This window comes from Aquibacillus albus (assembly GCF_016908325.1).
Taxonomy (GTDB): domain Bacteria; phylum Bacillota; class Bacilli; order Bacillales; family Amphibacillaceae; genus Aquibacillus_A; species Aquibacillus_A albus.
In genome coordinates this window covers 1-42,392 of the sequence record NZ_JAFBDR010000033.1, presented here as the reverse complement: position 1 = coordinate 42,392, position 42,392 = coordinate 1, and the positions used below count along the sequence as shown (strand labels likewise).

Annotated in this window: 36 protein-coding genes; 29 read left to right on the top strand and 7 right to left on the bottom strand. The window is 37.8% G+C overall.

Translation table 11 applies throughout. The features are described 5' to 3' along the window. The first annotated feature begins 500 nt into the window (after positions 1-500). The 20 genes from JOC48_RS19605 (at position 501) to JOC48_RS19510 (ending at position 23,417) form a co-directional block, all read left to right on the top strand. Positions 501-1,031, top strand: a complete 531-nt coding sequence (locus tag JOC48_RS19605; RefSeq protein WP_204502106.1) for a VanZ family protein — start codon at positions 501-503, stop codon at positions 1,029-1,031. Positions 1,032-1,580: 549 nt separating this feature from the next. Further along, positions 1,581-3,194: a glutathione ABC transporter substrate-binding protein gene (locus tag JOC48_RS19600; protein WP_239584492.1), complete on the top strand. Its 1,614-nt coding sequence runs from the start codon at positions 1,581-1,583 to the stop codon at positions 3,192-3,194. An 82-nt stretch (positions 3,195-3,276) separates the two neighbouring features. After that, entirely contained in the window at positions 3,277-4,203 is a 927-nt protein-coding gene (gene nikB, locus JOC48_RS19595; protein ID WP_204502105.1) for a nickel ABC transporter permease, read from the top strand. Between the two features lie 13 nt (positions 4,204-4,216). Further along, positions 4,217-5,107: an ABC transporter permease gene (locus JOC48_RS19590; RefSeq protein ID WP_204502104.1), complete on the top strand. Its 891-nt coding sequence runs from the start codon at positions 4,217-4,219 to the stop codon at positions 5,105-5,107. A gap of 24 nt (positions 5,108-5,131) precedes the next feature. Continuing rightward, entirely contained in the window at positions 5,132-6,139 is a 1,008-nt protein-coding gene (locus JOC48_RS19585; RefSeq protein WP_204502103.1) for an ABC transporter ATP-binding protein, read from the top strand. After that, positions 6,126-7,130, top strand: a complete 1,005-nt coding sequence (locus tag JOC48_RS19580; protein WP_204502102.1) for an ABC transporter ATP-binding protein — start codon at positions 6,126-6,128, stop codon at positions 7,128-7,130. Before JOC48_RS19585 ends, JOC48_RS19580 begins: the two co-directional genes overlap by 14 nt. 30 nt (positions 7,131-7,160) lie before the next feature. Then, positions 7,161-8,039: a sugar phosphate isomerase/epimerase family protein gene (locus JOC48_RS19575; RefSeq protein WP_204502101.1), complete on the top strand. Its 879-nt coding sequence runs from the start codon at positions 7,161-7,163 to the stop codon at positions 8,037-8,039. Positions 8,040-8,065: 26 nt separating this feature from the next. Next, complete coding sequence (locus tag JOC48_RS19570; RefSeq protein WP_204502100.1) at positions 8,066-9,154, top strand: Gfo/Idh/MocA family protein; 1,089 nt, start codon at positions 8,066-8,068, stop codon at positions 9,152-9,154. Beyond that, positions 9,129-10,016, top strand: a complete 888-nt coding sequence (locus tag JOC48_RS19565; RefSeq protein ID WP_204502099.1) for a sugar phosphate isomerase/epimerase family protein — start codon at positions 9,129-9,131, stop codon at positions 10,014-10,016. The genes JOC48_RS19570 and JOC48_RS19565 overlap by 26 nt, the downstream gene beginning before the upstream one ends. Before the next feature lie 103 nt (positions 10,017-10,119). Next, positions 10,120-11,274, top strand: coding sequence for an ROK family transcriptional regulator (locus tag JOC48_RS19560; RefSeq protein WP_204502098.1), 1,155 nt, complete (start codon positions 10,120-10,122; stop codon positions 11,272-11,274). Positions 11,275-11,613: 339 nt separating this feature from the next. Next, positions 11,614-13,203 (top strand): PucR family transcriptional regulator, encoded by a 1,590-nt coding sequence (locus JOC48_RS19555; RefSeq protein ID WP_204502097.1) that lies wholly within the window; start codon positions 11,614-11,616, stop codon positions 13,201-13,203. 128 nt (positions 13,204-13,331) lie between these two features. Then, entirely contained in the window at positions 13,332-14,450 is a 1,119-nt protein-coding gene (locus JOC48_RS19550; protein WP_204502096.1) for a DUF917 domain-containing protein, read from the top strand. Further along, positions 14,447-16,048, top strand: coding sequence for a hydantoinase/oxoprolinase family protein (locus tag JOC48_RS19545; protein WP_204502095.1), 1,602 nt, complete (start codon positions 14,447-14,449; stop codon positions 16,046-16,048). The genes JOC48_RS19550 and JOC48_RS19545 overlap by 4 nt, the downstream gene beginning before the upstream one ends. 31 nt (positions 16,049-16,079) lie before the next feature. Then, positions 16,080-16,796, top strand: coding sequence for an aspartate/glutamate racemase family protein (locus tag JOC48_RS19540; protein WP_204502094.1), 717 nt, complete (start codon positions 16,080-16,082; stop codon positions 16,794-16,796). Between the two features lie 40 nt (positions 16,797-16,836). Further along, the gene (locus JOC48_RS19535) at positions 16,837-18,153 is read left to right on the top strand and encodes a cytosine permease (RefSeq protein ID WP_204502093.1); all 1,317 of its coding nucleotides are present in this window, start codon (positions 16,837-16,839) and stop codon (positions 18,151-18,153) included. Between the two features lie 24 nt (positions 18,154-18,177). Continuing rightward, positions 18,178-18,984 carry a nitrilase-related carbon-nitrogen hydrolase gene (locus JOC48_RS19530; RefSeq protein ID WP_204502092.1) on the top strand — a complete coding sequence of 269 codons (807 nt, stop codon included), beginning with the start codon at positions 18,178-18,180 and terminating at the stop codon, positions 18,982-18,984. Between the two features lie 127 nt (positions 18,985-19,111). Beyond that, positions 19,112-20,056, top strand: coding sequence for a DUF1177 domain-containing protein (locus tag JOC48_RS19525; protein WP_204502091.1), 945 nt, complete (start codon positions 19,112-19,114; stop codon positions 20,054-20,056). Continuing rightward, entirely contained in the window at positions 20,056-20,709 is a 654-nt protein-coding gene (locus tag JOC48_RS19520; protein ID WP_204502090.1) for an AroM family protein, read from the top strand. Before JOC48_RS19525 ends, JOC48_RS19520 begins: the two co-directional genes overlap by 1 nt. Positions 20,710-20,743: 34 nt before the next feature. Further along, complete coding sequence (locus JOC48_RS19515) at positions 20,744-21,844, top strand: DUF917 domain-containing protein (protein ID WP_204502089.1); 1,101 nt, start codon at positions 20,744-20,746, stop codon at positions 21,842-21,844. Further along, positions 21,837-23,417 carry a hydantoinase/oxoprolinase family protein gene (locus JOC48_RS19510; RefSeq protein ID WP_204502088.1) on the top strand — a complete coding sequence of 527 codons (1,581 nt, stop codon included), beginning with the start codon at positions 21,837-21,839 and terminating at the stop codon, positions 23,415-23,417. The genes JOC48_RS19515 and JOC48_RS19510 overlap by 8 nt, the downstream gene beginning before the upstream one ends. Before the next feature lie 492 nt (positions 23,418-23,909). Here the strand turns inward: JOC48_RS19510 and JOC48_RS19505 are convergent, their stop codons facing one another. Further along, on the bottom strand, positions 23,910-24,170 hold the full coding sequence (locus JOC48_RS19505; RefSeq protein WP_204502087.1) for a hypothetical protein: 261 nt from the start codon (positions 24,168-24,170) through the stop codon (positions 23,910-23,912). A 328-nt stretch (positions 24,171-24,498) separates the two neighbouring features. Here JOC48_RS19505 and JOC48_RS19500 point away from each other — a divergent pair, with 328 nt between their 5' ends. Next, positions 24,499-26,118, top strand: a complete 1,620-nt coding sequence (locus JOC48_RS19500) for a BCCT family transporter (protein ID WP_204502086.1) — start codon at positions 24,499-24,501, stop codon at positions 26,116-26,118. Between the two features lie 68 nt (positions 26,119-26,186). On the opposite strand, the gene JOC48_RS19495 is transcribed toward JOC48_RS19500, so the two are convergent. Both JOC48_RS19495 and JOC48_RS19490 read right to left on the bottom strand, forming a co-directional pair. Then, on the bottom strand, positions 26,187-26,663 hold the full coding sequence (locus JOC48_RS19495; protein ID WP_204502085.1) for a DUF2269 family protein: 477 nt from the start codon (positions 26,661-26,663) through the stop codon (positions 26,187-26,189). 17 nt (positions 26,664-26,680) lie between these two features. Further along, on the bottom strand, positions 26,681-27,640 hold the full coding sequence (locus JOC48_RS19490; protein WP_204502084.1) for an NAD-dependent epimerase/dehydratase family protein: 960 nt from the start codon (positions 27,638-27,640) through the stop codon (positions 26,681-26,683). 193 nt (positions 27,641-27,833) lie between these two features. On the opposite strand from JOC48_RS19490, the gene JOC48_RS19485 reads away from it, so the two are divergent. Next, the gene (locus tag JOC48_RS19485; RefSeq protein WP_204502083.1) at positions 27,834-30,005 is read left to right on the top strand and encodes a sensor histidine kinase; all 2,172 of its coding nucleotides are present in this window, start codon (positions 27,834-27,836) and stop codon (positions 30,003-30,005) included. On the opposite strand, the gene JOC48_RS19480 is transcribed toward JOC48_RS19485, so the two are convergent. Next, positions 29,997-30,722 (bottom strand): response regulator, encoded by a 726-nt coding sequence (locus JOC48_RS19480; RefSeq protein WP_204502082.1) that lies wholly within the window; start codon positions 30,720-30,722, stop codon positions 29,997-29,999. The genes JOC48_RS19485 and JOC48_RS19480 overlap by 9 nt on opposite strands. 284 nt (positions 30,723-31,006) lie before the next feature. Between JOC48_RS19480 and JOC48_RS19475 the strand changes: the two genes are divergently transcribed. The 7 genes from JOC48_RS19475 (at position 31,007) to hutH (ending at position 39,960) form a co-directional block, all read left to right on the top strand. After that, positions 31,007-31,654, top strand: coding sequence for a hypothetical protein (locus tag JOC48_RS19475; RefSeq protein WP_204502081.1), 648 nt, complete (start codon positions 31,007-31,009; stop codon positions 31,652-31,654). 244 nt (positions 31,655-31,898) lie between these two features. Continuing rightward, positions 31,899-32,498, top strand: coding sequence for a hypothetical protein (locus JOC48_RS19470; RefSeq protein WP_204502080.1), 600 nt, complete (start codon positions 31,899-31,901; stop codon positions 32,496-32,498). A 127-nt stretch (positions 32,499-32,625) separates the two neighbouring features. Next, complete coding sequence (gene hutU / locus JOC48_RS19465; protein WP_420829235.1) at positions 32,626-34,296, top strand: urocanate hydratase; 1,671 nt, start codon at positions 32,626-32,628, stop codon at positions 34,294-34,296. 47 nt (positions 34,297-34,343) lie between these two features. Then, the gene (hutI, locus tag JOC48_RS19460; protein ID WP_239584493.1) at positions 34,344-35,573 is read left to right on the top strand and encodes an imidazolonepropionase; all 1,230 of its coding nucleotides are present in this window, start codon (positions 34,344-34,346) and stop codon (positions 35,571-35,573) included. An 18-nt stretch (positions 35,574-35,591) separates the two neighbouring features. Then, positions 35,592-36,851 (top strand): Zn-dependent hydrolase, encoded by a 1,260-nt coding sequence (locus tag JOC48_RS19455; RefSeq protein ID WP_204502077.1) that lies wholly within the window; start codon positions 35,592-35,594, stop codon positions 36,849-36,851. A 12-nt stretch (positions 36,852-36,863) separates the two neighbouring features. After that, entirely contained in the window at positions 36,864-38,183 is a 1,320-nt protein-coding gene (locus JOC48_RS19450; protein WP_204502076.1) for an amidohydrolase family protein, read from the top strand. 289 nt (positions 38,184-38,472) lie between these two features. Further along, complete coding sequence (hutH, locus tag JOC48_RS19445) at positions 38,473-39,960, top strand: histidine ammonia-lyase (protein WP_204502075.1); 1,488 nt, start codon at positions 38,473-38,475, stop codon at positions 39,958-39,960. 97 nt (positions 39,961-40,057) lie between these two features. Here hutH and JOC48_RS19440 read toward each other — a convergent pair whose 3' ends face one another. The 3 genes from JOC48_RS19440 to JOC48_RS19430 are packed head-to-tail and all read right to left on the bottom strand — an operon-like array spanning position 40,058 to position 42,180. Continuing rightward, the gene (locus JOC48_RS19440; protein WP_204502074.1) at positions 40,058-40,456 is read right to left on the bottom strand and encodes a type II toxin-antitoxin system death-on-curing family toxin; all 399 of its coding nucleotides are present in this window, start codon (positions 40,454-40,456) and stop codon (positions 40,058-40,060) included. Further along, positions 40,456-40,707 carry an AbrB/MazE/SpoVT family DNA-binding domain-containing protein gene (locus JOC48_RS19435; RefSeq protein WP_204502073.1) on the bottom strand — a complete coding sequence of 84 codons (252 nt, stop codon included), beginning with the start codon at positions 40,705-40,707 and terminating at the stop codon, positions 40,456-40,458. Before JOC48_RS19435 ends, JOC48_RS19440 begins: the two co-directional genes overlap by 1 nt. 57 nt (positions 40,708-40,764) lie before the next feature. Then, positions 40,765-42,180 carry a hypothetical protein gene (locus JOC48_RS19430; RefSeq protein WP_204502072.1) on the bottom strand — a complete coding sequence of 472 codons (1,416 nt, stop codon included), beginning with the start codon at positions 42,178-42,180 and terminating at the stop codon, positions 40,765-40,767. Positions 42,181-42,392: the final 212 nt, after the last annotated feature.

Sequence of the window (42,392 nt, the reverse complement as noted above, 5' to 3'; positions counted from 1 at the left end):
AATGTAAACTCAAAATAAGTTAGTTTAAATATCTTATATTGCTTTTTATCGTTGAAAACCTTGTAACACTTTTACACAAAAATATGGACTTGACTGGATCGGTGCGCATAAACCGAGTGGGGATGAGAATAAATCCAGTGAATCTGCGCATAAACCGGGCGAGAGTGAGAGAAAATCCAGGATCGCTGCACATAAACCGAGTGGGGATGAGAATAAATCCAGTGAATCTGCGCATAAACCGGGCGAGAGTGAGAGAAAAAGCCGGAAAGTTGCGCATAACCGGGGCGAGAGTGAGAGAAAAAGCTGGATCGCTGCACATAAAACGAGAGAAGTTGAGAGTAAATCCGGGAAAGTTGCGCATAAGCGAGCCGAGAGTGAGAATAAATCCGAATAACCTGCGCATAACCGAAGCAAAAGAGAATATAAATCAAATAAAAACGCGGGGGGTGCAATAGGCGCCGTCCGTATTTTTTTCTATTAAATAAAAGGGGCTAATCCGTATGAGAGAGAAGGGTGTTGGTTTTAATATAGAGATGTTTAGGCCAAGAAGAAAATATTTTTATATTTGGTTAGGGGCTACTGTTTTATTTTTTTTCATTATCTTTATCATTTCTGATATGCCTTATGAGAAGCAGGACATTAAGCCGACTTTAGAGAAAATGGTCGACTTAGATGGGAAGCAGCTTCCTAGGATCTCGTTTCGATATGACAATCAATTTGTTTCTTCAAGTAATCCTTATGCGTTTATCGAGTTCGTGTTGAGGAAGTTAGGGCATATTATCGGTTACTTTTTCCTAACGATTCTTCTCTTACTCGCGATTAAATTCACATCCTTACGCCCAGTTTCTAGATATTTTCTAGGTGGTTCTCTTGCTATATGTCTAGCTATTGTTGATGAATGGCATCAGACCTTTGTCCCAGGGCGAACGGGACATTTGATTGATGTCTTTGTTGTTGATGCAATGGGGGTTGTTATTGGGATGTTGGTAGTGCTGGTTGCTGAGAGGCTTTGGAGAAGGCGACAAGATTAAGGGGAATTTGCTATAAATTGGACCGTTCTTCCAAGAACTTTAGATGAAGTTTTTTGAATCATTAATGCTTCTTAAAGGCTTTATAAGGAATTTTAATCAACTGACTTATGTTACTAAAATTTGTTAGTTCTTGGAGGAAATCGGATTGTTTTAGAAGCATTTAACGAGAATTTATATAATCGATAAGACGCCTAAACAAATAATAATTAAGTTTTCTCTGGATTTAGGTATGATTGTTGTAATTAATTATTTTCTTATCCTTAAATAAAAAGAACAAGTGTCCCTTCTATAAAATTAGCAATTTTTCGAAAAGTATGAAAAGTTTTCTGACAAGGTGATTGCTTGTATATATTAGAGTGTTTATTATAAAAACATAATTAATTTCACCACTGAAGAAATTAATGGTTTATGCATCATGAAAAAACAGATTCACGGCGTTTTTTTCACCAATTAATAACATGGTGTTATTAATTGTGTTAATACTAGTATTTAATATCTTTTAACTTAAGATATAAATAAATTTTATAAAAAGATTAAGGGGGAATTTTCTTGAGAATTGGAAATGTTTTTAGATTTTTAATGGTTTTGTTTTTTGCATTGATTATTGTAGGTTGTTCAAGTGACACGGAAGTAGCAGATGGTCAAACTGACGATCAAGGAGATACAACAGAAGAAACTACTGAAGAGGAAGGTTCTAATGAGGAAGAGGAAGTAAAAGAAGAAATGGTAATTGCTGTAAATGAAAATTTTATTACTATGGATCCGCATAATACAGGAGATAGAAACTCAAACGCAGTTCAATCAGCAATGTTAGAAGGCTTATTAACCGAAGAGGATGGAAAGGTTGTACCGTTATTAGCTGAAAGTTTTGAAGTTAATGACGATGCTACGGAATTTACATTTAAACTCCGTGAAGATGTTACGTTCCACGATGGTGCTCCATTTAATGCAGAAGCAGTAAAAATAAATTTTGATAGAATACGTAATCCAGATAATTCACTTCGATTATACAGTAGAGGGTTTAGCGGAATCGTTGAGATAGAAGTAATAGATGAATTTAATATTAAAGTAATATTAGAAAGTCCAAATAGTAGTATGTTAACTAAATTTGTTTCAGCAAGTATGATAAGCCCACAAGTTATAGAAGATGGTGATGTCACAAAAAATCCGGTTGGAACTGGACCTTATAAGTTTACGGAATGGGTACAGGGTGATCACTTAACAATCGAACTTTTTGAGGATTATTGGAATGAGGATTCTGCAACAGTAAAAAAGATTACGTATATGCCTGTACCAGAAAATGGTTCTAGAGTGGCGATGTTAAAGACAGGAGAAGCTGACTTTATTTTTCCAGTACCAACTCAAAACATAGAAGAATTGGAAAATGATGAAAGTATTGTTGTTGAAAATAGTCAGTCAACGATTGCAAATTACATTTCATTAAATACAATGAAAGAACCTTTTGACGATGTTCGAGTTCGGCAGGCGTTAAACTACGCTATTGATATAGATGCTTTTATTAATGTGGTTATGGGTGGGCTTGCTTCTCCTTTGGATTCGAACATTCCAAATACTATTAGAAATTATCAACAACAGGACCTATATTCTTATGATCCTGAAAAGGCAAAAGAGTTACTAAACGAAGCTGGTTATGAAGATGGATTTTCAGCTGAAATATGGGGCAATACGAATTCGAATACAGTCACAGGTATGCAATTTATACAACAGCAATTATCTGAAGTAGGAGTAGACTTAGAAGTAATGTCCATGGAAGAAGGAACACTATCGGAAAGAATTTACGGCGGGCATTCTCCAGAAGAAGCTGAGGTTCAGATGTGGTATGTAAGCTGGTCTTCATTCCAATCTGATACGGATAATGCAATTAGACCAATCTTAGGAGGTATGAGCTTTCCACCATCAGGCGGTAATTCAGCCTATTATGCTAATGATGAAGTAGATGATTGGTTAGTTCAAGCTTATGAAACAACAGATGAAGCTATTCAAGAAGAGTTATATTCTAATGTGCAATCAAAAGTATACGAAGAGGCTCCATGGATTTTCCTTGCATCTGATCAGAACATTTATGGGAAACGTGAAAATGTTGAAGGTGTGTACGTGACCGCTAATGGGCGTATAAATGTTACAAAGGCTCAATTTAAATAATGTTATGTAGGGTAAATAAAGAATAGTGGCACAGGGTGCATATTGCACCCTAAACCTTCCTTGTAAGAAAGGAGTTCAAAAAGTGCTTCAATACATTTTTAGAAGAATCTTAGAAATGATACCAATTCTATTTATAGTTTCTATTTTAATTTTTTATTTTATACATCTTATTCCTGGTGACCCTGCTAGACTGGTTGCTGGGCAAGATGCAACATTAGAAGAAGTGAATAGAATTAGAGAAAATTTAGGATTAAATGATCCTATTTGGCAACAGTACCTTTCCTATATGCAAGGAATTATTCAAGGTGATTTAGGTGTGTCGTTAAAGACAGGATTACCTGTAACTGAAATGTTTGCAAATCGATTTATGAATTCTATTTATCTAACCTTTGCTAGTATTATTTGGGCTCTAATATTTGGTATTTTAATTGGTACGATTTCTGCAGTTTTTAAAAATAAAATGCCTGATTATCTGGGAATGGTGACCGCAGTTTCTGGGATATCTGTACCTAATTTCTGGTTAGGCTTAATATTAATACAAATATTCTCTGTACAACTTGGTTGGTTACCAACTGGAGGAGCGGAAGACTGGAAAAGTTATGTGTTACCTGCTGTTTCATTAGGTGCTGGAATAATGGCAATGATTGCAAGGTTTACAAGATCATCCCTACTAGAAACCTTAGGTGCTGATTTTATCCGAACGGGACGTGCAAAAGGTCTAAAGGAATTTATCTTAATTTCGAAACATGCGCTAAGAAACTCGATGATACCTGTTGTAACTATAACAGGATTACAATTTGGTTTTTTACTAGGGGGATCCGTAGTAGTTGAGACAGTATTTAGTTTTCCGGGTATGGGGCGACTACTTATTGATTCTATTGCATTTAGAGATTATCCAGTGATTCAAGCAGAATTATTACTATTTTCGGTAGAATTTATACTTGTTAATTTGCTAGTAGATATTTTGTATAGTTATTTGAATCCTAAAATACGCACTTCTACAGCGTAAGAGGGGGTTGAACATGGAAGTAGTTAAGGAAACTGAACAGAATGAAATAACTGTTAATAGAAAGAATAGTTATTCACCTATGAAAGAGTTGTGGGAAAAATGGAAAAGGCAAAAAACAGCATTATGGGCTAGTTTTTTTATTATTTTATTAATACTAACTGCATTGTTAGGTCCTTATATAACACCTTATGATCCCTATAAAGCAGATTACAATGCTACATTACAAACTCCTTCTCTCATACATTGGGCTGGAACAGATGAATTCGGTAGAGATATTTTCAGTCGAATAATTGTAGGAACTAGAATTTCGTTAACCGTTAGTTTTATTTCTGTTGGAATAGGTGCATTATTTGGAACTCTTTTAGGCTTAATTAGTGGTTTTTTTGGAGGAAGGTTAGATCGATTTGTCATGAGGTGTTGTGACATTATGTTTGCATTTCCTGATTTAATTTTAGCAATAGCCATTGTAGCAATATTAGGTCCTGGATTATCTAATGTTGTTATTGCTATATCCATATTTAGCATTCCATCATTTGCACGTTTAATACGAGGTGCAACCTTAGAAGTAAAAGAATTAGTATTTGTTGAGGCTGCCAGATCTATGGGAGCTAGTAACGGAAGAATAATTAGAAAGCATATTTTTCCTGATACTATAAGTAGTTTAATAGTATTTTTCACAATGAGAATAGGTACAGCTATTTTAGCTGTTGCGAGTTTAAGTTTTTTAGGGCTGGGTGCAAGTCCGGATACTCCTGATTGGGGAGTAATGCTAAGTATGGGTAGGGATTATTTAGGAACCTCTTCTCATGTAGTGATTATGCCTGGTATTGCTATATTCTTAACCGTTCTGGCATTTAATGTAGTTGGAGATGGTTTAAGAGATGTGTTAGACCCTAAAGTCTAGTGTTGATAAAGGGGGAATATTCTTATGAAAAATACTATATTACAAGTTGAACGACTTCAGACAGAATTTACGAATGATAAAAAGAAAGTGAAAGTTCTTCATGGAGTAAATTTTCATATTAAAAAGGGTGAAGTGCTAGGTCTGGTAGGTGAATCAGGTTGTGGTAAAAGCTTAACATCACTATCTATTATGAGACTTTTTAAGGGAACCACAGCACGAATATCAGATGGCGAAATATTATTTCAAAAAAACAAAGAAGAAGAAATTGACCTAACTAATATTCCAGAGGAAGAAATGAGAATGCTCAGGGGAAAACAGATTGCGATGATATTCCAGGAACCAATGACTTCTCTTAATCCTGTAATGAAAATAGGAGAACAATTAACAGAGCCTATATGCTTACATCTAGGTTACGGAAAGAAAAAAGCAAGGACCCATGCAATAAATATGTTAGAAAATGTGGGTATTCCTCGTGCAGATGAAGTTATTAATGAATATCCTCATCAACTATCTGGCGGAATGAGACAGCGGGTTATGATTGCGATGGCAATGTCATGTAATCCACAGCTTTTAATTGCAGATGAACCGACAACTGCTTTAGATGTAACCATTCAAGCACAAATATTAGACCTAATGAGGCAGTTGCAACAGGATCAAAATATGTCAATGTTATTAATTACTCATGATTTGGGTGTAGTAGCTGAGATGTGTGATCGAGTAGTAGTAATGTACGCAGGAAAGGTAATAGAAGAAGCATCAGTACTGGATTTATTTGAAAGTCCTAAACATCCATATACGAAAGGTTTAATTGCTTCTGTACCTAAAATAGGGAACTTAAAGGAAAAACTTTCTTCCATTAAAGGTCGTGTTCCTACCCCTGAAAATATGCCTGAGGGTTGTAAGTTTGCACCGAGATGTGAGGAAGCTATGCCGATTTGTTTTCAAAAAGAACCAGCAACAAAAGCATTTAAGGGTAACCGACATTGTAGTTGTTGGTTATACGATGATGAAATGAGGGATGTTAGTGTCTAATCCGATATTGGAGGTGAAGGGCTTAAGAAAATCATTTCAAATTTCAAATGGAATGTTTAGGAAACAAAAGTTTTTAAATGCAGTTAATGGTATTTCCTTTTCGGTATCTGAAGGGAAGACATTTAGTATTGTTGGTGAGAGTGGCTGCGGAAAATCTACTACTGGTAGATTAATTTCGAGACTCATCACTCCTACTGAAGGAGAAGTTTGGATTAACGGAGAAGAAATTTCCAGAAAAAAAGAATCAGAGTTAGCTAATGTACGCAAAGAAGTTCAAATGGTATTTCAAGATCCGTATGCTTCGTTAAATCCGCGTATGAAAGTGCGAGATATCATTGCAGAACCTTTAGAGATTCATACGAAGTTAACAAAAAAGGAACAGAATAGTCTTATTTCAGAAATGATGGAAATTGTAGGATTAAGTGATTACCAAGCCGGACTTTATGCGCATGAATTTAGTGGTGGACAAAGACAACGCATAGGTATTGCTCGCGCGCTTATTATGAAACCTAAGTTGATTGTTGCTGACGAACCTGTATCAGCACTGGATGTTTCTGTTCAATCCCAAATCCTAAATTTACTAAAAGAATTGCAAAAGGAATTAAAATTGACTTACTTATTTATTTCTCATGATTTAAGCGTTGTTGAACATATCAGTGATTCTATCGGTGTTATGTATTTAGGGGAAATTGTAGAATCTGGTTCAAGGGAAATGATTTTTTCAGAACCACAACATCCATATACCAAGGCATTATTATCTTCAGTACCTATACCAGATCCTAAGTTAAAAAGGGACAGAATAATCCTAAAAGGTGACTTACCGAGTCCAGTTAACCCTCCAACAGGCTGTAAGTTTCACACGAGGTGCCCAGAGGCTATGGATATTTGTAAGACAGTAGAGCCTAGCTTAGTTTATAACAAAAAAATGGAACGAATGGTAAGTTGTCACCTTCAACAAGAAACAACTGACTCAAATTATATTCAAATATAAATAAAAACTAATTTGTTGGGAGAGTGCATTATGAAAATAGGATTAAGTTCATATAGTTTATTAGCTGATATTCAAGCAGGAAAATTAACCATTTTAGATGTTATTCAGTGGGTTGCTGATAATGGTGGAGAGCACCTGGAATTAGTTCCTTATGGATATTCTGTTGTAGATAACCTAGAGTTAGCAGACCAAATAAAAGAAAAGGCTGAAACTCTAAGTATAGAATTGTCGGGATATTCCTTTCCTGCTGATTTTTGTAAGGAGTCTGAGGACGATTTTGAAGAAGAAGTTGACCGTATTAAGCAGCATGTCGATATAGCAAACCGTCTTGGAATAAAGAGTATTCGCCATGATGTAACAGCGTTTAACCTTGAACCAGAAGATATGACCATTCAGTATTATGAAAAGTACTTTTCAAAAATGGTAAATGGTAGTCAATTAATCGCAGATTATGCGAAACAATTTGGTATTACCACAACAATTGAAAATCATGGATTTAATGTTCAACCAAGTGATCGTGTTCAAATGATTCTTGATGCGGTTAATCGAGAAAATTTTAAAACAACTTTAGATATAGGGAATTTTTTATGTGCTGACGAGGATCCGCTTGTAGGAGTGAAAAAGAATTTAAAGTATGCAAATAGAGTTCATTTTAAAGATTTCTATATTAGACCATATTATGAAAACCCTGGAGATGGAAAATGGTTTATTACTGTAAACCGAAATTATTTACGTGGAGCTATTATAGGTCATGGTGATATTAATATTCGTGAAGTGATTAAGTTAATAAAAAGTTCGGGTTATGACGGCTACCTAACGGTTGAATTTGAAGGAATGGAGGATTGTCAACTCGGATCTAGGTTAGGAATGAGTAATTTGAAGAGGTTATGGGAAGAGGCGATTGTTTAAAATTACTTTTGGGAAGGTGATGAAGATTGTCTAATTTTAATGTATGTGTAATAGGAACTGGTTCTATTTCTGACATGCACTTTAAATCTTATCAAAATAATCAACATACAACTCTTTATGGAGTATATGATTTTGAAGCAGATCGAGCTATGGAAAAAGCTAATAAATATTCAATTAAAAAAATATATAAAGACTTGGATGAAGTTTTTGGGGATGAAAATATTGATGCCGTAAGTATATGTACGTGGAATAATACGCATGCGGAATTAACAATTAAAGCTCTCGAAGCTGATAAACATGTTTTAGTTGAAAAACCCTTATCTTTAACAGTTGAAGAGGCTGTTAGGGTTGAAGAAGTAGCTAATAGGACTAATAAAGTTGTTCAAGTTGGGTTTGTAAGAAGATTTGGCACAAATACACAAGTACTTAAAACATTTATTGATGAGGGAAAGTTAGGTCAAATTTATTATGCCAAAGCTTCCTGTCTAAGACGTTTAGGTAATCCGGGAGGGTGGTTTGCAGATAAAGAAAGGTCTGGAGGCGGTCCTCTTATTGACTTAGGGGTTCATATAATTGACATTTGTTGGTACTTAATGGGAAGGCCTAAAGTGAAATCCATTTTAGGTAATACTTATAAACAACTAGGGAATCGTTCCAACATAAATAACCTTAGCTTTTATAAAGCTGCTGATTATGATAAGGATAAGAATACGGTTGAAGACTTAGCAAATGCCCTTATTACATTTGAGAATGGTGCGTCCTTAATGGTAGATGTATCTTTTACGTTGCATGCTAAAGAAGATGAGATGGGAGTAAAGTTGTTTGGTACGAAGGGTGGAGCAGAATTAGAACCAAATCTAGCAATTGTTACTGAGGAATATGATACAATTATCAATCTCCAACCACAGATTGATTATTTATCATTTGACTTTGACAATGCCTTTCAGGGAGAAATTAATTCCTTTGTAGAAAGTTGTCTTTTTGATAAAAAATCAGCAGCGCCTATTGAAGATGGTGTAGAGCTTATGAAAATATTATGTGGTATATACGAATCTGCTGAAAAGGAATGTGAGGTGTTATTCTCCCTTGATGACAAAATCAAAAATATCAAATAAGATTGGAGTTATTGTTGACAGTTTTGGATTACCAATTAAAGAAGGATTAAGTCTTGCTAAGGATATCGGGGCTGATGGCATTCAAATTTATGCAGTAGAAGGGGAAATGGACCCTACAAATTTAACTCCTTCAGCTCGAAAAGAAATGAAAAAAAATATAGAGTCTTTAGATTTGGACATATCTGCGCTATGTGGGGATCTGGGAGGAAATGGTTTCCAAGATAAGGTTAAAAATCCTTTAAAAATCGAAAAATCAAAACGAATTCTTGATTTAGCAGTTGAACTAGGTACTAACATAGTAACTACTCATATTGGTATTGTTCCAGAGGATAAGAATTCTTTTATTTACGAAGAAATGCAGCGAGCATGTGAGGAATTGGGTGTATATGCAAAAAGTTTAGGGGCATATTTCGCTATAGAAACAGGTCCTGAGCCTGCAGGAAGATTAAAAAGCTTTCTAGATACGTTAAGTACAAATGGAGTATCTGTGAATTTTGATCCTGCAAATATGATCATGGTTACAGGGGATGATCCGGTGCTAGGTGTTAGGACTTTAAAGGATTATATTGTACATACACATATTAAAGATGGGATAAAACTAAAACCTGTCGATCCGCGGGATGTGTATGGTATGTTAGGGTACGGAAATGGTACAGATCATAATGAAATTGCTGAAATGGTAGCATCTGGTGAGTATTTTAGAGAACTTCCTCTAGGAGAAGGCTCCTTAGATTTTGACCGATATCTTGAGGCACTAAAGGATATTGGTTATGAAGGATATCTAACAATTGAAAGAGAAGTAAAAACAGATCCAGTAAAGGATATTTCAGAAGCGATTAAATTTATGGATAAATTCAGATAGTTATTGAATTACACCCTGAGTATAATTCGAATTAAATTTTGTCCAAACAGATAGAGGGTTTTTTACTACTTGTAAGTAAATCAGTCTATATAGAGGTAGAAAAATGGAAAAACATGACAATTTTTTTATAAAAAAACAAAATAAAAAATGGGTCTTAGACATTATTAAAAATAAAGGGCCAATATCAAGAGCAGATGTTTCTAAAATAACGAATATGAGTCCTACTTCGATTAGCCGAATAGTTCAAGAGCTTGATTATGAGGGTTTTGTTAAAGAAACAGATTTGATTTCGTCTGGAGTTGGTAGAAAAGCAAATTTATTAAATATTTGCGATGATGCTATTTATACAATTGGTGTAGATTTAACTGAAAAGTCCATCAAAATAGTAATAATTAATTATTTTGATGAGATAATGTATAGTAAAACAATACCTAAAGATAAAGATGAATACTTTATGAAAACATTACAAAATATAAGTGATTTAATTGATAACGCATTAAGATATAAAAATATATCGAAACTAAAAGTAGTCGGAGTAGGGATTTCTTTACCCGGTTTTGTAGATTATGAAAGTGGCTTAGTATCTTTATCAATTCAATTGGGATGGGAAGACGTCCCAGTGGCAAAAATAATGCAAGATTATTTAGGTATTCCAATCTTAGTAGATAATGACCTTAAAATGAAAGCAATGGCTGAATTTTTGAGGGGTTCTGCAACAAACTCTTCTAGTCTTGTATTATTGGGTATTGCATCCGGTATTGGAACTTCGATAATAACTAATGGTGAATTTTATCGAGGTGAGAATAATATAGCTGGTGAAATCAGTCACACGATAGTAGAAATAAATGGTGACCTGTGTAAGTGTGGAAAATTCGGGTGCTTAGCGACTGTTGTAACTGAAGGTGCTATTCTAAGGCAAGCAAATAAAGTAAAGGAAGTTTCTAATATAAAGGAAATAATTGACTACTATTATGATGGTGAAACTTGGGCTATTAATATTATTGAACGTGTAACAACTTATATTGCAACAACTATTTCAAACATTTTCTATCTTTATAATCCCAAAGTGTTAGTTTTAAGTGGATTTATTCTAGAAGACTTTGAGTTGATTCAACAGTTAATAGAAAAAAAATACAAAATGTACTTATCTGAACCATTTAAGTCTCAGGCAAAAATTGTTTACACACAATTGGGTGAAAGTGGTAATTCTTTTGGGGCAGCGGTACAAGCACAGAAAGTACTGTTTAATTTTGATTGAGATATAGTTTGTACTCATGATTAATAATTTGACGATATATCAAAGAAAAATACTAATTATAAAGTTTTTATGTAGGGATGTATTTAACACAACGTAACACATATGGTTGGTTGTTAGATATTAACCCTGCTTTTTTTTGCAAAATATTCTTAATGTATAACGACTTTTTTATATAGAAGACTTTCGAATAACATACTTTCATCTGTTAAATAATCTCACATTAAGAAATATACTAGAATGCTATTATGATAAGATATGATAGAAAACAATATTTTAATTTATATAAAAATTGATTAAAACAGTTCTCTGCAATGCAAGTCACTCTATCGAGGTGAAACAATGGGAATAACGGTGAAAGAGGCATTAAATATAGGAGCGTTAAAAAAAGGAGAGTTATTGGCTGGACATGGTGGCTTAGACAATTTGATAAATCATGTCAGTGTAATCGAGGTTCCGGATGCACATCAATGGTTTAGAGGAAATGAACTATTTTTGACTGCATTTTACACAATTAGGGACGATGTGAAGGTTCAAATTGAATTGCTCGAAAATCTTAAACAAAAAGGGTCTGCAGCATTAGGCATTTGTTATCCGGGTTTATACTATAATCAACTATCTGAAGACACGAAAAGTAAAGCAAATGAACTTAATATACCTATCATCGAAGTACCAACTGATGTAGCATATATTGATATCATTTCTCCTATTTTAAAAGAAATCGAAAGAGAACAATTTCAAGATATTCATCACGCTGTTCACGTACAAAATCAAGTGCATGAATGGATTGTACAAGGAGCAGATCTTCAAAAAATCACATTAAATATATCAAAATTGATAAATGAGCCAATTTTGATTATGGATCAACAGTTTCATGTATTAACGTCTAGTTATACATCAATGCAACCTTTTAGATTGGAGCAATTAGAAAGTTTTATAGGAAAAAATATGAACGAGATTCACCAGAAGAATAATACTTGCTTCTCTTGGGTAGAAAAAAAGCAAAATATTCATTTGTATCCTATTAAAATAAAAAGAAAATTTTATGGTTATATTGTTATTCCTAAGTGGAAGGATGAACACATCAAGATTACCCCGTTAGTTTTTGATAATCTATCAACAGGTTTGGCCTTGTACTTTTCTCAAAAGTTATTTATTAAAGATGCTGAAAACAAGATTAAGAAAAATCTACTTGATGAATGGTTAACGAGTGAAGAAGTAAATCGGGATGTTTTTTTAGATCGTTCCAAAAAATTGGAGTGGGATATATTTGAAAAGGCAGGTATTGGTCTACTCTCCTATTCAGGGGAGCACTATTATTTAGAGGATATCCTTGGCTTAATAAAACGATTTTTTATAAGCAAAGGGAATTATACGATTTCATTTACTTATGGAGAAAAGATCATTCTTTTTCTTCAAAATCAATCCAATTTTCAAGACTATTATCGAGGTTTATTCGAAGCTCTTTGTAGGTTTTTAACGGAAGAGGGGGTTGAGAATATTCACGTTTGCTTAAGCCCATCCACTAAACAACTGATAAGAGATGGGAGACATTTTTTTGAAGAGGTTAATGATACGTTAAATGTTCAAAAGAAATTAAATATGTTACCAAGCATTCTTTTTTCCAATGAAGTACCTATTTTCTCTGCTACTTTTATGACTCAGGACAAACGATTATTAAGAAAAATGGAGGAACTTTTACAACCGCTTGTTCAATATGACAATAAAAATAATTCAGATTTATTAGAAACACTTGGTTATTTATTGTTCTCAAAGGATTCAAATGAACTTCCAGAAAAATTAAATGTTCATCGAAATACATTGAATTATCGAAAGAACCGTATTAGGGACCTTTTAACGAATGACCCATTTATAAGTCCTTACCGTATGTCCTATGAACTTGCTATATTAATAAGAAAGATGACCTTGTAGTTTGTTCAGTTGAACAATCACAGGGTTATTTTTTTGTATTTTAGAATATTTAGAATTATCAGACAAAATGATAAGATTACATTAATTATTCGAAATCAACTTACAGATGTTGCTAGGAGGTTTGTTTAATGACGATGTGGATTGGTGAACAAGAGATAGAAGATTTAGCTATTGGAGCTGCACTATTAGGAACCGGAGGAGGCGGTGATCCTTACTTAGGTAAATTAATGGTACAAAAAGCAATTCGAAAAAATGGACCTATAAAAATGATAGATCCAACCGAAGTTCCAGATGATGAGTTGGTTATACCAACTGCAATGATGGGAGCACCAACTATTATGGTTGAAAAAATCCCTAATGGTGATGAGTCGTTAAAATCCCTCCAGCTTGTTGAAGAACAGTTAGGAAAAAAGGCGTATGCAACGATGCCAATTGAATGTGGTGGACTTAATTCAACGATTCCATTTGTTGTTGCATCTGAACTAGGGATTCCAGTTGTAGACGGAGATGGTATGGGACGAGCATTCCCAGAATTAAATATGGAAACATTTAATATCTACGGTGTAAATGGAACCCCGATGGGATTGTACAATGAGCGAGGCGATAAATGCTTATTGACTACATTAGATAATAAAATGCTAGAGCATATTTCTAGAGGTATTGCTATTCGAATGGGGGGTGCATGTCATATTGCGTTGTATGGTATGTCAGGTACTGATGTTAGAAGAACAGCGATTCCTAATACAATAAGTCTTTGCATTAAGTTAGGACGGGCAATTAGACAAGCCGGAGAAGGTAAACAGGATGTAATTAAGGCGATAGAACATATTACTGAAAATTCTATCTATGGTAAATCCGTCGTTTTATTTCAAGGAAAAGTAGTTGATGTTGAACGAAGATCCACAGATGGATTTGTAAGAGGTAAAGCGATTGTAGAAGGATTTGATAATTTTGAAGGGGAAGAGTTAGTTGTTGAGTTCCAGAACGAAAACCTTGTGGCAAAGGTTGATGATCATACGATAGCCATTGTTCCGGATTTGATTTCATTCCTAGATTTGGAAACAGGAAGTCCGATTACAACGGAAGGTCTTAGGTATGGATTTAGAGTAACGTGTATTGGAATACCTACTCCAGACATTATGCGTAGTGAAAAAGCTTTACAAGTTTGGGGACCAAGAGACTTTGGCTATGATATGGAATACCAAAAGATAGAAGAAATTTATGACACCAGGAGGGAAAAAGTATGATTTATAAAATTGGAATTGATGTTGGTGGCACCAATACAGACGCTGTTATTTTAGATGAAGATAATAATGTAATCGAGTCTAAAAAAACACCAACTACCCTTGATGTGGAAACTGGTATTTTCAATGCATTAGAAGGAGTACTGTCAAAAACAGATATTAATTTTCACCATATTAAAAGTGTCATGCTCGGGACTACTCATGCAACAAACGCAATAATTGAGCGGAAAAACCTAGCTAAGATTGCTGTCTTACGTATTTGCTTACCAGCTGGTCAGTCAATTGAACCGATGTTTAGTTGGGATGAATCGCTGAAAGAAGCAGTAGGAAACCAATATTACCTGTTACACGGAGGATGTGAATTTGATGGAAGGCCACTTCATCAAAAAGGGTTAATAAAAGAGGAATGTGTGTCTGTATTAAATGAGATCAAAGAAACAGGGATAGAATCTATAGCAATTACTTCTATTTTTTCTCCTGTTTTAGAAGATTATGAGAAAGAATTAGCAGATATGGCTAAAGAAATATTAGGAGAGGATTTTCCAGTCTCCCTATCCTGTGAAATCGGAAACTTAGGGTTATTAGAAAGAGAAAGCTCTGCTGCGTTAAATGCTAGTTTAGTAAAGGTGATAAAAAAAGTTTCGTATGGGTTAGAGAGATCATTAGAGAGATACGGCATCCAAGCAAAGATATTTTTTGCACAAAATGACGGAACGTTAATGTCATTAAATTATGCTCAAAAGTATCCTATTTTAACGATTGGATCAGGTCCAACGAACAGTATAAGAGGAGCAGCTTATTTAAGTGGATTAGAAGATTGTATTGTCTGTGATATTGGCGGTACTTCAACGGATATAGGAATTCTTGTTAAAGGGTTTCCAAGACAATCGTCTTTAGCAGTAGACATTGAAAGCGTGAGAACGAACTTCCGTATGCCGGATATTATATCTATCGGTATTGGGGGTGGAAGTATAGTTCGAGTCAAGGAAGATGGTGAGGTGACTGTTGGCCCTGATAGTGTTGGTTATAACATTATGACTGAAAGTATAGCTTTTGGAGGTGATACTTTGACTGCAACCGACTGTTTACTTGCATCGGGATTAGTCACTATTGATTCTCCTACTTGTGATCCTAATAGACTTCAATCCCTAAATCAAAAAACAGTTAAAAAAGCAATATCTGTCATTACAGAAAAAGTATCGGTTTCAGTTGATAAAATTAAAACTAAAAATGATCCATTACCAGTTGTCTTAGTTGGGGGAGGCTCAATTCTGATTCCTGGTGATATTGAAGGTGCTAGTAAAGTAATTCGACCGAACTATTCTGATTGTGCGAACGCAATTGGAGCTGCAATTGCACAGGTTAGTGGAGAAATTGACAAGATTTATTCCTTTGAAGGTAGGACTAGAGAAGATGTAGTTGCTGAGGCGAAAGAGCAAGTGAAGCAACATACAATTGAAGCAGGAGCTAATTCTGACACTGTAGAAATCATTGATTTTGAGGAAGTTCCGATTGCTTATCTTCCTTCCAATGTTATTCGAATTAAAGCCAAGGCAGCAGGAGAGTTACTGAAGTCTACGTTAGAAGTAACGAATGTTTAAATTAAAATGTCCTTTTTAAGGAGGAAAAAATATGAAGCTTAAAGTAATTGTTCCCATTATCTCCGATATCTTTGACCAAGATGCTGTTACAGAAATAAAGCAATTTGTTCACCCAAGTACAAGCATTGATGTCTGTCATTTAGATTATGGTCCAGAGTCAATTGAATGTGAATACGATGAAGCTTTATGTGTTCCTAATTTTTTAGAAAAGGCACGTGAGGCGGAATTGGAAGGCTACGATGGAATTATTTCTAATTGTTTTGCAGATCCTGGAGTGAAAGCTGCCAGAGAGCTGTTAAACATTCCTGTTGTAGGTCCTGGAGAAGCATCCATGTTAAATGCTGCCTTGTTAGCTCATTCTTTTTCTATTATTAGTGTCCTGCCAAATGTGGTAGCGATGTTAGAAAACAATGCCAAGGAGTTAGGACTTAGCGAAAAATTAGCTTCTATTCGATCTGCAAATCTTCCAGTACTAGAGGTTAGTGATAAGGCGAAACTGAAAGAAAGCTTATTTAGAGAGATGAAACTTGCTATTGAGGAAGACAAAGCACATGCGTTAATACTTGGCTGTACAGGAATGCTAGAAGTAGCCCAAGACCTTCAAGCTGAATTGAAACATCTGGGATATGATCTTCCTGTTATTAGCCCATTAGTTGCAGCGGCAAAAATGCTGGAGAGTTTAATTGCAATGAATGTGAAACAAAGTAAGTTAACGTATATGAATCCACCGATGAAAATACGTGCCTAAGGCTTAAAGAATTAAAAAATTTTAAGATGGGGGAAATCTAATGGAAACCAAAAAGATTGATCGCGCCTTAGAGGATTATGGTGTATCACCTGTTCCACAAGAAAAAACAAAAAATTACTTATCGATGGCATTAATTTGGAGTGGTGTAGGAATTAGTTTAGGTTTACTACTTACTGGAGGAACGCTAGGTGTAGGTCTTACATTTAAGCAGACATTGATAGCGGGATTTGCTGGTGGATTTGTATTAGCTATCATCACAGCTTTAGTTGGAATTATAGGAGCAAAAACTAACTTATCAACAGCGATGATTAGTCGGTTTGCTTTCGGAGAGTTAGCGATTATTGGGATTGCTTTAATTCAAGCATTTGGAAGCTATGGCTGGTTTGGTGTTCAATTAGGACTATTTGGTAATACCGCATCCGTGGCGTGGGAACAGACAACTGGAATTAGTGGTAATGCCATGCTGTTCATTGTTCTAGGTGGAATATGTATGATTGCAACAGCGACATTTGGATATAAAGCATTGGATGTGTTAAGTAAGGGGGCAGTCCCGTTACTGCTAATTTTGATGATAGCTTCTGTGTGGAGAATTCTTCAAAATAATAATGTCAGTGATATTTTTAGCTTACAAGGTAGTGGAGATCCACTAACTCTTGGACAAGGAATATCTATCGTAATTAGTTCGTTTGTAGTTGGAGCTGTAGTTGCCCCTGACGTTTCGCGTTACGCAAAGTCAGAAAAGGATACGATTATTGCAGCATTGATGGCATTCTTTATTGTCACTCCTCTTATTGTATTAGTCGGTACTGTCATGGCACAAGTCACAGGTACATGGGATTTAGTAGATATCATGATTGGTTTAGGATGGGGAACATTTGCTTTACTAGTATTAATGTTTGCTCAATGGACTTCTAATGATAATAACCTATACAGTTCTGCACTTGGTTTTGCTGTTGTTTTTAAAAAGCTAAAGAAATGGCAGCTGACAGTCATTTCTGGTGTGTTAGGGATTATCCTTTCTTTATTTGGAATCTATGATAATTTTATCCCGTTCTTAAGTGTATTAGGTATTTTAATACCACCTATGGGAGGGGTAATTATCGTTGATTATTATTTGTTCAACAAATCAGACTATAGTATTCAAAAGTTGGCTAACATACCGAGAATACGATTAACATCGATTAGTTGTTGGATATTAGGTTCTGTAGTTGCGTTATTAACAACTAATGGAGTATTTTCTTTAACAACTATTTCATCATTAGATGGTATTCTGGTAGCTGGTTTAAGTCAGTTTATTGTTTTGAAAATTGCTCAGAAATCAGACTCGAATGTTTCTAGTGATACGATTGCTTCCTAGAAAGAAAATAAGAAGGTGTATATGTTGAGATCAGCCAAACTATCATTAGTCCAATTTCAAAGTATTTTATATGATTTAGACAAAAATATAGAGAAAGCAATTTCATATATAGACAAAGCCAAAGAGAAACATGCTGATTTAGTCATTTTTCCGGAATTGTTCCTTAGTGGATACAATCCAGATATGGTTTCTCAACAATATTTTGATTATGCCATAAATATAAATGAAAATAGCAGATTGCTTTCTACATTCAAAAATAAGGCGAAGGAAAATTCAATAAATTTGATAGTACCTCTATCTACGTATAAAGCGTTACCTGGGGTTATTTATAATAGTGCAATAGTAATTGATCGTAACGGAGAGGTTATTGGCTGTTATGATAAGACACATCTTTGGGCTGGTGAGAGAAATCACTTTAGGCATGGAGATGATTATCCGGTATTCGACCTAGATATTGGTCGAGTAGGAATTATGATTTGTTATGACGGAGGGTTTCCTGAAGTGTCTAGAAATCTAGCGTTAGCTGGTGCGGAACTTATCTTGTGTCCATCTGCCTTTCCGATACAGGATAAAGATATGTGGGATATCTACTTTAAGGCACGCGCGCTTGAAAATACTTGTTTTACTATCGGAGTAAATCGAGTTGGTGAAGAAGGATCAATTCATTTGTTCGGAAATAATAAAGTAGTGAATCCTAGGGGAGAAGTTTTATTAGATGCTCCAATTGATGCAGAAGATATGCAATTGGTTGAAGTTGATCTAAATTCTATCAAAAAATATAGAAAAGATATCCCATTCTTGCGCGATAGAAAAATAGCCTATTCACTCTAAATAAAAGTGAAATTGAATATTGGATGGGGAGTGCAAAGTAGTGCTTGTCACTCCCACTGGTTTTTCCATAACGGAAAAGCTTTTTTTTACACAAAAAGGATGTGCTTTAAAGGAAGGGAGAACTGAAATGTCACTAAGCTATGCCATGCAAGCAATGGAATTATTAGATGATCCTAATATAAACGGTAAAATCATAATGGAATTATTTAAATATAACCAATATATAGAGACAACTACTAAAACAGTGCTTGGCGAAAGAGGTTCTACCGACTTCGTCAAAACCTTGATTAAAGGGGAAAACGGGAAGTCAGCTGGGGGAAATGCTCAAACATTAGGTATAGTAGGGAGGTTAGGTGGGATTGGAGCTCGTCCTAGTAGAACTGGGCTCGTATCAGATGCTGATGGTGCTGTCTCCGGAATTGCTATAGCACTAAAGTTAGCGAACATGGCAAGCAAAGGAGATCGGTTAGAAGGTGACGTCTATGTTACAACCCATATTTGTCCAGATGCTCCTACTGAACCTCATCATCCTGTAGATTTTATGGGCTCACCTGTTGATCTGTCTGTGATGAACCAATATGAGATCTTTGCTGAAATGGATGCGATCATATCAATAGATACAACAAAGGGAAATCGTATCATAAATCAAAAAGGAATTTCCATATCTCCTACTGTTAAAGAAGGTTATATTCTAAAGGTAAGTGATGATTTATTGCGTATTATGGAAATGTCTACGGGTCAGTTGCCAAGTACCTTTCCGATTACAACTCAAGATATAACGCCATATGGAAATGGATTATATCATATTAACTCTATTTTACAGCCGGCTGTTGCTACCGAGAAGCCTGTTGTTGGTTTAGCTATTGTAGCGCAATCCATTGTTCCTGGCTGTGCAACTGGTGCGAGTCATGAAGTTGATATTGCAGAAGCAGTGCGCTTTACGATAGAAGTTGCTAAGGAATATACGGAAGGTAGTATTTCTTTTTACGATGAAGCTGAGTTTAATCGCCTTGTTGAATTATATGGTGCTATGACTGTGCTTCAATCGTTTGGAAGGGATGTATTAGCCTAATGAGAAAGGTTGGTTTAGTAACCATAGGGCAATCTCCCAGAGTAGACATGACTCCTGAAATGAAGCCATTACTTGGTGAAGATACTTCCTTCATTGAAGCAGGTGCACTGGATGATTTATCAGAAGCGGAAATTGCAAGGTTAGCTCCTCGATTCGGAGAGTTTACCTATGTTTCTAGGTTAAGAAATGGTAGTAGTGTGAAGCTATCGAAGGAAAAACTCCTTCCATATGTTCAAAACAAAATCTTAGATGTAGAAAAAAGTGTGTCGAGTTCTATCGTCGTTTGTACAGGAAGTTTTCCTACAATTATTCATTCAAAGCCCATCCTCTTTCCAGATTTAATTTTATATCATGTTGTTCAATCTGTCATTGGCAATGGGAAGTTAGGTATCATTGTGCCTTTAGAAGAGCAAATCGGACAATTAACGAAAAAATGGGGCGATATCCCTATCGTCGTTTCTGCAGCTTCTCCTTATGAAAAGGTAGATATTGAATCACCATCTAACTATTTGAAAGAGAAGGGTGCAACTTTATTCGTACTGGATTGTATGGGCTATACCGAGGAACATAAGCATAGGGTTAAAAAAACAACTAATTTACCTGCTCTTTTACCGCGGTCCCTTGTAGCGAGGGTTGCAACAGAATTAGCCTAATATTAAAAAATACTTTTTAGTGAGGAGTTTTTTGATGCGATATATTGGTAAACAGGAAATAGAAGATATAGCAGTTGGTGCAGCGCTTTTAGGCACTGGTGGGGGAGGAGATCCCTATATTGGCAAACTAATGGCACTTCAAGCTATTGAGGAATTCGGACCTATAAAACTATTAGATGTAGATGAAGTTCCAGATGACGCTTTAGTTGTTCCATCTGGAATGATGGGGGCGCCGACAGTCATGATTGAAAAGGCTCCTAGTGGTGAAGAAGCTATTGGTGCGTTTAAATCTTTAGAGGAATACTTAGGAAAGGAAGTTTATGCAACGATGCCAATTGAAGCCGGTGGGTTAAATTCCCTTCTCCCGTTTGCGCTTGCTGCCAGGCTCGGTTTGCCTGTTGTAGATGTGGATGGAATGGGTCGAGCATTTCCAGAGCTTCAAATGGTCACTTTTTACTTAGATGGCGTGTCTGCAACTCCTTTAGTTATTGCGGATGAGAAGGGAAATACTTCCTTATTAAAAACAATTAATAACGTGTGGGCAGAGCGTATAGCAAGAACATCAACGATTGAAATGGGTGGCTCTGTTATGATGGCCATTTACCCGATGAACGGGAGAAATTTAAAAGAAAGTGGGATTCACCATATATTAGCCCTTGAAGAGCAAATAGGAAAAGCGATTCGTTTAGCTAAGCAAGAAGGAAAAGCCCCAATTAAGGAAATCCTTCAACTAACAAATGGACATGAACTTTTTAAGGGTAAAGTAATAGATGTGAACCGTAAAACGGAAACTGGTTTTGCGAGGGGAACAGCCACTTTGGAAGGCTTGGATTCAAACTTAGGACAAGAATTGGAATTAAAATTTCAAAATGAACATTTAATAGCTAAAACAAAAGAACGTGTTCTTTGTGTAACTCCGGACTTAATCGCAGTGCTTGATGCTGAAACAGGTTTGCCAGTAACAACGGAAGGATTACGGTATGGGGCTAGGTGTGTTGTTATTGGGATGCCTTGTGATCCTAAGTGGAGAACGGAAAAAGGGATAAAAACGTGTGGGCCAGGGTATTTTGGTTATGACGTAGATTATCGCCCGGTAGAAGAATTAGTACTTGAGGGAGTGAAGACAATTGGCTAACTATCGAATTGGTATTGATGTTGGAGGTACCCATACAGATGCTGTTATTTTAGATGCAAATTATCAGGTGGTTACTGAAACGAAATCACCTACAACAGAGGATGTAAGCACAGGTATCTATCAAGCTATGAGAAAGGTTATCTCCCATGTGAATATTCCATTAGAAGATATTCGTTATGCAATGTTAGGGACAACCCATTGTACAAATGCAATAGTTGAAAGAAAGAGACTCAACTCTGTAGCAGTTATTCGAATTGGAGCTCCTGCCACACTTGCCGTCAAGCCGTTAATCGGTGTTCCAGACGATTTAAAAGATCATCTTGGAAAGTTTGTTTATCTGGTTCGAGGCGGTAATGAGTTTGATGGTCGGGAAATTACTAGTCTTGATGAGGATGAAATTTATAAAATTGCTCATGAAGTCAAAGGATTGGTAGATTCTGTTGCGATAACGTCTGTATTTTCTCCGGTTTCTCCAAAGCATGAGGAAAGAGCTGCTGAAATTATAAAAGAGGTGCTTGGTGAAGAGATAGCAGTATCCTTATCTAGTGAAATCGGAAGTGTCGGTCTACTTGAACGTGAGAATGCAACCATTTTAAATGCAGCTGTTGTCAATGTAGCGAAGGCAACTGCTGATGGTTTTGTAAATGCTTTAAACGAAGAGGGGATTCATGCGAAAGTGTTTTTCGGACAGAATGATGGAACATTAATGTCTATTGACTATGCAGTAAAGTATCCGATTTTTACAGTAGCTTGTGGTCCAACAAATAGTTTGCGTGGAGCTTCTTATTTAACCGGCTATTCTGATGCTTTGGTTATTGATGTTGGCGGTACGACAACGGATATTGGAATCTTAGTGAACTCTTTTCCTAGGGAGTCGTCGTTATCAGTTGAAATTGGTGGTGCTAGAACTAATTTTAGAATGCCAGACTTAGTTTCTATTGGTCTAGGCGGAGGGACTATTGTTAGGATACAGGATAATGGAGAAATTAAGATAGGACCTGATAGTGTGGGCTATCAGTTACCAGAAAAGGGGATGGTTTTTGGCGGAGATACCCTTACAACTACCGACGTAATAGTTGCTTTAGGGAAGGCGGAGATTGGAGATCCAACGTTAGTTAAGGATCTAGATAAAGAACTACTGAAGAAAATTTACGCTCAAATGGTAGAGCAAGTTGAAGTAGCAATAGATAAAATCAAAACAAGCGCTGAACCAATGCCAGTCATATTAGTCGGCGGTGGCAGTATTTTACTACCTGATCAATTGGAAGGAGCTTCAACTGTATTAAGGCCAGAAAACTTCGGGGTTGCCAATGCTATTGGTGCCGCAATAGCACAGGTCAGCGGTCAAATCGAAAAGGTTTTCTCGTTAGATGAAATGGGCCGGGAAAAAACATTGCAGCTAGCAAAGGATATGGCGTTCGAAGAGGCTGTGAAAGCAGGAGCAGATCCGGATCAGCTTAATATTGTTGACATTGAAGACGTCCCACTAGCATATTTGCCAGGAAACGCAACAAGAATTCGTATCAAAGCAGCTGGCAACCTAGCAGAAGTTTTAGATGGTGCAGGAGTTTAAATTACTCCTTCTTTACAACTCAATTTAAACATTGCATTATATAACTATAATTTATATACATTACGTTATGTATTATAACTCATTGTGACTAATTAGCGACACGTTATTTTTATAGGAGTGTCTCGTGGAGCCTTAGATTATCTAAACGACACTCCTATTTATTTTTGAAAAATATAGTGTTATCAGCTCTTTATACCCTTTTCGTAATAGTGAAAAACCGTATATATTCTTGTTGAAAGTACGCGCTTTGAATAACCTTTTCAATTGAATAGTGTGGTTGTACTGTGCAGCAATGACTTTGTATTGTTTGTTGTTCTTTTTTAAAAAGGTAGTCTCATGTGAATAGAGTCAGCAATCGCAATAAGCAAAAAAATTATAACGATATCGTAAAGAATAAAAACTTCAGGAGGAATGGATAAAAGTCCTTTTAATCCAGTTATAATTCTTTCTTGAGAGTTTTTATCTAGTTTGGCTATGAATTTAACTGCGGACTTATGGTAAATCAACTTGTAGTCCGAATTCACGCTTCGCATCCTCTCCTGTAATATATCCATCCTTACTTTCTAACTGCTCACGTTCCTCTTCTGTTAATGGGTCATTGTCACTTTCTAGTTCATCAATCTTTTGCCATGATTCAGGCTTTTTGTTCTTAGAACGTTCAATCAAAAATTCCATAAAGTCAAAGGCTGCTTTTTTATCTTCATCGCTTAAAGATTCCACCATCTTATATAAATCTTCCTTACGAATAGCCATTTTCACACCACCTTTGTCTCCATATTTCTAACTTTATTATAAACCATTTTGTTTGATTTTCAAAAATTGATATCCATGAATTTATATAATTTAAAAAGTAAGTTCCGTTAAATTCATATTGCTTCCGTTTATATAATCAGTTATGCAATCCCTTAATCAAGAAATGCTTTTTTTATACACATGGCCGTAAAAACGGACTAAAGGTATTAAATGGTACCCTATGTTCGAAAATTTTGAACAGCTCAATAAACGGTAAAAATTTCTGTAACCAAGATAAATATTACCTCAATTTCTGGAAAAGATAAGTTCACCGGAAGGAGGTTTATATATGAAGAAGGTTACTTACGTTTATTGGATAGGTATGGTTATCGCTGTTGTTTTTGTAATTTGGGGTGTTGTTTTTCCTGAAAACATCACTAACGTTATGGAAACCTCAAAGGCCTTTTTATTGGAGCAATTTGGTTGGTTCTATTTGTTAGCAACATTTTTCTTTTTGATTTTTGCGATCTATTTGATTTTCAGTAAATACGGAAAAGTGAAATTAGGCAAAGACGAAGATGAACCTGAATACAGTCGAGCGTCTTGGATTGCGATGTTATTTAGTGCTGGGATGGGGATTGGTTTACTCTTTTATGGTATTTCCGAACCAATTGCACACTTGGTCACCCCACCTTTTGGAGAAGCTGGGACAACAGAAACGGCAAAGGTAGCTCTTCAATATACTTATTTAAACTGGGGGATTCATGCCTGGGCTATTTACGCCGTCGTGGCACTAGCTTTAGCTTACTTTAAATTCAGGAAAGATGCGCCGGGTATAATGAGTGCCACATTGTATCCGATTCTTGGTGAAAAAACCAAGGGGCCAATTGGTATCACAGTTGACATCATTGCTGTTTTTGCAACGGTATTTGGAGTTGCTGCTTCACTTGGTCTCGGTGCAGCACAGATTAATGGTGGGCTTTCTTATTTAACAGGGATTCCTAATGCGTTTTGGATACAGGTAATTATCATTTTAGTTACAACAGCATTATTTATTCTTTCAGCAAGCACGGGGATTAACAAGGGAATCAAATATTTGAGTAATGCAAATATGGTGCTTGCGGTAGTATTGTTTGTTGCATTCTTACTACTTGGCCCTCTACAATTTGTCATAAGTCTATTGATGACAACGCTCGGCGGATATATTCAAAATTTACCGATGATGTCCTTTCGAATGGCCCCATTCAATCAGGAAAATGCAGCTTGGGTCCAAAATTGGACAATCTTTTTCTTTGCATGGTGGATTGCCTGGGCTCCGTTTGTTGGTACATTCATTGCCCGTATATCCAAAGGACGGACCATCCGAGAATTTATTATTGTCGTGATGGTTGTACCGACAGCTGTCTGTATCCTCTGGTTTGGTGTTTTCGGTGGCACGGGCATTTATTATGAATTGTTTCAAGGTGCAAATATTGCTGGTCAAGGCGTAGAAACAGCCTTGTTTGCGACTTTTAATATGATGCCTGGGAGTGGTATTTTATCCACCATTGCCTTATTACTAATTGCAACATTTTTTATCACATCAGCTGATTCCGCTACTTTCGTCTTAGGAATGCAAACAACAAACGGCAGCTTACATCCCCCGAACTTCGTCAAAATTAGCTGGGGATTGTTTCTGACAGCCTCTGCACTAATTTTGATGGGAAGAGGCGGCCTGAGCGGATTACAAACAGCGATTATTGTAAGTGCATTACCGTTAACTGTGATCTTACTGTTGATGAGTATTTCTATATTGAAGGAATTAGGCGAAGAGCCAGTCGAAGAATTAAGACTTGAAAAGAAATTGGAGAAGATTCGAGAAAAAAGGAAAAGGAAACAAATGAAAGGAAACTTGCAGACTGAATTTGGGGAAGAACATGATATCAACTCGAAATTAAGAAGAGCGAAAAAGAATAAGGAAGACAAATAACTTACAAGCTAAAAAAAAGTCCCCATCTTGATCTACAATGGGGGCTTTCCAACTGTCTTGTTAAAGCACTATGAAAAACGTAATATAGCTAAAATAACGTTAATGAATACACCTATATGCATGATGTCAAAAAATACTACTGTCTTCTTGAATTGCTTACGAAGGGCATCATTGGCTGGCTCGTTCTTTTCTAACAATGCAGTTGCCATCTTTTGAGTTTTGCCCATATTAGGAAATGCTGCTGCGATCGCTATAAGAAAAATCGTGATCATAATTCCCTGCTTTGTTCCTAACCAAAAGCTTTGAAAAAATCCCCATCCACCGTAAATCGTGAGCGTTATACCCGTAAATAATAAAAGTAAGACAACAGGTCCATAGTACGGGCCAGAACTAGACCAAATTTTAATGAAGTGCGCTTCCGTTATGCCGTTGCTAACCTTTTTGAACTGAGGGATAAAATAAAAAGTTTCGACTAAAGCGCCACCCAACCACAACATAGCTGTGATTATGTGTACCGTGATTAAAATCTCATACAGACTTAACATGTAAAACAACTCCTCGATTAATGAATGTTAGCGCATTCCTGCTTCAACCAACTCTCTACGACTACAGGTAGGCCTTCGGAGGCATTCGGATACAGATAGTCAAAGCCAAGATCGCGAAGCTTGCGATTAGAGAAATGATTATGTGCTGTTGAGTACTCCGTTAAAACTGGACCTAAAATGATGGTACATAGCCACCTAGGAACATATTGTGTTTTAGCCGTCACTTTCATCTCTTTTTCAATTAATTGGAGAAATTCATCACCAAAGGTCATTGGCTGATCATCGACAAGAAAGTAACGCTCACTTGCTTGCCCATGCTGTAATAGGAATACTAAGGCCCTGGCGCAATCTTTTAAATGGATAGGGGAAAAATAAGGTTTATACCCCTTTAATCCAGTGATTTTTTTGCCCTCGAAAAGTGGTTTTAGAAACAATTGAACACACCAAGAATCTGGTCCATATACGCCCCCAGGAAAAGCAGTCACAATCGGAACGCCTTTACTCGTGTATTTCTCTAAAGCGTCAACCGCCGGGGCAAGATATGGTCCCCATCCTTTGGGAATTGGCTTAAAATTCTCCGAAGCATATGTTGAGGATCCAGTATCTCCAAAGTAACTTGTGCCAGCCACGTAAACGAGTTTCTTTAATTGTCGGTTTTCAAGCGCGCATTGCAACAAACGTTCGGTCATCTCGTACAACCCATGTTGAAACGCTAGAGCCACTTTTTTGGAGACTCTTTTCCCCCAAGTTGGCGGTGCAGCTACATGAATCATATAGTCAGCTTTTGAGGCTGTATCTTGCCAATGATCATCGGTTATAAGGTCCCCGACAATCGCTTCTACTCCTTTTTCCTCAAGAAGTTTGGCCTTCGTGGAACTACGTGTTAACACTTGTACGTGGTAGCCCTGTTCCAACGCCGTTTCTACCACTTCACTTCCGATATAGCCAGTTCCTCCAGTGATAAATAGTGTTTCCATTTATTTTTCAGTCCTCCTTATAAGTACTTACTGATCATTTTTTTAATATTTGAAGTATAACGCCCCGACCTTAACCCAAGTTAAATTAAACCTAAAGATTTCTTTAGGTTTTATAAACGGAAAAAAAGAAAACACTTTTCACATTATATGGTAAAATTATGACATTAGACCTGTGCGAAAGGGATTACAAAATATGATTAGGCGAGAATTCTTTTATAGAGGAAATCTAGTTGTTTTGCTGGTCATCCTTGTTGTGGTACTGACAAGCTGTGAATCTAGCGTTGCATCAAGTACAGATAGCAAACGAAACAGTGAACATGATCAACGACCAATCCCTGTAGCCGAACAAGGAAAAATAGACGTCTCGGAATGGGACTTTGTTAAAAAAGGGGCTATTTCACTAGAGGGAGAGTGGGCTTTTTATTGGGGGGAGTTACTGGAACCTTCTGATTTTTCAAGAGGCAATCCTCCACATGGACAATGGGTGTTTGTACCCAGCATATGGAACCGCTATGAAATCAACGGTGAAAAGCTTCCTGGAACAGGCTATGCCACGTACCGACTTCAGTTGTACGTTGGAGATTCGACTGACGTCCTCGCCTTGAAGATCCCATATGCATCAACTGCTTATCGGATGTGGATCAATGATATACTGGTAGCTTCAAACGGAGAAGTTGGCATAGACAAAACCACATCCCACCCACAATATATCAACCATATGACGTATATCGTCGATCAAGACTCCACCATTACGATCCAAGTGTCGAACTTCCATCATCGTAGTGGAGGATTATTTCAGCCTCTAGAAATTGGAACAGTGCATGATATCGCTACACAGACGCAGTTAAACATTGCTGTTCACCTATTCTTATTTGGTAGTTTGTTCATAATGGGTATCTATTTTATTGCTCTATTTTGCTTCAGACCAAAAGCCCTTTACCATTTGTATTTCGGTATCATTTGCGTATTGTTTGGCATCCAAAACCTTTTTATTGGTGAAGTGATGATTACAAAGTTGTTTGAGCATTTCAGTTGGGAAATGGCATTAAAAATGGAATATTTATGTGCAACCGTGGCAAAGTTTTTATTCGTTCCTCTCTTTATTAATCGTCTATTTCCAAATATGATCCCGAATCGTCTTATGAAAGCCATCATTCTTTTACCTTTCATTCCAATCATGATCATTCTAGTAACCCCTGCTTCGGTTTATTCGCATTACGTTGTATACGGGAATATATACAATATATTACTCATGATTTATTTATGGTTCATCATTTATTTAGCTTCAAAAAATCGTATGGAAGGGGCCAAAACTACCCTTCTTTTCTTCAGCTTCTTCATGTTCACAGTTATTAATGATATCTTAAATGTTGTTGGCACGATCAGCACAGGATATTACTTATATTGGGGATTATATTGTTATCTCTTCGGTCAAGCTCTCATTCTTTCAAAAAATTTCTCCAAAGCCTTTACGACCATTGAAAATTTAAGTCAACAATTGCGAAACTTAAATGAAAAACTGGAAGATAAAGTGAGGAACAGAACGAAAGAACTGGAAGAAACAAATGGGAAGTTAATGGGAGCCAATCAAAAGCTTGCACAAAAAAATGAGAAAATCATTGAATATGAAGAATCAAGAAAACAACTCTTCGCGAACATTTCCCATGAACTCCGCACCCCTATTACGCTCATTCAAGGATACTTGGAAGCGCTGATTCATGATGTCATTCAAGACCCTGAGAAGAAAAAGCAACACCTTATTCAAACGCATGGAAAAATCATTCGGTTAAATCAATTAATCGAAGATCTATTTGAATTATCTAGGTTAGAAGTAAAGAAAACGTCTTTTCATAAAAGCATGGTTTCAGTTGAGGAGTGGCTGGATCAAGCGATAAACGATTGTGCGCTTGATATCCGTCAAGCGGGGCTTCAGTTTGAGTATCACAACGATCTACATGATAAGATAAAGGCTATGTCTCTTTATATTGATTCCCATCGACTAGAGCAAGTGTTTGCAAATCTTGTGATGAACGCGATAAAGTTCTCACCGGCAAACAGTACCATTCGCATTACGGTAGAAGAGTATAGAATCCCGAATGATAAGCGCTTAAAAATATCCATCTCAGACGAGGGAACCGGGATTCCACAGGATGAACTCAGCAAAATATTTGAACGTTTTTATAAATCAAAGCATAATTCGACGCAACAAGGAAGTGGTTTGGGATTAGCGATATCGAAGGCCATTATAGAGGCACACGAGGGAAATATTTGGGCAGAGCAAAATAATCCGGTGGGAAGTCAATTTTGTATGACATTGCCAATCTTTGAATCTAGCTTGGAAAATAAACACCGTCGTTTATCCTAACTGATCTTCATTGAATTTATACCCTGCACCACGTATCGTTACAATATAGGGTGCATTTTTTGAACGATCGGCCGTATTGGCTGCCTGAACGTCTTCAAGCTTCTTTCTCAAGTTACTAATATGTACCATGACGGTTCTTGTATCACTGATACTATCGATTCCCCAAACTAATTCATACAACTCTGCCAAACTATAGATTCTTCCTGGGTGTTGGGCTAATTGATGAAGTAACTTAAATTCTCTAGATGAAAGGTGAACCTCTCTTCCATGTACAAACACTCTTTGTGTGAACCTATTCATTTCCAAAGAACCACGTGTGATGACAGCATTTATTTGTGCTGTTTTTAAAGTACTGCTCCTTCTCAAATGAGCTTTCACTCTCGCAACAAGTTCAATAGGACTAAACGGCTTTGTCATGTAATCATCTCCACCTGCACTAAGTCCAACAACTTTATCGACATCTTCAGCCTTACAACTGATGAAAATAATAGGGATATCTGTAAACTTGCGTAAGGATTGACATATTTCAATCCCATCAATGCCAGGCAAAAGTATATCAAGAATCAATAAATCTGGTTTCACATCTTTTACTTTATCAAGCACCTCGTCTCCAAAATTCAAAGTAATAAGCTCATAATTTTCCCGCTCTAAAAATAATTTAACCATCTCTATAATCTCAATTTCATCATCAACAATCATAATTTTTCTTTCTGACATTATAAAAACCCCTTAACGATTTTCGTGAAACTCTAATATATAAATTCAACATCCTTTCATAAATCCCCTTTTTAAAATGCTAAATTGCCTTGCCCCACACTTCGACATGACTGCTGCAAGGGCCGTGACAAAGAGAATGTGCCGTAGGCAGGAGCTTAGCGGTACGTGTATGCCTGTGTTATCTGGAAACCTAAAGAATTCTTAAGGTTTACTTTAACTGCACTTTAGAATCCTACATTATAATCTAGGATAAAGTTTGAAACTTCAAAAAGGAGGCCTTTATGATGTCAAGTCAATTAGAAACGAATAGCTATATCCCTACACAGTCTACATATCCACTTCTTTTTTTAACTAAACTGACATTTTGGTTAGCTGCACCATTATATTTATTATCAGGTATTTTCTTTATTTTAAAAATTGGTGAATTTGATTTTTATTTTGATGGCGTGTCCACACATAATTACATTGAAGGAATCATTGCAGGTTTTGCAGCAGTCCTTTTCATTCCCATGTTCTTAGTCACCGCCAACTATATTTCTAAAAGCCAGAAGATATTAGGTGGTTTAATCGCAATTATTGGATTGTTTGGTAGTATTGGAGCCTACGGTGCGACAGCTTATTTCCGTACATTGACATATGACCTGATTCAACACGGCGTACCTGTTGAACTGTTAGAATCATATTACGCAGGATATGGAGGGTTAATGACTATATTTTTCTTCCTAGCACCTCTTTTTCCTTTAGCTGGTATCCTAACAGGAATTGCCTTGATAAGATTAACATCACTCCCTAAATGGGTTGGCATTACAATATTACTTGGAAGTATATTATTTCCTCTTGCTCAAGTGGTGGGGATATTCATTGTATACCCTGTTGGATTATTGCTGTGGACTATTGCTTTTCCTTACTTGGGGCGGATCATCACTAATTAATGTCCTTAGGAGACATCACAACACCCGTTGGGGACATGCATAAAGCATTTGTGGTAAGATTGTATCGGACAGAAGACTCGTTGTACTAATTAACGATGCATTTATAGGAGTATCTCGTGGATCCTTTGATATTATCTACGCGGTACTCCTATTTATTTTGAAAATTACACAAGTTGACGGTAGTGGCATCGGCATCCATTTTACGCGCATCGTTCCGGTAATTACTCTCACTCAAGCCGCGTTTATGCGCACAGCACCGGAATTTACTTTCATTCCAGCGACGTTTATGCGCACCGTTCCGGTAATTACTCTCATTCCAGCGAAGTTTATGCGCACCGTTCCGGGAAATACTCTCATTCTAGCAGTGTTTATGCGCACCGTTCCGGTAATTACTCTCATTCCAGCGACGTTTATGCGCACCGCTCCGGCATTTCCTCTCATTCCAGCGTCATTTATGCGCACCGTTCCGGGAATTCCTCTCATTCCAGCGGCGTTTATGCGCACCGTTCCGGAATTTCCTCTCATTCTAGCGTCATTTATGCGCACCGATCCGGTAATTCCTCTCATTCCAGCGGCGTTTATGCGCACCGTTCCGGAATTTCCTCTCATTCCAGCATCGTTTATGCGCACCGCTCCGGTATTTACTCTCACTCCAGCGACGATTATGCGCACCGCTTGGGTAATTACTCTCATTCTAGCAACGTTTATGCGCACCGCTTCGGTAATTACTCTCATTCTAGTGACGTTTATGCGCACCGTTCCGGGAAATACTCTCATTCCAGCGGCATTTATGCGCACCGCTCCGGAATTTCCTCTCAACCCAGCCGCAAACACTCCATATTGACTTCCTATTTACAGTAATTTTTTATCATTTCTAAAAATATTTTTATTATAGTAAGTATTTTTTTAAAAGTTTTCAGATTGCTAAAGTTTTAATTACTCGAATATTACAACTTTGGGAGATGGATATTGTGACAAACCATAAAAAGTCAGTGGAACAATTTACTGGGACTGAATTACACGCGAAAAATTGGATACAAGAAGCTGCACTACGAATGCTTAATAATAATCTCAATCCGGAAGTTGCTGAAAATCCAGACGAATTAGTGGTCTATGGCGGGATCGGAAAGGCTGCTCGAAACTGGGAGTGTTATGAGGCCATCGTCAAGGAGCTTAAACAATTAGAGGATAATGAAACGTTATTGGTTCAATCAGGAAAACCAGTTGCTGTTTTCAAAACACATAAAGATGCGCCAAAAGTTTTGATTGCTAATTCTAATTTAGTTCCAGCATGGGCGAATTGGGATCATTTCCATGAGCTTGATCAGAAGGGACTTATGATGTACGGGCAGATGACTGCGGGGAGTTGGATTTATATAGGAAGTCAAGGGATTGTGCAGGGCACGTATGAAACCTTTGCAGAGTGCGCTCGTCAGCATTTTCATGGAACTTTAAAAGGAACGATTACACTTACTGCTGGATTAGGAGGTATGGGCGGAGCACAGCCTCTGGCAGTTACGTTGAATGACGGGGTTTGTATCGCTGTCGAAGTCGATCAAAGCAGGATACAGAGGCGTTTGGAAACGAAGTATTTAGATACATCGACAGACAACTTAGAAGAAGTAATTCAACTGGCGAAGGATGCTAAAAAAGACGGAAAAGCACTATCGATTGGTTTATTAGGAAATGCTGCTGAAATTTTACCGCAAATGATTGAAAAAGGATTTATTCCAGATGTGTTAACAGATCAAACTTCTTCTCATGATCCATTAAATGGGTATTTACCGGCTAATATGACACTAGACGAAGGAGCGGAATTAAGACAAACGAATCCTGAACAATATATCCAATTATCAAAAAAGAGCATTGCGACACATGTGAAAGCAATGTTAACGATGCAGCAAAAAGGCGCGATTACGTTTGATTACGGAAACAACATCCGACAAGTGGCCAAGGATGAAGGTGTCGAAAATGCGTTTGATTTTCCTGGCTTTGTCCCGGCATATATCCGTCCGCAATTTTGTGAAGGAAAAGGTCCGTTCCGTTGGGTAGCCTTGTCCGGTGATCCAGAAGATATTTATAAGACAGATGAAGTGATTTTGAAGGAATTTAGTGATAACAAGCCGCTGTGCAAATGGATCAAGATGGCGCAAGAAAAGGTCAGCTTTCAAGGATTGCCTTCTAGAATTTGCTGGCTCGGTTATGGAGAGCGTGCGAGATTTGGCAAGATTATCAACGACATGGTTGCGAGCGGGGAATTAAAAGCACCGATTGTTATTGGGCGTGATCACCTGGATTCTGGTTCTGTTGCATCGCCTAACCGTGAAACAGAGGGAATGAAGGATGGCAGTGATGCTGTTGCTGATTGGCCTATTCTAAACGCGCTGATTAATAGTGTTGGTGGCGCGAGCTGGGTAAGTGTTCACCATGGCGGTGGAGTAGGGATGGGATACTCGCTCCATGCGGGAATGGTTATTGTTGCAGATGGAACAAAGGATGCCGAGCAACGTTTAGAGCGTGTGTTAACGACTGATCCTGGTATGGGAGTAGTAAGGCATGTGGATGCGGGATATGATACTGCAATAAAAACAGCAAAAGAAAAAGGCGTTCATATTCCAATGTTAAATGATGGGAAGGTGTAAGCTTGACGAAAATTTTATTTATTCATAATGCAGCACAGGTCATTACGATGGCAGGGCATTCGGATATGCCGGCCAAACAGGAAGCAATGAGTAAAATGAACATCATTGAAGATGGTGCTGTTCTTGTCCAAGACAACAAGATTTTAGCTATTGGGAAAACAGATGAGATTCATGAAAAGTATCAGGACCTCCTTTCCAATGCTACGCAGATAGATGCGACCAACAAAACGGTGACACCGGGATTGATTGATCCGCATACCCATCTTGTACATGCTGGAACGAGGGAAAATGAATATGCCATGCGCCTGAAAGGGAAGTCCTACATGGAAATCATGAACGCTGGCGGAGGAATCCATGCGACAACCCGGGCGACACAGCAAGCATCGTTTGACCAATTGTATGAGGAGTCGAAAAGTAGGCTTGATAAATTTTTGTTGCATGGTGTTACTACTTTAGAAGCGAAAAGTGGCTATGGTTTGTCATTGGGGCATGAACTCAAACAGCTTGAAGTTGCCCAAAAGCTGGATACGCATCATAGTATGGACATTGTTTCTACGTTCATGGGTGCACACGCGGTTCCAATCGAGGATAAAAACAACCCGGAAAAATTCGTTGAGACAGTGATAAAAGAAATGATTCCAGAGGTGGCGCGACAAGGACTTGCAACGTTTAATGATGTCTTTTGTGAACGCGGGGTATTTACTCCTGACCAATCGAGGAGAATTCTTGAAGCTGGAAAAGAATATGGACTGATTCCAAAAATTCATGCTGATGAGATTGAACCATATGCTGGTGCGGAATTAGCTGCCGAGGTAGGGGCATTATCAGCGGACCACCTGTTGAAAGCATCTGATGAAGGAATCAAACAGATGGCAGATCGTAATGTGATTGGTGTATTACTCCCAGGAACTGCATTTTTCCTAATGGCAGAGTTTGCACAGGCAAGGAAAATGATTGACCGGGGGGTGGCAGTGGCACTGTCCACGGATGCAAATCCAGGATCATCACCAACGCTGTCCCTTCCTTTTATGATGAACTTAGGCTGCTTGAAAATGGGCATGACGCCGGAAGAAGTATTAACCGCCACAACAATCAATGCTGCTCATGCGATTGGCCGTGCGCAAGAGATTGGCAGTTTAGAGACTGGTAAGAAAGCAGATATTACTATATTTGATGTTCCAAACTACCTCACCTTATCTTATCAGTACGGCATGAACCATGTGGATACAGTGATTAAAAATGGGGTTCCTGTAGTGGTAGGAAAACAGCTAACATAAATAAGAGGTGTGATTTTTATGGACAAATCAACGGTTACGGTCAATAAACAAATCATTGAACAAAAATTATCTGAATTAGGAAAAATCGGTCGAAATGCTAACGGCGGCATGGACCGTACAACCTTTACACCAGCGGAAATCGAAGCAAGAAACTGGTTGAAGGATGAACTCGACCAATTAAATGTCGATGTTCGTGTCGATCAGGCGGCAAATATTTGGGCAAGACGACAGGGGCAGGTGGATCATTTGCCAGCGATTGCATTTGGTTCGCATATTGATTCCGTTCCGAATGGCGGGATGTATGATGGAGCATTAGGTGTCATCCTCGCATTAGAAGTCATGCGGGTTTTGGATGAACAAGGAATAAAAACGAAGCATCCACTAGAGCTGGTTTCTTTCAGTGCTGAGGAGCCTAATCCTTTTGGACTGTCGACCTTTGGAAGTAGAGCGATCACTGGAAAATTAGCATATCAGGACATAGAAGGTGTTACTGACCCTTCTGGGAAAAAATTAACGACTGGCATCAAAGAAGCTGGCGGCGATCCAGATGATTTTGAAGGGGCTGTTCGTAAAGACGAAGCGTTTTCTGCCTTTTTAGAGGTTCACATTGAACAAGGGAAGCGATTGTTAAATCGAGATATCCCTGTTGGTGTTGTGACCGGAATAACAGGGATTTATAGAGAAGAAGTGACAGTACTTGGGGAAGCAAATCATGCCGGGACAACGTTAATGAAGGATCGTAGCGATGCGTTTCTAGCAGCAGCTAACATGAGCCTCGAGCTGGAGGCTATTTTAAAAGCATATCCGGATGAAGAGGTAGTCGGTACGATTGGTCAAGTTTTTGTTAAACCAAATGCGACGAACATTGTTCCGGGGGAGGTGACATTTTCCTTAGAAATACGAGGACAAACAAACGATAAAATCCAGGATGTGTTAGCTCAATGGGAAGCAAAAATGGAGACGATTAAAAAAGATAGATTAGTAGACGTGCAACGAAAAAAGATGCTGGATCAGCAAGCTGTACCGATGAATCGTGATGTGATTGCTTGTTGTGAGGAGCAATCCAAAGAGCTGGGCTATCCTTCCTACCGTTTAGGCAGTATGGCTGGTCATGACGCTGCACATATGGCATCCATTACTCGATCAGGGATGTTATTTGTTCCTAGTTTAGACGGAAAAAGTCATTGCCCAGAAGAGGAGAGCCGAATGGAGGATATCGAAAAGGTTGCTAACGTATTGCTCCATTCGATTTTAACAATGGATCAAAAAGAATGGTAGGGGGGAATAATGATGGGGGAATTATTCATAGCTGATAAGGTGTATACAAAGGATACACTTCAAGATAATTATGGATTGTATGTGGAAGCAGGTATGATAAAGGAAGTAGGGCCAGGTCAACGTTTAAAAGAAAAATACAATGGGGTAAAAATCACAGCGTTGAAGGGGAAAACGTTAATTCCTGGATCCGTTAATGCACATAATCATTCCTTTCAAAGCTTACTTCGAGGCATTGCTGTTGACCGTCCGTTTTTAGAATGGAGAGATGAGGCCCTCTATAAGTACACGCCATACTTAGATGAAGATGCCATTTATACGGGGGCATTGTTCGCCTTTGGTGAAATGCTTCGCTATGGGGCGACAACGGTCAGTGATTTTTTCTATGTTCATAACAATGGTACGGCTCATGATGAGGCAGTCATCCAAGCGGCGAAGGATTTAGAGATTCGGTTTGTGATGGCTCGAACGATGTATGATTGGGATGGTGCTCCAAAGGCTTATCTAGAGACTGTTGATCAAGCAGTATCTAGAACACGCGAGCTGGCGAAGAAATACCAAGGCGATCCAATGATTTCGATCCAACCAGCTCCACATAGTCCGCATGCGGCTTCTCCAGAAATGATTAAGGCTGGGCATAAACTTGCTTGTGAACTTGATACACCCTTTCATATTCATGTAGCAGAGGAGCCGTTTGAAGTAGAAGAAATGTTAGAAAAATATGGTCTCCGTCCAGCGCATTACCTGGATTCATTGGGCGTAGTGGATGAGCGGATGATTGCGATTCACTTAGTTTGGCTAGAGCAATCTGAAATAGAATTGCTCGGCTCAAAAAATATTTCGCTTGCCTATTGCCCTTCAAGTAACATGTTTCTTTCCGATGGGATTACCAACATACCAGATTTAGTCCAGTCAGGTGTCCATGTTACATTTGGATCTGACGGGGCATGTAGTAATAACCGAATTTCCGTTTTTGAAGAAATGCGAATGTGTTCGTTATTGCAAAAGGTATCCAAGCTCGATGGCACATGTATGAACGCTAAACAGGTGTTTGATATGGGAACAAAAAACGGCGGTGAAATTTTGCGATTACCAGTTGGAGCATTAGAGGAAGGGCGTCGTGCTGATTTTATTGCGATGGATAGCAACGATCTGTCCCTTTTGCCGAAAACAGAATTGATCGCAAACATCGTTTATTCGATGCAGCCAAATGCGATAAAAGATGTTTATGTGGAAGGGAAGCATATCGTTGAAAATGGAAAGCTATTAACTGTATCTGAAGAAACAATCGCAAAACGTGTCAATCAGCTGTTTGAGAAATGGCAATCGATTTAATGGGTGTCGGAAACGTGTCGTAATATGTGGATGAAAGCCATATTGACAACGATATGAAAAGCGCTTACGCTTTAAGTAGTTAGCGATGAAGTAGGGGGCTATATCAGTGAGATCTAGTGATTTTCTGATATAGCCCCCTTTTTGTACGTTAGATGATGGAGTTCAGGAACGAAAATGGAGCTAAAGTAAATCAAAACGGGGATATGATTGAGTTCCCAGAGAGAATCCAAGCAAAAGTGAATCAACCTCATGCTTTGAGTATGGTTAATCATCGAGGAGGAAGAACAAAATGATCATTTTAAATGGCAATGACCTGAATTTTGAACAGGTTAAACGGGTTATTTTTAATGATGAGGGTGTTCGAGCATCGAAGGAAAGTCTTGATAAAGTCGAGGAAAGCCGTAAAGCTGTTGAGCGGATTGTTGATCAGGAGAAGACCGTCTATGGAATAAATACGGGTTTTGGAAAATTCAGTGATGTACGGATCGAAAAAGATGATGTCGAAGCATTGCAGCTTCATTTAATACATTCTCATGCATGTGGAGTTGGCGAACCTTTCCCGGAAGTAGTGTCTCGAACCATGCTGTTATTACGAGCGAACGCTTTGTTAAAAGGATTTTCTGGTGTGCGAGTTTTGATTATAAAAAGACTACTAGAATTTATCAATAAAAGGATTCATCCAGTGATTCCGCAGCAAGGATCCCTAGGTGCAAGTGGGGACTTAGCCCCATTAGCTCATCTCGCATTAGCTCTAATTGGAGAAGGGGAGGTTTTTTATAAGGGGAACCGTATGCCCGCGCTCCATGCTTTGTCAAAAGAAGGGTTAGCTCCCATTAAGCTGACCGCGAAAGAAGGCTTAGCGCTCATAAATGGTACGCAGGCGATGGCGGCGATGGGAGTTGTTGCTTATCTTGAGGCGGAAAAGTTAGCGTATCAATCGGAGCTAATCGCCTCTGTAACGATGGAAGGACTAAGGGGAATTACGGATGCGTTTGAAGAGGAGATACATCAAGCACGAGGCTATCAAGAGCAGATCGATGTTGCAAAACGGATGCGTGCTTATTTGGCGGATAGTCAATTAACAACAAAACAAGGGGAATTAAGGGTCCAGGATGCCTACTCTTTGCGGTGTATTCCACAAGTTCACGGAGCAACCTGGCAGACACTAATCTACGTAAAGGATAAGCTTGCAATAGAAATGAATGCAGCAACAGATAATCCGCTTATTTTTAATCAAGGTGAAAAAGTCATTTCAGGTGGAAACTTTCACGGGCAATCCATTGCCTTAGCGATGGATTTCCTTGCCATCGCCATCGCTGAATTAGCAAACATTGCCGAGCGTAGAGTGGAGCGACTAGTGAATCCACAGTTAAATGATCTCCCCCCTTTCCTGAGCCCTGAGCCTGGATTGCAATCCGGAGCTATGATTATGCAATATGTGGCCGCTTCACTCGTATCCGAGAATAAAACACTAGCTCATCCTGCCAGCGTCGATTCTATTCCGTCCTCCGCAAACCAGGAAGACCACGTTAGTATGGGAACCATCGGTGCAAGGCACGCCTATCAGGTAATTCAAAACGCTCGCCGAGTACTGGCGATTGAATCCATTTGTGCAACACAGGCAGTTGAAATAAGGGGTGTCGAGAAAATGGCAACTTCCACGTCAACGTTTTTTAAGGAAATACGAAGCTTTATTCAACCAATAGTGGCTGACCGCATTTTTTCGAAGGATATTGAAAAAGTGGATGAATGGTTAAAACGAAAGGAAGCTAAGTAGTTCGGTTTTGGAGTTGTACTCCTTAATAAAGGGGTTACCAGAGTTCTGTTAAAATAGTAAAAAGAATCCATTCTCTCAAGTTAAAGAGGGAATGGATTTATACTCTTTCTGTATGATTTTTTATCGTTGTTACTATTTCTTCAAATGTGTATTTATGATTTACTGCATCAACTGTAAAGTCCTGTTCTTCTTCAATTCCCATTGTCCATCGATAATGGTTTATTTTCAAGAAAACAATGAATGAAGCAAGGGCTGTTCGTTTATTCGCATTATGGAAAGCATGGTTCTTTGCTATTGATTCAAAAAGTGCAGCCGATTTTTCGTAGATAGAGGGATATGCATCACTACCAAATACCGATTGTTTTGGTCGATTAATCGCTGAATCAAGTAAGGTTGGATCTTTTACTCCCATTGGTTCACCTGGAGAGTATAGACGAATTTGTACAGTATTAATAGCAATGACTTGATTTGTTGTTAGATAGATAATCTCATTCATTATCTATTCACTAATCCTTTAAACGCTTTGTCATGTTCTTTAATGACATCATTTAAAATATCCATGAATTCGGCATCAACACCATCAGGAAGGGAAACCTGTTCTTTTTTTCTTAAAACTATCTTCCCATCTTTAACTTCAACTTGCACATCATCACCTTGTGCTAAGCCAACTTGTTTAAGTAATTCATTGGGGAGAGTGATGCCAAAACTGTTTCCAATCTTCGTAACCTTTCTTTCAAATTGTTCCAAAAAATCACATCCTTATTATAATTGTTATAACGATTATAACACAATAAATAAAATTCCCTAATAAACCACATACCACATAAACTGAATATAAGCTTGAACGAGAAAATAAAAAGCAATCGTAAATCCAAGGTTAAAGCCAAAGCCATTTTTAATGACGCTTAAGCGGTTAGAGGCGCTCAAGACGATAATTGGCAAAACAATTGGTGATAACACGATCGAAATAACACTTCCTGATGTGATCGCTAATACTACTAATTCTGGTGGATATGGTAGGCTGACATGCTGCAAAATACCTGCCACAAGAACGATAACCGTTAAAGGACCAAGCCCGATAAAACCTAGTAAAATGACAGTGAAAGGAAGGATTGCCAGGATGTTCAAAAAGGGCACATATTCTTCGATAAGAAACATGCCATCTACGATATAACTTCCAATCCCCGATTCATTGACAGCGTATATTAATAATGCGGCAGCTAACAAGAGACAGAACTGCTGCGATTTAAATTTTACTTCCTTACCAACATAACTTTTTATTTGCTTTAACAATCGTGCGCTTCGCCTTTTGATTAGAAAATAAGCACAAGTCCATATCACAATCATCGGTGGAATAATGATCAGAAGCTCCCACCCCATCGTTATATGTAAAATGAAAATGGAGCTGAACAACGATACAAATAGAAAGGCGAATTCAAGGATCAGTCGATTGTTGCTTTCGTTTCCGTTAGAATGTTGTACAAGTCTATCAATTTCGCTCTCAAGCTCTCCTGTTATATCCACACGGTAACTTTTTTCCTTCAACGACGCAAAAAGTACAGAAAGGCCAATTCCTGCTAATGAAATAAAGAAGCCTTGCACAATTGTCCAACCGAGCGAAGCGTGAAGATGATCGACAGCGAAGGCAAAGCTCGGGATGCTAATCACCCAAAGTGTTGTCAGGGCAAATGATCGTAAAAGGGCTGTTCCTTTAAAGTACTCCCATGCCTCACTTGTTTTATCTCGCAAAAAGTCATTGATGAACTGATACATCATTGGAATTGCTCCGAATAGCAAGAAGTAGGCAATGATTTGATTGACAATCATCAACCCGAAATAGAATTTTTTACTCGTGTTAAGAAAATTATGAGCGACATTCATAATAGCATCAATGTAGTTTTCCTCTTTTAGAATCCATCCTATAACTGGGACAATCAGTAACAAAGCGATCAGGCTGCGCATTTGGACGATACCATCCACCGCAAATGCAAGGAGTGAACCGCCTGTACTTAGTTGGATGATCATAGCGATTACCAGTAAAAATGTCGGTATCGGCAATGCCTTGATCGGCAAGTAGATAAAACCGAACACAACTGCTAAAATTCCTGAAAGAGAAAGGATAAACAGTCCAGGCTCTGATGGATAAAGATAAGTGATATAGTGCATCAAAGCATAGACGATAATCGAAACAGAAAAGCCAATAGCTGCAAATCGTATCATATCAAAGACTCCTCAGCTGTTTATAAATAAAACTATTTATATTAAAGTTTAACATAAGAAGGATGATCTCTATTCCTTTAATGCTTGCTGTTCGACAAAATTCGAGGAATTTCGGGAGGTGACAGCGTATAATGGTAAATAAGTCAACCACCATTTTTAAGTAAAAAAGACCGACCTTAACTAAAACTCTTAAAATCGCTTTTTAAAAAGTT

What these genes read in the sequence shown, in the direction of transcription:
- JOC48_RS19605 (WP_204502106.1), top strand. Translation starts at nt 501, where the DNA reads ATGAGAGAGAAGGGTGTTGGTTTTAATATAGAGATGTTTAGGCCAAGA.
- JOC48_RS19590 (WP_204502104.1), top strand. Translation starts at nt 4,217, where the DNA reads ATGGAAGTAGTTAAGGAAACTGAACAGAATGAAATAACTGTTAATAGA.
- JOC48_RS19585 (WP_204502103.1), top strand. Translation starts at nt 5,132, where the DNA reads ATGAAAAATACTATATTACAAGTTGAACGACTTCAGACAGAATTTACG.
- JOC48_RS19580 (WP_204502102.1), top strand. Translation starts at nt 6,126, where the DNA reads ATGTTAGTGTCTAATCCGATATTGGAGGTGAAGGGCTTAAGAAAATCA.
- JOC48_RS19575 (WP_204502101.1), top strand. Translation starts at nt 7,161, where the DNA reads ATGAAAATAGGATTAAGTTCATATAGTTTATTAGCTGATATTCAAGCA.
- JOC48_RS19565 (WP_204502099.1), top strand. Translation starts at nt 9,129, where the DNA reads ATGACAAAATCAAAAATATCAAATAAGATTGGAGTTATTGTTGACAGT.
- JOC48_RS19560 (WP_204502098.1), top strand. Translation starts at nt 10,120, where the DNA reads ATGGAAAAACATGACAATTTTTTTATAAAAAAACAAAATAAAAAATGG.
- JOC48_RS19555 (WP_204502097.1), top strand. Translation starts at nt 11,614, where the DNA reads ATGGGAATAACGGTGAAAGAGGCATTAAATATAGGAGCGTTAAAAAAA.
- JOC48_RS19550 (WP_204502096.1), top strand. Translation starts at nt 13,332, where the DNA reads ATGACGATGTGGATTGGTGAACAAGAGATAGAAGATTTAGCTATTGGA.
- JOC48_RS19545 (WP_204502095.1), top strand. Translation starts at nt 14,447, where the DNA reads ATGATTTATAAAATTGGAATTGATGTTGGTGGCACCAATACAGACGCT.
- JOC48_RS19540 (WP_204502094.1), top strand. Translation starts at nt 16,080, where the DNA reads ATGAAGCTTAAAGTAATTGTTCCCATTATCTCCGATATCTTTGACCAA.
- JOC48_RS19535 (WP_204502093.1), top strand. Translation starts at nt 16,837, where the DNA reads ATGGAAACCAAAAAGATTGATCGCGCCTTAGAGGATTATGGTGTATCA.
- JOC48_RS19525 (WP_204502091.1), top strand. Translation starts at nt 19,112, where the DNA reads ATGTCACTAAGCTATGCCATGCAAGCAATGGAATTATTAGATGATCCT.
- JOC48_RS19520 (WP_204502090.1), top strand. Translation starts at nt 20,056, where the DNA reads ATGAGAAAGGTTGGTTTAGTAACCATAGGGCAATCTCCCAGAGTAGAC.
- JOC48_RS19515 (WP_204502089.1), top strand. Translation starts at nt 20,744, where the DNA reads ATGCGATATATTGGTAAACAGGAAATAGAAGATATAGCAGTTGGTGCA.
- JOC48_RS19505 (WP_204502087.1), bottom strand. Translation starts at nt 24,170, where the DNA reads ATGGCTATTCGTAAGGAAGATTTATATAAGATGGTGGAATCTTTAAGC.
- JOC48_RS19500 (WP_204502086.1), top strand. Translation starts at nt 24,499, where the DNA reads ATGAAGAAGGTTACTTACGTTTATTGGATAGGTATGGTTATCGCTGTT.
- JOC48_RS19495 (WP_204502085.1), bottom strand. Translation starts at nt 26,663, where the DNA reads ATGTTAAGTCTGTATGAGATTTTAATCACGGTACACATAATCACAGCT.
- JOC48_RS19490 (WP_204502084.1), bottom strand. Translation starts at nt 27,640, where the DNA reads ATGGAAACACTATTTATCACTGGAGGAACTGGCTATATCGGAAGTGAA.
- JOC48_RS19485 (WP_204502083.1), top strand. Translation starts at nt 27,834, where the DNA reads ATGATTAGGCGAGAATTCTTTTATAGAGGAAATCTAGTTGTTTTGCTG.
- JOC48_RS19480 (WP_204502082.1), bottom strand. Translation starts at nt 30,722, where the DNA reads ATGTCAGAAAGAAAAATTATGATTGTTGATGATGAAATTGAGATTATA.
- JOC48_RS19475 (WP_204502081.1), top strand. Translation starts at nt 31,007, where the DNA reads ATGTCAAGTCAATTAGAAACGAATAGCTATATCCCTACACAGTCTACA.
- JOC48_RS19470 (WP_204502080.1), top strand. Translation starts at nt 31,899, where the DNA reads ATGCGCACAGCACCGGAATTTACTTTCATTCCAGCGACGTTTATGCGC.
- hutI (WP_239584493.1), top strand. Translation starts at nt 34,344, where the DNA reads ATGGCAGGGCATTCGGATATGCCGGCCAAACAGGAAGCAATGAGTAAA.
- JOC48_RS19455 (WP_204502077.1), top strand. Translation starts at nt 35,592, where the DNA reads ATGGACAAATCAACGGTTACGGTCAATAAACAAATCATTGAACAAAAA.
- JOC48_RS19450 (WP_204502076.1), top strand. Translation starts at nt 36,864, where the DNA reads ATGGGGGAATTATTCATAGCTGATAAGGTGTATACAAAGGATACACTT.
- hutH (WP_204502075.1), top strand. Translation starts at nt 38,473, where the DNA reads ATGATCATTTTAAATGGCAATGACCTGAATTTTGAACAGGTTAAACGG.
- JOC48_RS19440 (WP_204502074.1), bottom strand. Translation starts at nt 40,456, where the DNA reads ATGAATGAGATTATCTATCTAACAACAAATCAAGTCATTGCTATTAAT.
- JOC48_RS19430 (WP_204502072.1), bottom strand. Translation starts at nt 42,180, where the DNA reads ATGATACGATTTGCAGCTATTGGCTTTTCTGTTTCGATTATCGTCTAT.